45 protein-coding genes, 1 rRNA gene and 3 pseudogenes are annotated in these 45880 nt (G+C 70.3%); 22 read left to right on the plus strand and 27 right to left on the minus strand.

Annotation, left to right across the window (positions count from 1 at the left end):
- The first annotated feature begins 111 nt into the window (after positions 1 to 111).
- Positions 112 to 227 (plus strand): 5S ribosomal RNA (rrf, locus tag H288_RS0128040).
- Between the two features lie 419 nt (positions 228 to 646).
- Positions 647 to 1108: a sigma factor gene (locus H288_RS36330; protein ID WP_280177406.1), complete on the plus strand. Its 462-nt coding sequence runs from the start codon at positions 647 to 649 to the stop codon at positions 1106 to 1108.
- Between the two features lie 232 nt (positions 1109 to 1340).
- On the opposite strand, the gene H288_RS34895 is transcribed toward H288_RS36330, so the two are convergent.
- From H288_RS34895 to H288_RS0128075, 3 genes are read right to left on the minus strand one after another with little or no spacing between them, the layout of a single operon-like run.
- On the minus strand, positions 1341 to 4250 hold the full coding sequence (locus tag H288_RS34895) for a hypothetical protein (protein ID WP_106735961.1): 2910 nt from the start codon (positions 4248 to 4250) through the stop codon (positions 1341 to 1343).
- 38 nt (positions 4251 to 4288) lie between these two features.
- Entirely contained in the window at positions 4289 to 5653 is a 1365-nt protein-coding gene (locus H288_RS0128070) for an HlyD family type I secretion periplasmic adaptor subunit (RefSeq protein ID WP_020095902.1), read from the minus strand.
- A 3-nt stretch (positions 5654 to 5656) separates the two neighbouring features.
- Positions 5657 to 7420, minus strand: a complete 1764-nt coding sequence (locus tag H288_RS0128075) for a type I secretion system permease/ATPase (RefSeq protein ID WP_020095903.1) — start codon at positions 7418 to 7420, stop codon at positions 5657 to 5659.
- A gap of 373 nt (positions 7421 to 7793) precedes the next feature.
- On the opposite strand from H288_RS0128075, the gene H288_RS0128080 reads away from it, so the two are divergent.
- The gene (locus tag H288_RS0128080) at positions 7794 to 8120 is read left to right on the plus strand and encodes a helix-turn-helix transcriptional regulator (protein ID WP_020095904.1); all 327 of its coding nucleotides are present in this window, start codon (positions 7794 to 7796) and stop codon (positions 8118 to 8120) included.
- An 85-nt stretch (positions 8121 to 8205) separates the two neighbouring features.
- Here H288_RS0128080 and H288_RS0128085 read toward each other — a convergent pair whose 3' ends face one another.
- Complete coding sequence (locus tag H288_RS0128085) at positions 8206 to 8460, minus strand: hypothetical protein (RefSeq protein ID WP_020095905.1); 255 nt, start codon at positions 8458 to 8460, stop codon at positions 8206 to 8208.
- A 438-nt stretch (positions 8461 to 8898) separates the two neighbouring features.
- On the opposite strand from H288_RS0128085, the gene H288_RS0128090 reads away from it, so the two are divergent.
- The 5 genes from H288_RS0128090 (at position 8899) to H288_RS0128110 (ending at position 12911) form a co-directional block, all read left to right on the plus strand.
- Positions 8899 to 9588: a sigma-70 family RNA polymerase sigma factor gene (locus H288_RS0128090; RefSeq protein WP_026605354.1), complete on the plus strand. Its 690-nt coding sequence runs from the start codon at positions 8899 to 8901 to the stop codon at positions 9586 to 9588.
- Between the two features lie 734 nt (positions 9589 to 10322).
- Positions 10323 to 10547: a hypothetical protein gene (locus H288_RS0128095; protein ID WP_020095907.1), complete on the plus strand. Its 225-nt coding sequence runs from the start codon at positions 10323 to 10325 to the stop codon at positions 10545 to 10547.
- A gap of 181 nt (positions 10548 to 10728) precedes the next feature.
- The gene (gene repC / locus H288_RS0128100; RefSeq protein ID WP_020095908.1) at positions 10729 to 11859 is read left to right on the plus strand and encodes a plasmid replication protein RepC; all 1131 of its coding nucleotides are present in this window, start codon (positions 10729 to 10731) and stop codon (positions 11857 to 11859) included.
- Between the two features lie 158 nt (positions 11860 to 12017).
- Complete coding sequence (locus H288_RS35775; RefSeq protein WP_020095909.1) at positions 12018 to 12194, plus strand: hypothetical protein; 177 nt, start codon at positions 12018 to 12020, stop codon at positions 12192 to 12194.
- A 312-nt stretch (positions 12195 to 12506) separates the two neighbouring features.
- Positions 12507 to 12911 (plus strand): response regulator, encoded by a 405-nt coding sequence (locus H288_RS0128110; protein WP_020095910.1) that lies wholly within the window; start codon positions 12507 to 12509, stop codon positions 12909 to 12911.
- Positions 12912 to 12982: 71 nt separating this feature from the next.
- Here the strand turns inward: H288_RS0128110 and H288_RS0128115 are convergent, their stop codons facing one another.
- From H288_RS0128115 to H288_RS35290, 6 genes are all read right to left on the minus strand, one after another.
- Entirely contained in the window at positions 12983 to 13195 is a 213-nt protein-coding gene (locus H288_RS0128115) for a hypothetical protein (protein ID WP_020095911.1), read from the minus strand.
- A 217-nt stretch (positions 13196 to 13412) separates the two neighbouring features.
- Positions 13413 to 13673 carry a hypothetical protein gene (locus H288_RS0128120; RefSeq protein ID WP_026605355.1) on the minus strand — a complete coding sequence of 87 codons (261 nt, stop codon included), beginning with the start codon at positions 13671 to 13673 and terminating at the stop codon, positions 13413 to 13415.
- Positions 13674 to 13995: 322 nt separating this feature from the next.
- On the minus strand, positions 13996 to 14340 hold the full coding sequence (locus H288_RS0128125; protein WP_307188521.1) for a DoxX family protein: 345 nt from the start codon (positions 14338 to 14340) through the stop codon (positions 13996 to 13998).
- A 91-nt stretch (positions 14341 to 14431) separates the two neighbouring features.
- Entirely contained in the window at positions 14432 to 14563 is a 132-nt protein-coding gene (locus H288_RS36335) for a hypothetical protein (protein WP_020095914.1), read from the minus strand.
- Positions 14564 to 15099: 536 nt separating this feature from the next.
- On the minus strand, positions 15100 to 15237 hold the full coding sequence (locus H288_RS0128135) for a hypothetical protein (protein WP_157861912.1): 138 nt from the start codon (positions 15235 to 15237) through the stop codon (positions 15100 to 15102).
- 10 nt (positions 15238 to 15247) lie between these two features.
- Entirely contained in the window at positions 15248 to 15424 is a 177-nt protein-coding gene (locus H288_RS35290; RefSeq protein ID WP_158684253.1) for a hypothetical protein, read from the minus strand.
- A gap of 334 nt (positions 15425 to 15758) precedes the next feature.
- On the opposite strand from H288_RS35290, the gene H288_RS0128140 reads away from it, so the two are divergent.
- From H288_RS0128140 to H288_RS0128150, 4 genes are all read left to right on the plus strand, one after another.
- Positions 15759 to 16013 (plus strand): hypothetical protein, encoded by a 255-nt coding sequence (locus H288_RS0128140; protein ID WP_026605357.1) that lies wholly within the window; start codon positions 15759 to 15761, stop codon positions 16011 to 16013.
- Between the two features lie 187 nt (positions 16014 to 16200).
- Complete coding sequence (locus tag H288_RS36100) at positions 16201 to 16368, plus strand: hypothetical protein (protein WP_245274579.1); 168 nt, start codon at positions 16201 to 16203, stop codon at positions 16366 to 16368.
- 111 nt (positions 16369 to 16479) lie between these two features.
- On the plus strand, positions 16480 to 16626 hold the full coding sequence (locus tag H288_RS36105) for a hypothetical protein (protein ID WP_020095917.1): 147 nt from the start codon (positions 16480 to 16482) through the stop codon (positions 16624 to 16626).
- A 167-nt stretch (positions 16627 to 16793) separates the two neighbouring features.
- On the plus strand, positions 16794 to 18758 hold the full coding sequence (locus H288_RS0128150) for an alpha/beta hydrolase domain-containing protein (protein ID WP_020095918.1): 1965 nt from the start codon (positions 16794 to 16796) through the stop codon (positions 18756 to 18758).
- Between the two features lie 57 nt (positions 18759 to 18815).
- On the opposite strand, the gene H288_RS0128155 is transcribed toward H288_RS0128150, so the two are convergent.
- The 3 genes from H288_RS0128155 to H288_RS0128165 all read right to left on the minus strand — a co-directional run bounded on the left by H288_RS0128155 (position 18816) and on the right by H288_RS0128165 (position 22346).
- Positions 18816 to 19997: a serine hydrolase domain-containing protein gene (locus tag H288_RS0128155; RefSeq protein ID WP_020095919.1), complete on the minus strand. Its 1182-nt coding sequence runs from the start codon at positions 19995 to 19997 to the stop codon at positions 18816 to 18818.
- A gap of 221 nt (positions 19998 to 20218) precedes the next feature.
- Positions 20219 to 21790 carry an ABC transporter substrate-binding protein gene (locus H288_RS0128160; protein WP_026605358.1) on the minus strand — a complete coding sequence of 524 codons (1572 nt, stop codon included), beginning with the start codon at positions 21788 to 21790 and terminating at the stop codon, positions 20219 to 20221.
- Positions 21791 to 22019: 229 nt separating this feature from the next.
- Complete coding sequence (locus tag H288_RS0128165) at positions 22020 to 22346, minus strand: hypothetical protein (RefSeq protein ID WP_128083354.1); 327 nt, start codon at positions 22344 to 22346, stop codon at positions 22020 to 22022.
- An 859-nt stretch (positions 22347 to 23205) separates the two neighbouring features.
- Between H288_RS0128165 and H288_RS0128175 the strand changes: the two genes are divergently transcribed.
- From H288_RS0128175 to H288_RS0128185, 3 genes are all read left to right on the plus strand, one after another.
- Positions 23206 to 24105: a LysR substrate-binding domain-containing protein gene (locus tag H288_RS0128175; RefSeq protein ID WP_020095923.1), complete on the plus strand. Its 900-nt coding sequence runs from the start codon at positions 23206 to 23208 to the stop codon at positions 24103 to 24105.
- A gap of 227 nt (positions 24106 to 24332) precedes the next feature.
- The gene (aspA, locus tag H288_RS0128180; protein WP_020095924.1) at positions 24333 to 25784 is read left to right on the plus strand and encodes an aspartate ammonia-lyase; all 1452 of its coding nucleotides are present in this window, start codon (positions 24333 to 24335) and stop codon (positions 25782 to 25784) included.
- 82 nt (positions 25785 to 25866) lie between these two features.
- Entirely contained in the window at positions 25867 to 27216 is a 1350-nt protein-coding gene (locus tag H288_RS0128185) for a dicarboxylate/amino acid:cation symporter (protein ID WP_020095925.1), read from the plus strand.
- A 151-nt stretch (positions 27217 to 27367) separates the two neighbouring features.
- On the opposite strand, the pseudogene H288_RS32965 reads toward H288_RS0128185, so the two are convergent.
- Together H288_RS32965 and H288_RS36110 are read right to left on the minus strand one after the other, a co-directional pair.
- Positions 27368 to 28210 (minus strand): annotated as a pseudogene (locus H288_RS32965) (aspartate dehydrogenase).
- A gap of 279 nt (positions 28211 to 28489) precedes the next feature.
- Positions 28490 to 28729, minus strand: a pseudogene (locus H288_RS36110) (ribbon-helix-helix domain-containing protein); the annotation flags it as partial.
- A 254-nt stretch (positions 28730 to 28983) separates the two neighbouring features.
- Between H288_RS36110 and H288_RS0128200 the strand changes: the two are divergent.
- The 3 genes from H288_RS0128200 (at position 28984) to H288_RS0128210 (ending at position 31571) form a co-directional block, all read left to right on the plus strand.
- On the plus strand, positions 28984 to 29289 hold the full coding sequence (locus H288_RS0128200; RefSeq protein ID WP_020095927.1) for a hypothetical protein: 306 nt from the start codon (positions 28984 to 28986) through the stop codon (positions 29287 to 29289).
- Between the two features lie 68 nt (positions 29290 to 29357).
- Positions 29358 to 29894, plus strand: a complete 537-nt coding sequence (locus tag H288_RS0128205; protein WP_026605360.1) for a hypothetical protein — start codon at positions 29358 to 29360, stop codon at positions 29892 to 29894.
- Between the two features lie 108 nt (positions 29895 to 30002).
- Complete coding sequence (locus H288_RS0128210) at positions 30003 to 31571, plus strand: GMC family oxidoreductase (protein WP_020095929.1); 1569 nt, start codon at positions 30003 to 30005, stop codon at positions 31569 to 31571.
- Between the two features lie 114 nt (positions 31572 to 31685).
- Here the strand turns inward: H288_RS0128210 and H288_RS0128215 are convergent, their stop codons facing one another.
- Together H288_RS0128215 and H288_RS0128220 are read right to left on the minus strand one after the other, a co-directional pair.
- Positions 31686 to 31958 (minus strand): usg protein, encoded by a 273-nt coding sequence (locus H288_RS0128215; RefSeq protein ID WP_020095930.1) that lies wholly within the window; start codon positions 31956 to 31958, stop codon positions 31686 to 31688.
- Positions 31959 to 32315: 357 nt separating this feature from the next.
- Positions 32316 to 33212, minus strand: a complete 897-nt coding sequence (locus H288_RS0128220) for a LysR family transcriptional regulator (RefSeq protein WP_020095931.1) — start codon at positions 33210 to 33212, stop codon at positions 32316 to 32318.
- A gap of 114 nt (positions 33213 to 33326) precedes the next feature.
- Here H288_RS0128220 and H288_RS0128225 point away from each other — a divergent pair, with 114 nt between their 5' ends.
- The gene (locus H288_RS0128225; protein WP_020095932.1) at positions 33327 to 34112 is read left to right on the plus strand and encodes an SDR family oxidoreductase; all 786 of its coding nucleotides are present in this window, start codon (positions 33327 to 33329) and stop codon (positions 34110 to 34112) included.
- A gap of 114 nt (positions 34113 to 34226) precedes the next feature.
- Here H288_RS0128225 and H288_RS0128230 read toward each other — a convergent pair whose 3' ends face one another.
- From H288_RS0128230 to H288_RS0128240, 3 genes are all read right to left on the minus strand, one after another.
- Positions 34227 to 35888, minus strand: a complete 1662-nt coding sequence (locus tag H288_RS0128230; protein ID WP_020095933.1) for an iron ABC transporter permease — start codon at positions 35886 to 35888, stop codon at positions 34227 to 34229.
- 16 nt (positions 35889 to 35904) lie between these two features.
- On the minus strand, positions 35905 to 36930 hold the full coding sequence (locus tag H288_RS0128235) for an extracellular solute-binding protein (protein WP_020095934.1): 1026 nt from the start codon (positions 36928 to 36930) through the stop codon (positions 35905 to 35907).
- A gap of 81 nt (positions 36931 to 37011) precedes the next feature.
- Positions 37012 to 38049 (minus strand): ABC transporter ATP-binding protein, encoded by a 1038-nt coding sequence (locus tag H288_RS0128240; RefSeq protein WP_103986244.1) that lies wholly within the window; start codon positions 38047 to 38049, stop codon positions 37012 to 37014.
- Between the two features lie 603 nt (positions 38050 to 38652).
- Here H288_RS0128240 and H288_RS0128245 point away from each other — a divergent pair.
- Positions 38653 to 39075 carry a hypothetical protein gene (locus H288_RS0128245; RefSeq protein ID WP_128083460.1) on the plus strand — a complete coding sequence of 141 codons (423 nt, stop codon included), beginning with the start codon at positions 38653 to 38655 and terminating at the stop codon, positions 39073 to 39075.
- Positions 39076 to 39131: 56 nt separating this feature from the next.
- Here H288_RS0128245 and H288_RS0128250 read toward each other — a convergent pair whose 3' ends face one another.
- The 4 genes from H288_RS0128250 to H288_RS0128265 all read right to left on the minus strand — a co-directional run bounded on the left by H288_RS0128250 (position 39132) and on the right by H288_RS0128265 (position 40343).
- Positions 39132 to 39350 (minus strand): hypothetical protein, encoded by a 219-nt coding sequence (locus H288_RS0128250; RefSeq protein ID WP_020095937.1) that lies wholly within the window; start codon positions 39348 to 39350, stop codon positions 39132 to 39134.
- Positions 39334 to 39543 carry a hypothetical protein gene (locus H288_RS0128255; protein WP_020095938.1) on the minus strand — a complete coding sequence of 70 codons (210 nt, stop codon included), beginning with the start codon at positions 39541 to 39543 and terminating at the stop codon, positions 39334 to 39336. Before H288_RS0128255 ends, H288_RS0128250 begins: the two co-directional genes overlap by 17 nt.
- A gap of 13 nt (positions 39544 to 39556) precedes the next feature.
- The gene (locus tag H288_RS0128260; protein ID WP_020095939.1) at positions 39557 to 39781 is read right to left on the minus strand and encodes a hypothetical protein; all 225 of its coding nucleotides are present in this window, start codon (positions 39779 to 39781) and stop codon (positions 39557 to 39559) included.
- A 241-nt stretch (positions 39782 to 40022) separates the two neighbouring features.
- Positions 40023 to 40343, minus strand: a complete 321-nt coding sequence (locus tag H288_RS0128265; protein ID WP_026605361.1) for a PsiF family protein — start codon at positions 40341 to 40343, stop codon at positions 40023 to 40025.
- A 170-nt stretch (positions 40344 to 40513) separates the two neighbouring features.
- On the opposite strand from H288_RS0128265, the gene H288_RS0128270 reads away from it, so the two are divergent.
- On the plus strand, positions 40514 to 41995 hold the full coding sequence (locus H288_RS0128270) for a carbohydrate porin (protein ID WP_234083210.1): 1482 nt from the start codon (positions 40514 to 40516) through the stop codon (positions 41993 to 41995).
- 202 nt (positions 41996 to 42197) lie between these two features.
- The gene (locus H288_RS0128275) at positions 42198 to 42503 is read left to right on the plus strand and encodes a hypothetical protein (RefSeq protein ID WP_020095942.1); all 306 of its coding nucleotides are present in this window, start codon (positions 42198 to 42200) and stop codon (positions 42501 to 42503) included.
- 280 nt (positions 42504 to 42783) lie between these two features.
- Here the strand turns inward: H288_RS0128275 and H288_RS32975 are convergent.
- The 3 genes and pseudogenes from H288_RS32975 to H288_RS0128300 form a co-directional block, all read right to left on the minus strand.
- A pseudogene (locus tag H288_RS32975) lies at positions 42784 to 44085 on the minus strand (IS66 family transposase).
- Between the two features lie 189 nt (positions 44086 to 44274).
- Positions 44275 to 45087: a transglutaminase family protein gene (locus H288_RS0128295; protein ID WP_020095946.1), complete on the minus strand. Its 813-nt coding sequence runs from the start codon at positions 45085 to 45087 to the stop codon at positions 44275 to 44277.
- A 244-nt stretch (positions 45088 to 45331) separates the two neighbouring features.
- A partial coding sequence (locus H288_RS0128300; protein ID WP_026605363.1) for a TCP-1/cpn60 chaperonin family protein occupies positions 45332 to 45880 on the minus strand: 549 nt, incomplete at its 5' end.

Raw genomic sequence — 45880 nt, forward strand, 5'->3', positions numbered from 1 at the left:
CGGTCATAAACAGACCAGCAGCAGACGCTGCCACCAACATGCTTGCCGAACCGGACACACGCGCCTCGCAACCCGCGACGGCCAAGTCCGAAAGAAATTGCGATGCGCCGGTCTGGTGGCCTGAGCGGCGTGCCCAGAACCCGATCCCATCTCGAACTCGGCCGTTAAACACGCCAGCGCCTATGGTACTGTGTCTCAAGACACGGGAGAGTCGGTCGCCGCCAGACCCGCCCATCGCAATCATCATTCCCTCAGCACGAACACCGATCCGGCCCCCGGACACGGCGCACGCTCACACTGAGCCCGCGCCGGATCTCATCGGTCGCTCCGCACCCGTGCAGGTTCTCTGAGCCACGTCACCTTCTGTGATGGGCGTTCGATCGGCCGCAAGGCCATCCCGCTCAGCCGAGAGATCGCGCGCAACCGCGAAGGCGGTTCCCCGCGTCGCGCGAGGGCTGACTGATCCCGGACATCTGCCTGCTTCGTGCCTCTCCCGACCTGTCGGGCCGAACGCCTCGGCCACTCGTCGTTCGCCCGGCACCGACGACCGCGCTGTGCCGAAGGCGCGGCCTTGAGGGCTGTACAGCAAACCTCTATTATGATGCTGCTGTACAATGCCTCCGGTCAGTGTGGAATCGAGCATCGCATGCCGTGCCATCCGGACACGCGCTCACGGTCGGTCCCCGGTGATAGGGCTGGATCGCCGTCCTTCAGGCCTGATGGCGGACCAGAGTGTCCGCCTGCCGCGTCCGGCCCCGACAAGATCCATCTGCGTCTTCCGCATTCAGGGGATCTCAATGCGGCGGCCGATCGGGATCCGGCGTTCGACGCGGACCGTTTCCGGGCAGCCCTCGTGGAGTTGCTGCCCGACCTGAAGCGATTCGCAAGGTCGATGGCGGAGACGGCCGATCAGGCTGAGGACTTGGTTCAAGAGACGCTGCTCAGGGCTTGGCTGTGTCAGGATCGCTTTCGTCCTCGTGGCCATCTTCGAGCCTGGACATTCACCATCATGCGGAGCAGCCTCTCGCCGTCCAAGCGTGAGACAGCGGATCCGACGGATGTCGGCAACGCTGCACCCGACAGGCGACGCATCGATCCTGGCCGGTGAAACCGCGGAGCGTTCTCGCAGGACGAATGGCGACGGCCACGTCCTCTGACGAGGCGGTGCTGGATGTGGCGACGCCGATCATCGACGCGCGCGCTCTGCTGCGTGCGTCGAGATATGAGCCGCTCTTCGTCAGATCGAGTGCTTCGCGCTCCCCGGTCGAGTTCAGGGCGGTCGAGCGCCACCGTCGAGAACTCACGAGAATGCCTGCCGTTCGCGGATCCTCGGTTTCCCGTCAGGAGTGGAGGTCGAAGTGATGGGCGTTGGCGCCGTGATCTGAAACCCCGATCAGGCCGACGTCTCCGTGGACGCCACTGTCCGCCGGTGCGTGGCTCGGTCCGGCCGGTGAGCCGGGTTTGCTGTCGGACGCGAATTCGATGGTGCCGTTCGGGCCGATGCTGGCGGCCGGTCTCGGACCGTGACTGCCCCCGCTCGTCGGGGGACTCGGCTCGCTTGACGGTTCTTGATCGCGGCTCACGCCTCCCGATCCCTGGCGCGAGAGCGATTGGTCTGACGCCACCGGGGTGCCGACGTTCGCGGCCGCAACGGCAGTGCCGTGACCTGTGTGGTGCGGGCCCGCGTCGAGGTTCGCGGGATTGGGATCCGCCCCGACCGCTCGATCCTGCGTGCCGCTCGGCGAGATGCCTGCGTTCGCACCGGTTGCCGGGTTGGAGCCGTCCGAGTTCCGCAGATGCGGTTCGGTCTCTCGGGCGTGATCCGCAGCCTCGCCGCTGCGGCCGGGCCCGTCGGCGGTCTGAGTATGGCCTGGATCGTCCGCTCTCACCCCCGCCAGCGCGCTGGCCGAAGGAGCGATTGGGTCCGCGTTGGAAGCCGCGCTGTGAACGGCGGGACCCTGTGCGTGCGGTCCATCGTCTCGGAGGTGCCCGGGCGGCTCGCCGCTTCGATCGTCCTGCCCGTGGCCTGGATCGGCAGCGCGCGCCTGCGTGCCGGCTGACGGCGGACCTGGGTCCGCGTCGGTGGCCGAGCCGTGACCGCGGCTATCCTGTGCGGGTGGTACCGTATCGTGAAGATGTCCCGGCGCCTCGGCGCTCCGGCCAAGTGAAGCACCGGCCCGCGCGTGACCGGGATCAGCAACATCCGCCTGCGTCTGCGCGCTCGCGGATGGTTGGACCGGATCCGTGTCGGCGGCCGAGCCGTGATGGCCGGCATCCCGGGCGTGCGGCGCCGTGTCTTGGACATGTTCCGGCGCCACCCCGCTCCGAACCGGTCCCTCGCCAGCCTGCCTGTGATCCGGTTCGGCGGCTCTGGCCTCGATCTGCAGGTTGGCTGCCGGTGCTGAGGGGGTGGGATCGGTGGCCGCCGTGCCGTGGCTGCCGGCATCCTGTGCGTGCCCTGCCGGGCCCTGGATAGATCCCGGTGCCTCGGCGCTCCGGCCGGGGCTTTCGCCGGCCGGAGCGTGCGCAGCCACCGCGCCGCTCGCCTGCACGGTGGCTGAGGGCGGCGCTGATTGCGTGCCGGTGTCCGTGCCCTGACCGTCATTGTCCTGGGCGTGCGGCGCCGAGCCCCGGAGGTGGCCCGGCGCGGCGGCACTCCGGCCGGGACCTTCGCCGGCCCGCGTCGAGCCTGGATCGGCAGTGCTTGTCTGAGCCTGCGCCAGACCCGGCGGTTCATCCGGACCCGCGCCGCCGGCCGCGTCCAGTGGAACGGCCGCCGCGTCCTTGTGATGGCCTGGCGCATCGGCGCTCCGGCCAGGCCCGTCGCCATCTTGACCGCGGCCCTGATCGGTGACCTCCCCCCGGACCTGCGCGAGGCCCGCTGTTGGACGCGGGCTCGGATCGGATGCTGCACTGGGGTCGCCGGCCGCGCCGTGCAACTCCCGTTCGGATGCACCTGCGCCGATGCCTGAAGCATCCGCATGCGCGACCGCGTCGTGCCGTCCCCTTGCCTCCGGCGACACGCCCATTCGCAGACCGTTGTCCGGGCTACCGGAGCGCTCCTCGACCGGGAGCTGCGCGTGTCTCAACTCGGGCTGTGCGGCGGCATTGAGCCCATTGACCGGGGCTGGCGGAGCTTCGGATGCCGCGTGACCGGTCGTCGGGGTCACGCTCTGGGCCAGCGATGGCGCCTCACCGGTCGCGCTCGACGACGGGGCTCCCTGTTCCCGTGCCGCGGCGTCCCCCGATGGCGCGGCGCCACCGTCCGATCTGGAATCCGGAGAGGACGATGAACCCGCTGCGAGGGCTGCGCTGGCCTCGGCGCCGCGCGCGAGCGGCTGAAATCCGGATTCCGCGCCTGCCCGGGTCGGCCCATGGCCGAGGGCCGGGTCTCTGAGGCCGATGAGCCCGAAATCGGCGGCGTCAGATCGGGCAGAAGCGACCGCAGCCGACTCGGCCGTTACGAGACCGGCCGCGCCGCTCGCGGGACCTTCGTGGCGGCCGGTGCCGAGCGGACCTTCCGACTGGACGGGGCTCGCCGCTCCACCCGTCGTCGGCGACAGGCTGCCCTGGTCACCCGGGACGGCGCTGCTAGCGCCCCGCGCGCCGAGGTATGATGTGGCCTCGATACCCTGTGCGGGGTGGTCGACGAGGGCATCCGCGGCGAAGACCATGGCCGAGAACACGATCAGCCCGACCTGCTTCCGGTGGCTGTCGCGCTCATCGGCATCGCCCGTGTCGCGCGCTTCGGACGGCCCGTGCTGTTGCGCGTGGCCCGCGTGAGGGGGCTGCGCCGCGCTCTCGGTCGATCGCTCCCCGTCATCCGCGCGGGCGTCGTCGGGCGACAGGCTCAGGGCCGCAGCCGCGACGAGAGCCGCGAGCAGCGCCGCCGGGTGAACCGAGAGCTTCGTCCCGCGGGCATCCTGCGGGATCGGGAGAAGCTCGGGATAGCGTCGGGCGATCTCGTTGATGAGGGCGCGGAAGTCGCTGCCTCGCATCGGGCTGTCCAAGACATCGGACGCGATGACGTAGCTGCCGTCGATCCTGGCGAAATGCATGACGGCGTCGCCATCCGGCCGGCAGAAGACGAACCAGGGATCCGCCTCGTCGCTCAGGCCCTGCTCGCTGCCGATCTGCAGGCCGGCTCGGATCAGCGCGGCCTCGACGCGGTAGAATTCCGCGAGTTCCTGCTGCGACCAGCCGCCCTGGCACGTCGTTGCGGGTCGGAAGAACGAGATGACCGCGCCCATCGGGACCTCACGTCCGCACAGTGACTGAGAAGCGGACTCTATCGTTCATGGAAACTGCGTCCCAGAGCATCGAAGAACGGCGCCACCAGATAGTCGAGCGCCGTGCGCTCGCCGGCCGAGACGACGACCTCGGCGGGCAGGCCCGCCAGGAGGCGTGGTCGTACGTCGTCCGGGAGTTGATGGTCGTCGATCTCCACGGTGCCGGCGAAATAGGCCTGCTTGGTGCCGTCGTCGATCAGGCGGTCGCGGGAGACCATCGTCAACGTCCCGAAGATCGCCGACATGCGGCGCGTCTGAAAAGCCGGAAACTTCACCTCGGCCCGCATGCCGGCATGAACCGCCTCGAGATCGTTCGGCGCGAACTGCACGCTGATCACGAGCCTGTCGTTCGTCGGAACGATCTCCATCAGCGGCTCGCCCGAGCGGACCACCTGGCCGATCGTGTAGACCTTCAATCCCTGGATGACGCCCTGGTGCGACGCCCGGACCTCGTGCCGACGGAGAACATCCCGGGCCACGATGAGCTTCTCGCGCAGTTCAGCGATCTTCTGGCGCGTGTCGAGGAGCTGCGCGGTCAGCGATTCCTGCAGCTTCTGCTTGAGCTGCGCGGTCTGCATCCCCGCCTCGTTGATGTCGTTCTGCGCCTTGGCGGTCTCTGCCACGGACCGTCCGATCACGCCTCGGAGGCGCGCGTGCTCGCGCTCCATGATCAGAACGCGCGAGAGCGGGATGAGGTTCTTCTCCTGGAGGCCGCGCAGGCCCTCCAGCTCCTGCTGGATCAGCGCGACCTGCTGCTCGCCCGAGGCCTTCTCGACCGCCAGCCCGGAAATCTCCGTCTTCAGCTGCGTGACCCGCGCCTCGATGAGGCCGAGCTGCGCCTGGAAGGACGCGCGGCGCTCCGACAGCTGGCTGGCCTGGTCGTCGATCAGGCCGGCGACGGCCGGCTCGGCGCGCCGCTCCGCGATCTCCGGCGGCAGGAGCAGATCCTGCGCCTGGCCCTGCTCCGCGCGGAGGCGCGCTTCGAGGATCAGGGCCCCGTCGAGCTGGCCGCGGAGCAGATCGTTGCTGGCTCGCGATTGCACGGGATCGATGCGTAGCAGGACGTCGCCCGCGCGAACCGCCTGGCCGTCCCGGACCAGCACCTCCTGGACGATGCCGCCTTCGAGATGCTGCACCACTTTGCGGCTGCCTTCCGCGACCACCACCCCGGGACTGATGACCGCCCGGTCGAGGCGCGCGACGGCGGCCCAGGTGCCGACCACCCCGAACGTCGCGACGATGAGCGCGTAGCCGGCGACGGCGTACGCGCGCCAGTTCGTCAGGTCGGCGGAGCCCGACCGGTCCCGATCGGACCTTCTTCGCTCGGGGGACGGGCTCGGGATCGCGGCGCGCGTGACGGTCATCGCTTATCCCGCGCTCCGCTGTTCGTCGGAGCTGCGGCGGCTCTGGGATGCCGCGGGGCCGACGGGCGGCACCAGGGTCGGGACCGGCCGCTGGCCGGTGACGTGGGCGAGAACCTGCTCGGGCGTGCCGGAGAGCTGCACGCGGCCCTCGCTCATGAGCAGGATACGGTCGGCCTCCTCCAGCAGGCTCACCTTGTGGGTCACCAGCACCACCGTCGTCCCGGATCGCTTCAGGTCCGCAACGGCGCGCATCAGCGCCGCCTCGCCGGGCTGGTCGAGACTCGCATTGGGCTCGTCGAGCACGACCAGGCTCGGCTCGCCGTAGAGCGCGCGGGCCAGAGCGATGCGCTGCCGCTGACCGCCTGACAGCCCGTGTCCCCCCCGACCGATGACCGTATTGTAGCCCTCCGGAAGCGACTGGATCAGCGCGTGACAGCCAGCCCGTTGGGCAACCTCGATGACGCGCGCGTCGTCCCGGTCGGCGAAGCGCGCGATGTTCTGCGCGACGGTCCCGTCGAACAGTTCGACGTCCTGAGGCAGATAACCAACATGCTGCCCGAGCAGGGCCCTGTCCCAGTGGTTCAGGTCGGCCCCGTCGATGCGCACCGTGCCTTCCAGCAAGGGCCAGACCCCGGTGAGCGCGCGAACGAGCGTCGATTTGCCGGCGGCACTCGGGCCGATGATCCCCACGACGCTGCCGGGCTCGAGCCGGACGCTCACAGCCTTGAGGATGGGGCGCGTCGCGCCGGGGGCCGCCACCGAGATGTCTTCGGCCTCGATCAGGCCGCGCGGCCGCGGCAGGACGAGGCGGCGCGTCTCCGAGCCGGCGACGGCCACGAGATCGACCAATCGCCGGTAGCTCGCCCGCGCCGCCGTGAACCCCTTCCAGTTGCCGACGACCGCCTCGATCGGCGCGAGGGTGCGGCCGATGATGATGGACGCGGCGATCATCGACCCGGCCGAGATCTCGCGGTGAATCGCCAGATACGCGCCGATGCCCAGCACCAGGGTCTGCAGCAGCATGCGGACGAACTTCGTGGCCGCGACGATCAGGCCCGCGCGATCGCTGGCCCGCGCCTGGAGGAGCAGGACGTCGTCGTGGCGGCGCCCCCAGAGCCCGCGCATGGACGCGACCATGCCCATGGCCTGCAGCACCTCCCCATTCCGAAAGACCGTGGCTGCGCTCTGCCCCGCTTCGCGCGAGGCCTGACTGGCGGCGTCGAGCGTCCGACGGGTGGCGACCTCGTTGAGCAGCGTGAGGCCGAGGATCGTGCCGCCGCCCACCAGCGCCATCCAGCCGAACCAGGGATGGAGGATGAAGCAGGCGAGCAGGAAGATCGGTATCCAGGGCAGATCGCAGAACGCCAGCATGCCGGCGCCGGTCAGGAACTCCCGCAGGACGTCCACGTCGCGCAGCGCCGTATCGTGCTGCGCGCCGGGCCTGAGCAAGGTGCCGCGATGGGCGGCATCGAAGATCGGCGTGGCGATTTTCTGATCGAACACCACACCGCCGCGCACCAGGAGGCGGGCGCGCAGCATCTCCAGCATCGCGTAGACGGCCAGGCCGAACGCAGCGATCAGCGTGATCCCCGCCAGGGTCGTCTCACTCCGGCTGGGTATCACGCGGTCGTAGATCTGGAGCATGTAGAGCGGGCTGACGAACAGCAGCAGATTGATGAAGAGCCCGAACACCACGGCGGTCGCCAGGACCGGCCGGAGCGAGCGCAGGCCGATGGTCAATGCCGATTGCAGCGAAGGATCGCCCATTCTGCCCTCTTCCTGCGATCGATCGGCACGATCGGCGATTCCCAATGGCTCAGATTCCCGTGCTGCTCGCGTCAGTGACCCGCGGGCGCTCAGATCCGCGAGCGGCAATCGTACGTGCGATTCTCGACTTTCATGGGCCGCTATCCAGAGACATGCACCGGTAGTGGGGCATCCGGCGCCATTCTCCAAATCGTTCCTTACAGGATGATAGCGCTATTCAGGTAGTTGCCAAGCAACGGGATCCGTTCGGGGAGGACGCGGGGACGACGGGTGCCGCCGCGCATCTGGACAGCGCGGCTCCGTCCCAGCTATATGGTGTTTACTGTATAAGCGCCGCGCCGAGTGGCTTCGGTCGGCAGGAAGGTGAAACCCCGTGTATGCCCATCAGCAACGCCTGGACTCCGAGGAGGTGCTGGAGCTGCGTCGGGAGGGGGGACGGTATCTGAAGGAACTGCGGGAGGCGCGCGGCCTGTCGCAACGACAGCTCGCAGCTCTTGTCGGTGCGGATTACTACACCTTCATCTCGCAGCTGGAGACCGGGCGCGGTCGTATTCCTCCGGATCGGTACCGCGCGTGGGCCGAGGCGCTGGCGATCGAGCCGAGAGCGTTCGTCCGGAACGTGATGCGCTTCTACGACCCGATCACCCACGAGATCCTGTTCGGCGATCGGAGCGCGGAGCCTGAGGGCAACGAGGCGTAGGCCGTCGACGCTCTCAGGGCCCGGATCGTTCGGATGCGCGAAGCGCGCGGGACGGCTCCAGCCTGGAGACGACCGCCCGCGCAGCTCAGGAGGTGGAGTGGTCCGCACCGTCCACCGTCTGTGATCCGAGGGGTGATGGGTCGTCAGACGTCACGTCGGCGGCCGATACGGGCGCGCCGATCGCCGCCATCAGCATTCGCAATCCCTCGATCCACGTATCGGCCTCGGCCCGCGAGATGCACCCGCTGCGGCGAAAGATTTTGCCGGACTCGAGCTTGACAACAACGTCGAAGTGGCCGTCCGGCCTGTCCGTGATCCAGTATTCGACATTCTGAGGCATCGACGCTGCCCAATAGATCCTCACTTGGCCGGCAACAGCCGCCCCGCCCACGCAGCTCTCAGTCTGACGGCGAACGCGCGCCTCTCGCCGACGTGACTCGTTCACCTCGATCCGTTGTTCCTCGCTCGGCCTCAGACCACGTCGGGGTTCACCTGCGCGCGCGATGATCTTCGGCTCCTTCTCGGTTCAACATGTCCGCCCCCCAGGGACGGAAGCGTGCCCCAACGCGTAGGCCGCGGAGAACGATCCGCCGCTTGCGGGGTTAGATGTTCACTGTACAGTCAGGTGGCGGGTCCTATCTGGAGGGGTGGACGCTCGATGACGCGCGTGGTCGGGCCACTCCCGCCGGATGGCCCGCTGCAGATCGCCGGTTCGTCAGGCGGGATTCACGGCGGCCCGAGATCGGTTCGTGCGGCGAGCGCTTTGAGAGGACGTGAGTTGACGGACACGCTGGTTGCTCAAGACGGCGGAGTCGATCGGCCGAGCCGACAGGACCCTCCGGAACCCGCGATTCTGCCCACCGGTGTGCGGGATCATCTCGGCCTGCAGCTGCGCGCCGCCTACGAGGCCGTGACACGGGCACAGACACCGCCGCGTCTGCTGGACCTCGTCGCGCGGCTCAATGCAGCGCTGGAGGGGCCGCGCCAGGACGATGCCACCGCGTTTCGCGAGGGCCTGACCGAAACGCTGCCCGGCCTGCGCGCCTTCGCCCTCTCGCTCGTCGGCGATGCCTCGCGCGCCGACGATCTGGTCCAAGAGACTGTGCTCCGAGCCTGGGCGCGCCAGGACCTGTTCATCCCAGGTTCGAACCTGAAGGCGTGGCTCTGCACCATCCTGCGCAACCAGTTCTACACCGAGTGCCGCAAGCGAAAGCGCGAGATCGAGGACGTGAACGGTGCCGCCGCGGCGCAGCTCACGGCGCCCGCAGCCCAGGAGCACGGGTCCGATCTGCAGATCGTCTGGTCCCATATCGGCAAGCTGCCGGAACTGCAGCGTGAGGCCCTGCTCCTCGTGGGGGCCCAAGGCCTGACCTACGAGGCTGCCGCGGAGGTGATGGGCTGTCAGACCGGGACCGTGAAGAGCCGGGTGAGCCGCGCCCGGGCCTTGCTCGTCGCGCATCTCGCCTGAGACGAGCATCCTGACCGAGGGCGGATTTTCTACGCTCGACGGCCCCTGCATGGTTGAGACAGGTGCCCATCCGCGCTCCGCCCTGGGGCGAGTCCCGACGGGCGACGACCTGGGAACGGTCCCCCGCCGTTCTGGCCGGTGTCGAACCTCGACGGCTCGACCATCCTTGTCGGACGGATAGCCCGGGCAGAGAGACGAGGTCGGACGCGCGACACGCTCGAAGGCCGGGGAAAGGCCAGGCGCAGGCCGGCAAAGCCGTCTCGGCCCCTATCGCGACCGCGAAACCGCCGCGGGACGCCCTCCCCCATCGCGCTTCAAGTCGCACGAGCGTGTCGCGAGCAGCGACTGCACCACGCGGCCGCCATCGTCGATGGACACCGCCGCGGTTCAGCCCGCGCTTCGGCAAGGTTCGGGCCCGTCCCGGTCGCTGCCGCCGCAGCAGGCCGCTCGTCCCGGTCCGAGCCAGAGATCATCCCCGGGCACCTCGACGGACGCTCCGCCTCCACGCGCCGCCCGTGTCGCACGAAGGTCGGCCGTGGCGTCACCGACCATTGGGCAGCGCCGCGTCTGGCATCCTCGCCGCGGAGGCTCTCGGCGCGGTCTCCGGTGCCGCCGCGGAACAGGTCGCCCTTAACAAACTCACCCATCCCCGTACGAATCCGGGTCGCCGCTGGACTCACTTTGCAGAATCGGTCCACATGAACAGTCACGTTGGCAGAATCGGGCGGGGACCGATGACCGCAGAGGAACGGCTGGCTGAGCTGAAGGCGGCGGACACGCGCCGTCAGACACGTCGCAGGGAGGCTCTGAAGCAGAAGGGCATGACCCAGCAGAACGTGTGGCTGAAGCCGTCGGTCAAGGCCGTCATCGACCAGGCGATCCAGAACGGTCGGTTCAGGAGCCGTACCGAGGCGATCGAGTGGGCGCTCGCGTCTGCCTTCGAGGAGAAGTCGGCATGATGTAACGGGCAAAGCAGAAGGCCCCGAGGCGGGAACCTCGAGGCCTTTGGACCTGACATACCCTGGGATGGGGCGCGACAGGCGATTCGCACCCCCTTTATGCCCCCTCCCCCAGGCCGTCGTCAAGAACACCCTTCGGGGTGAACGGTCCCGCTTTGCCTCCTGAGAGGAGGCGGACGAGGTGGAGACAGTTCATTCCGGTGGCCGGCCGCTCACGCGCGCCGCGCTCGCCGGCCGGAGACGTGCGCTCGAAGACGGGCGGACGGTCTCGCGCAGGGAGCTCTCGGCCGCGGGCCGGGACGCGGCCAAGGCCCTGAACCTGCGCCCTGCCCTGCGTTCGATCCTCTCGGCGCTCTGCGCCGTGTGGGGTGAGCAGGATTGGGAACGCTTGGTGGTGTGGCCCTCGAACGAGCACCTGTGCGGGATGACCGGGCTGTCGGAGCGCGCGCTCCGCTACGGCCTGCGCGACCTGGTGGCCCTGGAGGTCATCACACCTCGGGACAGCGCGAACGGCAAGCGTTTCGCCATCCGCGGGCCGGGCGGCGCCGTCATCGACGCGTACGGTTTCGACCTGACTCCCATCGTCGCCCGGAAGGGAGAATGGGCGACCGCGATCATGGAAGCCACCGCGAGGGACGCTCAGCGAAGCCGCGCGTTCGATCTCCTGACCGTTCGTCGCCGCGCGGTGTCGGAGGCCCTTGCCGCCCTGCGCGCCCGCTTCCCGGCCACGGATGCCGCCGATCTGCTCGCGGCGCAGGAGGCCCTGGAGCGCAGCACGCCGAGGAGACGCGCTTCCGGCGTGGCCCCTGACGTCGTCCTCGACGCCTGGGGAGAACTGCAAGTCATGGCGGAGGATCGTTTCTATCAAGCCGCCTCTGCCGGCAATTCCGGCCGTCACTTAGAACAAGACACCGGATCTCCTAGCGATCCTTGTGCAAAGGCTCCCGAGAAGGAGCCTGAGCCGACCCGTAGGCCCGAACCGTCACTCGTCGCGGCTGCTTGCCCTGTCGCTGCCGAATTCGGCGTCACCCTCAGAACGGAAGCGGATGTCATCGAGATCGGCCGGCTGATGCGGGGCGGGATCGGCGCGCATCCGTCGGCCTGGAGCGAGGCTTGCGAAGCCCTCGGTCCGTTCCGGGCCTCGGTGCTCGTGCTGATCGTCGCGCAGCTCCACGACGACGACGTGCGCCGGGGTGAGATCCGCATCAAGAACCCAGGCGGCTACTTCAGGCAGCTCGTCCGCCTGTGTTCCGAAGGTCGCTACGGGCTCGAAGCCGAGCTCATGGCGATGCGCAGGAGGAAGATGACGTGACCTCGGGCGAACGTCACCTGCCCCGGACCGCCAAGCCCTGCAGATGCGCCACGCCGCGGCAGCGAATCCGGGCACCCGGATCCTGACCGATGTAGGTAGCCTCCGGATCCCGGAACTCACGCTACGCTTGCGCGGCCGTTGAACATGGGAGGCTTGCGGTGAAGGTGTTTCAGATCCGGCACGAGGTGACGGGCGCCATCCTCTGGACGGGCTCGGCGCCTGACCCGCTCGCTGCCCTCGACGCCATGGCGCACGAGGCGGGGTATTACGATCATTCCGATATCCCCGACCATCTCCGGGCCGGTGGACTCGCCATCGAGGAGATTCGGGTCTAGCGCGCCGACCACCACGCGAAGAGTCCGATCCCTTCCCGGCTCCAGGCACGCTGCGGTCATCGAGGGGCCGGGCAGGCGCCCTCGCTTCTCCGAAGACCGCCACGGTGACGTGTCGGTGAGCGATGCCGGATTGGTCGGGCGCCTGCAGTGCCGTTCCGCCAGGAGGCCGAGCAGGTTCCGCGGCACCCGGCACTCTCGGTGCGAGGGGTTCGGCGCGTGATCGCCCCGAACCCGGTCCCCATCGGACAGGTTTGCGTGGGACGCAATCGGGGTCCGCTGCGTTACTGCGGCGACGAAGTGTGGAGATCCAGGATGGCAGACGCCGTCGCGTCGCAACGCGCTGTGCTGATTGTCGAGGACAATCCCGTGCAGCTCATGGATGCGGCTGCAGCCCTTCGCGACGCGGGATACGAGGTCGCGGAGGCCGCCACTGTCGAAGCCGCCCAGGCTCATCTGGCGGCCCGTCCCGAACTTGTGGCCATGGTCGCGGACGTGGACTTGGCAGGCGAGCCCTTGAGTGGCTTCACCCTGGCCAAAGCCGTCGCGGCGCGCTGGCCCGAACTGGCGATCCTGATCGTGTCGGGTGTGGCTTGGCCCGCCGAGGAGCAGATGCCGATGGGCGCTCGCTACCTGCGCAAACCGTTCACACCGGAGGGGCTGGCCGGCGCGCTGGGGGCTGTGCTGGCGGCGCGGGGCGTAGGGTCCGTGCCGCATTGACGGTGGCCAGCCCAGCGTGCGCCGGCGCGGGAGAGATGCGCCGTCGACGACGGGCCGCATCACGGCGAGGTTCAGGTCCCGCTGTCGCCGGCGCTGGCGTCGTCGCTACCGTCGAGCAGCCAGTCCGGTATCCCGGGAAGCACTTCCCCAGCGACCTCACCGGCGGTCTTCAGGGCCCGCTCCACTTTCGCTTCCGAGTACTCGCCGCGGACCTCGGCGAACAGCTCGCGCGCCAGACGGTCCAGCTCCTCGTCCGAGAGCGTCTGGTCCGGCTCGTCCCTCATGCGTGCAGGCCCCCCAAGCATCGGCCGTCCTGCGCCACCGATCCCGTCACGGGGCGGGAGCGCGTCCGGTGTCATCACCCGTGAGCCGATACGCAACGCGGCTCGCCAGCACGGTGCCTGGGCCCGGTTAGGGGATCGTCACCGGCGGGGGACCGAAGATGTCCCAGGCTGACGCTGACGCCGCCGATCCTTCCGTCGCGGTGATCGGCCACCCGCCTCAGTCCACGCCGCAGGCGAGCAGATCGCGCCTGCGCTGCTCGGACGTCTCTCGGGCCTCGTCCTGCCAGCTGGCCTCTGGCGGGTCTCGGTCGGCCTTCACCGGTCGCTCGCCAGGCAGGTACAGACTGCGGGGATCACCGGGCAACGCGCCCGTCGTCTCGGGGTCCCGGTCGCAATCCCGAGCCGGCTGATCGGCCAGGGCGAGCGCGGGACCCGCGCACACGACGACGGCCACGGCGAACGCGAGCAACTTTCTCATGGGGGTCCCGATGGGCCAGGCCCGGCGCATGTACCGCGTCGCCGGTAGGGCCGGAGGGCTTAACGGCGGTTCGCGATGGTCGCCACACCCGTGTCGGCACGGCAGACATGCGTGACCGTCGCCGCAGATCGATCGGCGCCCGGGGACGATTTCCACGTCGCCGGCACCCAGCCGCGGCGGCCGGGCGTGGTGTCCGGATTGCCGCGTGCCCGTCACTCCGCTCGCGGCCGCGCCGGTCAAGGCTCGAACCGACGAGCCCCCACTGCGCCCCCACTGCGCCCCCGCGCGGACGTGAATGGCCGAATCCGCCCTGTCGGAACGGTCAGGCCTGCCGCATCTCCGTGTCGCTGCCGGACGGCAGAAGCTCGGACCGGCGCGCGTGAGCGACGCCGCCCAGCAGGATGAGAAGCACGAGGGCGGGAAGCGGCATCAGAACGGGGTCGCCCGCGAGGAGATGGCTGCCGACCGCGCCGGCCATGAGCACGGCGAGCAGACAGGCGCCGAGGGCGACGCAACCGGGCGTCCAGAGGAGCACCGCGCCGAGGAGTTGCAGGGCGCCGACCACGTCCATGAACCACAGCGGGTAGCCGAAGCGGACGAAGCCCTCGACCTCGAACGGCACAGCGGCGAACTTCATGCCGGCGGCCACCAGGAACACCGCGGTCAACAGGCCTCGCAGCGCCACGCTGCCGACACTCCGCCTATCCCGAACCCGAGCCATCCCCACACACCTCCCAGCAGGCATCACGCTCGGCGGATCAGACGAAGTGCGTCGGCAGCGCCGCGGTCAGGGCGAGCTGGAGGACGGCGAGCGCCAAGCCAGTCAGCATCGACCAGGCCACGATGTGGTCGGTGACGGTCATGCCCTTGGTCATCATCTTGGTGGCCATCGGTGGTTGCCTCATCCGTGCAGCCGTGGATCGGCTGTCCCAGGACGGTCATATGGCCAAGCTGAATTGCGCCGTTATTGCTTCGATTATTGCGTTGGATTGCACCAAATCAGTTGAGACGCCGTTCTCGGAGAGCGATCCACAGCGCCACGCGCGATCGCCGGCACGCCTCCGGGATGCGCCGCGACGCCATGGCCGCGCGGCGACCGACCGCCGCCGGCCACATCGTCGGCTACATGCCGGGGTGAGGCCGTCCTCGCCCACGCTGGCCCGGAGCGCCGTCAGTTTGCCGCCGTCCCGCTCAGCGGTGACGAAGGCCTTCGCGTCGGGACGGATCGCCGACGGATCGGCTGGCTCATAGGCGACGATCGGTGTCTCAGGCGACACCGCCACGGTCTCCGACGCGCCGCCCCCGTGAGCCTCCGCGGCGGGGAGCCGACAACCCGGGAAGACGGGTGCGGCGCTCGGCGACGCCTGGAGTCCAGCCCACCCGTTCGCGGGCGCGACGACGGTGCTGTCGGGAGGACGCTGCCGATTCAGGCGTCCGCGTCGGCGCGTCCGTCCCACGCGTCGAGGCGCGACGGCGCCATCGGTGCCGCGGCGGCGATCCCGAGCCGGGTCGCGGCAGCCACAGCGGCGATGATGAGGCCGATGAAGAGCAATGGTTCGAGCATGGCCGTGCCCTCAGCTATGGGCCCGCGCGGCAAGATGGCGGCGCGCCGAACGGTGGCGGGCACGCGCATTGTGCTGCCGCCGCATCTGTTCCTGGAGGATCTCGTCTTCGTGCTGAGGGAAAACTGTGATCGCGGTCGATTGCGGGACACGCAGACCGTCCTCACGCTGCGGATAGATTGGTTTCATGACCGCTCCCCCGTATTACCTACGTAGAAGCTTAACCGTTCTTTAACCGATTGCAACCCGGTGGCGTGGTCGGGTCCCGACGGCGCCGGCGCGCGCCGGAGATCCAACCTCGTCGGGTGGTCCACCTCGATCGCCGCGGCGACGCGCCTTCCCTCACCAGCCCGGGCACTGGCCGCATTTCGGGCCCGACGGCTCCGGTCCCGGCAGACCCCCCGATCGCAGAGGCCGGGCGGCTGCTGATCCGGGCCGGGGAACTACCTCAGGCACGGTTGCCGCCTATGTCATCTGACCGGGAGCCGCCGTCGGACTGACTTTGATCGTGGAGGACGCAACGATGCCGCCCAAGCTGACCAAGACCATCATCGGAGCCGTTATCGCCGTCGCGCTCGCCGCTGCAGTCTCCTACGGAGTCATCAGCCAGCAGACGGCCGACAAGATCCAGACTCAGGCGAACCAGACCCTGCAGAACGATCAGGCTCCGGCCAGCACCGGTCAGCAGCCGCCGCCTCCGCCTCAGAACTCGATCCCGCAGGCACCCGCACAGCCGGGGGCGTCGCCGCAGAACCCCGCGCCGGCACCGCGTCAGTGAGCGAATCCGGGCGCGTCGATGGTGGGTCCGCGACGTCGAGCACGCCCCGGGATCGGCCCGGGTCACTGGCATCGGGGTCGACGGCACATCCTCCCCTGTCGGCGATGACGTGAAGCCGCGGCAACGAGAGCGCGGCCCTGTTCGAGCAGAATACTTCGGAGATACGGCGGTCATCGCGGAGGTGCCCTTGGCAAAACCGTTTGCCACGCTGCTGCTCGCAGCAGCCGTCTCTGTTCTGTCAGATCTGCCGGCGCGATCTCAGGTCGCGCCCGTCAACAACTGGGCTGAGTTCCGCGAGGCGATGGCGGCGTGCTGGACGGTGCCGCCCGGCACGGAGGGATCCCTGATTGCCTAGCGGTTCGGCCTCGACAAGACGGGTGCCATCCGGGGCAAGCCGCTCATCACCGCGCGGCGACTGGTCGGCGACCAGGACGCGCACCGTCGCTACGAGGAGGCGGCATCCGCTGTGCTGGCACGCTGCTTCCCGCTCAAGGTGACACGGGCGTTCGGCGCGATCCTCGGCGAGAGCCCGATCTATCTGCGGTTGGTCAACACGAAGCCAACGGCCGCCTACCAGATCAACAGCAACGTGACGATCTTCGCGCCTCGCTAGGCTGCCCCTCGCGGATGCTTGCCTTGCCCGCCCGGGGGCCTCCCGAGACCGGCTGACAGGCGGTCCGGGAACGCAATGCCTTCGCGGGCAGCGCGCTCGACGGCCCGTTCCATCTGTGTTTGCTGACACGGCCGGCCAGGAGAACGAGCCGCGCGAGAGGGGGGACCATGCGGACCGGTTGGATTCTTGCCGGCGCGCTCGGCTGCGCGCTCGGCGTCACGCCGACCCAGGCGCGGATCACCCAGATCGAGGTCGTCACCGTCGAGCCGTTCGCCGACGGCGCTGAATTCGGACCTGCCGGCGCGTACGAGCGGGTCATCGGTGCCGCCCGCGGCGAGCTCGATCCGGCAGATCCGGCCAATGCCGGCATCGTCGACATCGCGCTGGCGCCGCGCAATGCGCGCGGCATGGTCGAATACAGGACCGACCTGTTCATCCTGCGCCCGAAGGACCCTGCCCGCGGCAGCGGTACGCTGCTGTTCGAGGTGCTGAACCGCGGCCGCAAGTTCCTCTTCAACTGGGTGCTGGACGCGCCGGCCCAAGGGGCCCAGGCTGTCAACGATCCGCGCAACGCCGTCGACGCCGGAACCGGCCTCGTCCTGCGTCGCGGCGACACGATCGTCTGGTCGGGCTGGGAGGCGGACGCGCTGCGCCAGCAGGGCGGCATGGCCATCGACGTGCCGGTCGCCTCCAGGAACGGCAAGCCGATCGTGGAGATCGTGCGCGACGAACTCGTGAGCGCGACGCGCGGGCCGCCAGAGGCGCCCTTCTATCTCACCTTCAAGGCGGCCAGCCAGGACAAGGCCGGCACGCAGCTGACCGTGCGCCGCCGGGAGGCCGACCCGCCGCGGCCGGTTCCGGAGGAGGCGTGGCACTACGCGACGCCGCGGCAACTCGAGCTCCTGCCCAAGGGAACGAAGCCGCTGCCGGGCTCGATCTACCAGTTCACCTACCGCGCCACCGAGCCGAAGGTGCTCGGCATCGGCTTCGCCGCGACGCGCGACGTGGTCGCCTACCTGCGCGGCGATGCCGCCGGTGGCGCCAACCCGGCGGGCGGAGCGATCCGGCACGCTGTCGCGCTCGGCATCTCCCAGAGCGGGCGGTACCTGCGCGACTTCATCGCCCAGGGCTTCAATCGCGACGAGGCCGGGCGCCGGGTCTTCGACGGCGTGCTGTCGCACATCGCGGGGATCGGCGGCGTCTTCCTGAACGCGCGCTTCGGCCAACCGTCCCGCACCAACACGCAGCACGAGGACCATCTCTATCCGGAGAATGCCTTCCCGTTCTCCGCGGCGGTTCAGCACGACCCGGTGACGGGACGGAACGGCGCACTGCTGCGCGACGACGGCTTCGACCCGCTGCTGATCGAGGTGAACACCGGCACCGAGTACTGGCAGAAGGGTGCCTCGCTGCTGGCGACGGATCCCCTGGGCCGCACCGACCTGGCCTTGCCCGACACGACACGCGTCTACTTGGTCTCGAGCGGCTTCCACTACGGGCGCGCCGGACTGACCTCGAGCAGAGGCCCCTGCGCCAACATGCGCAGCACCCTCAATCCGGCGCCTGCCCTCCGGGCGCTTCTCGTCGCACTCGAGGACTGGGTGACGCTCGGCACGCCCCCGCCCGACAGCCAGATCCCGCGCCTGTCGGACGGCACGCTGGTGGAGCCGGCCGAGGCCGGCTATCCCTTCATCGTCGGTGTGCCGGTCCCGACCGCCCCGAACACGATCGCCCGCTTCAGCACCTACGTCGATCCCAAGCCCGAGAGCGGGCCGCAGTACCGGCCGCTCGTGCCCCGCGTCGACGCGGATGGCAACGACGTGGCAGGCATTCGCCTGCCGGCCGTCGCCGCACCGCGCGCGACCTTCACGGGCTGGAATCTCTACGCCGATCCCTTCCCGGCGGGGGCCCTCTGCGACCGGGAGGGGAGCCAGCTTCCGTTCGCCCGGACCCGGGCGGAGCGGGAGGCCAACGGGGATCCGCGGCCCTCGCTGGAGGAGCGCTACCCGGATCCGGATGCCTACCTGGCTGCCGTGACCAAGTCCGTGGACGCGCTGGTTCGGGATCGCCTGCTCCTGCGCGAGGACGGCGACCGCCTTGTCCAGGCGGCGCGGCAGGAGTCCGCGCCATGACCGCTCCGGGTTCGGTCGTGCCGCCGGCGTAGACATGCGTCGGGCGGACCTTGTCCCTCAGGGAGACGTCTCGGACAGTCGACGGTCTTCCAGGGCGGCGTAGACCATGGTGCGGGTCAGCGTGCGGTAGTGCTGGCGCTGGTCGGCCGAGGAGGTCTGCATCATCAGGAGCGCGAAGAACCCCTCTACAGGGTCAACCCAGAAGTATGTGCCTCCGACGCCGCTCCAGAACCAGTCGCCGATATTGCCGGGGAACGGCGCCTCGCCCGCCGCGAGGCGGACCGCCACGCCCAGCCCGAAGCCGTAGCCCGGTCCCGGCGGATAGTAGGCGGCCTTCGCGATCGCCGCCCCGAGATGATCCGAGGTCATGAGCCGCACGCTGGCCGGCGCCAGGACGCGCGCGCCGTCGAGACTGCCGCCGGCGAGAAGCATGCGCAGGAAGCGGGCGCAGTCCGCCGTGCTCGATACGAGGCCGCCATTGCCCCTCTGGCCGCGCCGCGGCTGCGCGGGATCGTGAAAGACAGGGCGCTGCCCCGGTGCTTGCGGCAGCGGCTGCGCGACGCGTGATCCCATCGCGGCCGAGATCTGGAACAGCGTGTCGGCCATGCCGAGCGGCTCGAGCACGGTCGCGTCGAGGACCCGCTGCAGATCCGCGCCGCCCGAGATCTCCAGGACGCGGCCGAGCACGTCGGTGGCGTGCGAGTAGTGCCACACCGTGCCGGGCTCGTGCTCCAGCGGCAGGCGGGCGATCCGGTCGGCGAACGCCGCGTTGTCGAGATCCTCGGCGAGCAGGCCGTCGGCCGCGTAGGCGCGCCGCGCCGGCCCGTCGCCGAGATAGCCGTAGGCGATCCCGGCGGTGTGGCGCAGGAGATCCTGAACGGTCGGCCTGGCCCTCGCGGGCCTGAGGCCGCCGTCCGGATCAAGCACCGACAGGTGCTCGAAGGCGGGAATGAATGCCGCCACGGGCTGATCGAGGCGCAGTGCGCCGCGCTCGGCGAGCACCATGGTAGCGGCGGAGACGACAACCTTGGTCATGGAGTAGATGCGCCAGAGCGCGTCGGGCCCGAGGGGCGCGTGCGCGACGCGGTCGCGGTAGCCGACGGTGCGTCGCCAGATCGCCCCGTCCGCGCCGCCGACGAGCATGTCGGCCCCGGCGATCGCGCCGCTGTCGACATCGGCCGTCAGGCGGTCGCCGAGGCGGTCGAGGTGGCGGGAGGAGAAGGCTGGCGCAGTCCGCATGGCACCGATGTAGCGCGCGCCACCGCGCCCGCATCGCCGCGGCCGCGAAAGGCCGGACGGCGACGCGCATCGGCTCCGGTGTCCTCGGGGCGCCGCGCGCCGGGGCGACGGTCCGGCCCGGCGAAGGATGGCGCGCCACGTAAGGACCGGGCGCGGCTCTAAGCCTCTGTTTCGACGCGCTCTCTTGCGCCGGACCGGTATCCACTTCGGTGCAGAGCGCTCTAGGCCGGCCTGACATCGTAGAATTGCGGGAAGCCGTTGCGCACGCCCGTCAGGCCCCGATAGGCTGTCGCCTCGTAATAGGCGCCGAGCGGCAGGTACGGCACGTCGATGAAGAACTGTCGCTGGATCTCGGCGCAGATCGCCTTCTGCGCCGCAGAATCGGGCGCGGTGAACCACGCGGCGCGCAGCTCCTCGAGACGGGGCGCGCGGGGCCATCCGAACCAGGCCTGGTCGCCGTTGCCGCGGATGCCGAGCTGGCCGGCGGGATCGAAGTTGTTGGTGCCGTTCAGGTAGGTGACGAAGGTGCTCCAGCCGCCCTTGTCCGGGGGCTGGCGGCTCGCCCGGCGCTGCACCAGGGTCCCCCAGTCCATCGCGACGAGGTCCACGGCGAGCCCGCATTTCTGGAAGGCTTCGGCCGCGACGAGGGCCAGGGGATGGGTGGCCGGGTAATCGGTCGGGTCGAGCATGACGACGCGCTCGCCCCGGTAGCCGGCCTCCGCCAGGGCGCGCCTGACCGCGGCGTAGTCGCGGGGGCCGACCAGCCCGTCGGTGCCCGCGCGCGTCGCCATCGGCGCCTCGGGGCTGAAGACGCCGACATGGTCCTTCCACAGGGCGCGCTCGTCGCCCGCGACCGCGCTCATGAACTCGGTCTGGTCGATGGCGCCGAGCAGCGCCCGCAGGATCGCGGGATTGTCGAAGGGCGGATGCAGGTGGTTGAAGCGCAGGCAGCCGATGCCGCCGGCCGGATCGAGCACCTCCAGCCGGATCCCCGATCTGCTCCTGAGCAGCGCCTGCAGATCCGGCGTCGGGTTCTGCCACCAGTCGACCTCGCCGGCCGCCAGCGCGCTCGCGGCGGTGGAGGCGTCGGGCACGATCCGCCACTCGATCCGCTCGAAATGGGCCCGCTTCGGTCCGGCGGTGAAGCTCGCCGCGCCGTCCGGGCGGGGCACGTAGCCGTCGAAGCGCTCGTAGACGGTGAGCGCCCCCGGGACGCGCTCGTCCGCCTTGAAGCGGAACGGGCCCGAGCCGACCATCTCGGTGACCTGCGTGTTCGGGTCGGTCTTCGCCAGGCGCTCCGGCATGATGCAGGGCATCGAGGTGCCGGTCTTGCCCAGAGCCGCGGGCAGCAGCGGGAACGGCCGCTTGAGGCGGAACTGCACGACGCGGTCGGAGGTCGCCGCGAGTTCGTCGGTGGCGTCGATCAGCGCCCGGCCGAAGGCGTCGCGGGCGGCGAAGCGGCGCACGCTCGCCACCGCGTCGCGCGCCAGCACCGGCGCGCCGTCGTGGAAGCGCAGGCCCTCGCGCAGGGTCAGGCGCCAGAGGCGGCCATCCGCCTCGACGGCGTGGCCCTCGACCATCTGCGGCTGGAACTCGTAGCCCGCGGTCTGGCCGTAGAGGGTGTCGAAAACGAGGTAGCCGTGGTTGCGCGTCACGGTCGCCGTCGTCCAGATCGGGTCGATCACCGCGACGTCGCTTTCCGGGATGAAGCGCAGAACCTTGGCGGGCTGCGCGACGGCGGGCCGCGCGACCGCGGCGGCGGCCAGGGCGGCGAGGACCTCGCGGCGCCTCATCGGCGAGCGCTCGTGCTGGATGCCATCGGAGACCGTGCGCCCGTCACCCTCGTCGCGTCGCATGGTGCCCTCGGAGAGGCTGCGAGGCAAACGCGGGGCCGCGCCCCGCCGCGCGCGGCCGCGTCAGCGGGCAGTGCCCGGAGCACAGAGGCGGGGCAACTCGCGCCGCGAGCCCCCTGCACGACCCCGCGTCCGCCGGGCCGGAGCCTCCGTCCCGGCGCCTCGGGCCCTAGCGCTCGCGGTCGGCCCCGGAATCGGCCTGTTCGGGCGCGGTCATCTCCGGCGTCAGCAGACCGAGTTCGATCAGGAAGGCCGAAGTCGGTTCCAAGTAGACGCCGATCTGGATCGCATCCGGGTCCGAATGCGGCGTCACATAGGTGCGCCTCTCGTACAGCTCGGACTCGCCGCTCGCCAACAGGTCCCGCAACGCGCACCGGCGCATCCAAGAGATGATCCCGCGCGCGTAGGCGTCTTCGACCAGCTTGAATCCGCCGATCACGGCGTGTTCGAAATCGGGATCCGTTCGGATCACGACTCTGCGGGGTGTTTCCTGCATGTGTGTCCTGCGACGCTCTCGGATCCCGGCCAGCCGGCTCATGCTGATCTTGCGGCCGGCCGCCGAGGCTGACCCAGACTCGGACCAGTCCTGTCCAGGCGCAGAGCCCGCGCGGGCGTTTCCGTCGCCATCATTTGTGGTGCTCGGTGCTCGACCGAAGGACGTAGCACCCTGTCGCGGGCCGCCGCGCCCGCGGCTGAGGCCCCGCGGTCACATCGCTGCGCCGTGTCGTTCGATGTGCCGCACGCCTGCACGATTGCCGCGGAGCCGCCGGAGGGGCCGTTCGGTCGGGCGCTCCCCGAGCCGGCCGCGGTCCGAGCCGGCGGCCACGGCGATCCCGTCGCTCCGGCAACGCCGTCAGCGCGGGTGCTCCGGAACACGCCGGGCCTGAAAGCTTGAGCCTACATCGGGATCACACCGCGACGACAGTCGCGAGCCCGATGGAGACGACGATGACCTGGACGAACCGCATCACCATAGCCGCGACCCTCATCGGCGGCGCGATCGCGCTGGTGACTTACGCGCAGGCCCTGAGTCTGCCGACGCACTTCGCCTGAGCCCGCCTGCCGGGGGAGCGCCCCGCGCCGCTCCTCCGACGCCGTCGTGACGGCCACCGTCGCGTTGAGACTTATCGCGCAGCCCACGATCGGGCCGCCTCGCTTCGTCCGAGGGGCGCCTGGCGGACCGCTCTGAGCCGCTCCGGGCCGCGCCGTCGGCGCGCGCGGTTCTCGGCAGGATCGGCCACGATCGCCCAGGATCGGGCGCCGGACCGCGTCGGCGCGGACGCGCCCGCCCCGCTTGCCGGGCCCGCCCTTTCTGCGTTTCAAGGCCGTGACCCCTGGACGTGGCCCGGCCGGCGATGGAACTGAAGTGGATCGAGGACTTCCTCAGCCTCGCCGAGACCCGTAGCTTCTCACGCTCGGCCGAGGCGCGTCACGTCACGCAATCGGCGTTCAGCCGCCGCATCCGCTCCCTGGAGGTCTGGCTCGGCACGGCCTTGCTCGACCGAAGCACCTACCCGATCACCCTCACGGCGGACGGGCGCCACTTCCTCGAGACCGCCGAGGAGGTGGTGCGCCTCCTCACCCTCAGCCGCGCCGACTTCCGCAACCGCAGCGAGCGGTCGAGCCTGCCCGTCGTCGCCATCACTGCCCTGCATTCGCTCTGCCTCTCCTTCCTGCCGCGCTGGCTCGGCACGCTCCGGGGCGAGCTCGGCGCGATGAGCAGCCGCGTGCTGCCGGAGAACTTCAACATCTGCCTCCAGGCCCTGGTCGAGGGCGGCTACGACCTCATGCTGACCTATCACCATCCGGGCATCCCGATCCCGCTCGGGCCCGATCGCTTTCCCTGCCTCGTCGTGGGCCAGGACAGCCTCGTGGCCGTGGCGGCGCCGGCGGATCTCCCCCGCGACCGGGAAGGCCGCCTGCCGCTCCTGCAATATTCCCGCGGCTCCTTCCTGGGCCGGCTCGCCGCCATCGCCCAGGCCCGGGAGGGCGCGCCCGCGACCTATCCGGTCCACACGAACGAGAACTCGATGGCCGAGGCCCTGCGGTCGATGGCGCTCGCGGGACACGGGGTCGCGTGGCTGCCGAGGAGCCTCGTGGCCGGCGAGATCGCGGCGGGCGCGCTCGCCATCGTCAGCCCCGAGATGTCGATGGAGATCCGGCTGTACCGCAGCGCGGAGCGGGCCCGGCCGTTCCTAGAGGCCGTCTGGTCGGCCGCCGCCGCGGATTCGAAGAACTATTCCGGTTCGGAATAGTTCTGGTCGCAACTAGCATTGGCGGCCCGCCGGCACCGGGACTATCAGACGCCGGCCGGTCAGGCGCGGCCGCCCGTGAGGGCGGGGCGACTGGCGGCGACCCTTCATCGCGCACCGTCGAGAGCGTCGACGCCCCCTCACGCGGGCCGGTCGCTCACGCGCAATCGTCCGCCCAACCGTCCTGCCCTACGGCGCGCCGGATCGCTTCCGCGCGCGAGGAGAGAGCCGTGTCCGAGATCGCTTCCGCCGCCCCGACCCGCACCGAGCACGACCTCCTGGGCGACCGCGAGGTTCCGCAGGCGGCCTACTGGGGCATCCATACCCTGCGCGCGGTCGAGAACTTCCCGATCACCGGCACCACGCTGGCCACCTGCCCGGACCTGATCCGGGCGCTCGCGGCGATCAAGCAGGCGGCGGCGCTCGCCAACCGGGAACTCGGCCTGCTCGATGCGGCGCGCTGCGACGCGATCGTCGCGGCCTGCGAGGAGATCCGGGCCGGCGGCCTGCACGATCAGTTCGTGGTCGATCTCATTCAGGGCGGGGCCGGGACCTCGACCAACATGAACGCCAACGAGGTCGTGGCCAACCGCGCGCTCGAACTGCTCGGCCACGCCCGCGGCGCCTACGGGCAGCTGCACCCGAACGAGCACGTCAACATGGGCCAGAGCACCAACGACGTGTACCCGACGGCCCTCAAGATCGCCGGCATCGGCGCGATCCGTCGGCTCGTCGCCGCGATGGCGTCGCTGCGCGGCAGCTTCGAGGCCAAGGCCGCCGAGTTCTCGGACGTGCTCAAGATGGGCCGCACCCAGCTGCAGGACGCGGTGCCCATGACGCTCGGCCAGGAATTCGGCACCTACGCGCGCATGCTCGGCGAGGACGAGGCCCGGCTGGGCGAGGCCGAGCTGCTGATCCGCGAGATCAACATGGGCGCCACCGCGATCGGGACCGGCATCACCGCGCATCCCCTCTACGCGGCCGCGGTCCGCGCGCGGCTGTCCGAGATCACCGGCATCCCGCTCGTCACGGCCGAGGATCTGGTCGAGGCAACCCAGGATTGCGGCGCCTTCGTGCAGGTGTCCGGCGTCCTCAAGCGGGTGGCCGTGAAGCTGTCCAAGACCTGCAACGACCTGCGCCTGCTCTCCAGCGGTCCGCGCGCGGGCTTCGGCGAGATCAACCTGCCGGCCCGGCAGGCCGGCTCCTCGATCATGCCCGGCAAGGTCAATCCGGTGATCCCCGAGGTGGTGAACCAAGTGGCGTTCGAGGTGATCGGCAACGACGTGACGATCAGCTTCGCGGCCGAGGCCGGCCAGCTGCAGCTCAACGCCTTCGAGCCCGTGATCGCCTACAGCCTGTTCCGCAGCTTCGCGCATCTCGAAGCCGCCTGCCGCACGCTCGATCTCCACTGCGTGCGGGGCATCACCGCCAACCGCGAACGGCTGCGCGCCAGCGTCGAGCACTCGATCGGGATCGTGACCGCGCTCAACCCCTATATCGGCTACCGCAACGCGACGGCCGTCGCCATGGAGGCGCACGCGACCGGCCGCGGCGTCTACGACCTCGTGCTCGAGAAGGGGCTGATGGCCCGCGCGCAGCTCGACGCGGTCCTCCGGCCCGAGCGGCTGACCCGCCCGCAAGCCCCCGATCCGGTCATCGCCCGGGCCGTCGCCGGGGCCTGATCCAGAATCCGGGATCCGCGCCCGCGACGCCAGCGGTCGGGTCCCGCACGCCGAACAACACGATCCCATGGGAGGACAACGGATGACGCACGCCGATACGGACCCGGATTCCACGACATCGCGCTCGGGCCGGCTCACGTTCTATACCGGGCTCGGGCTGGCACTCGGCATCCTCGTCGGCGCCGTCCTCCACGGACTGGCGGCCGGACCCGACGAGGCCAAGGCGTTCGCGGCGCACTTCACCCTCGCGACCGACATCTTCCTGCGTCTGATCAAGATGATCATCGCGCCGCTCGTGTTCGCCACCATCGTGGCCGGCATCGCGAGCTTCGGCGACGCCCGCTCGGTCGGCCGGGTCGCCGCGCTGGCCATGGGCTGGTTCGTCACCGCCTCGGTCGTCTCGCTCACCCTCGGGCTCCTGACCGCGAACCTGTTCCAGCCGGGCGCGGGCCTGGGCCTGCCGCTGCCCGACGCGGGGGCGCAGACCGGCCTGAAGGCCGCCTCGCTGAACCTGCGCGACTTCCTCGTCCACGTCTTCCCGACCAGCATCGTCTCGGCCATGGCCGGCAACGAGGTGCTGCAGATCCTGGTCTTCTCGATCTTCTTCGGCTTCGGTCTCAGCACGATCGACCGGCGCTACAGCGAGCCGATGGTGCAGCTTCTCGACGGCCTCGCCCGCGTGATGTTCAGGGTCACCGACACGGTGATGCGGCTCGCGCCGATCGCCGTCTTCGCGGCCATCGCGGCGGTCGTCACCGTCCAAGGGCTCGGCGTCCTTCTCGATTACGGCAAGTTCATCGCCAGCTTCTACGCGGGCCTGTCCCTGCTCTGGCTGCTGCTGATCGGTGCCGGCTGGGCCGTGCTGGGCCGCCGCGTGGTGGAGCTGCTGCGCCTGCTGCGCGCCCCGATGATCCTCGCCTTCTCGACGGCGAGCAGCGAGGCCGCCTTCCCGCGCACCGTCGAGGTGCTGGAGCGCTTCGGGGTGCGCCCGCGCGTGACCGGGTTCGTGCTGCCGCTCGGGTACTCGTTCAACCTCGACGGCTCGATGATGTACCAGGCCATGGCCGCCCTGTTCATCGCCCAGGCGTTCGGGATTCACATGGGCTTCGGCGAGCAGCTGACGATGCTGCTCGTCATGATGGTGACGAGCAAGGGCATCGCCGGCGTGCCGCGGGCCTCGTTGGTCGTGGTCGCCGCCACCGTGCCGATGTTCGGTCTCCCGGCCGCCGGCATCCTGCTGATCATGGGCATCGACCAGATCCTCGACATGGGGCGCACCGTCACGAACGTCCTCGGTAACGGGCTCGCCACCGCGGCGGTCGCCAAGTGGCGGGGTGAGATCGCGGGTGGCGTCCGGGAGGTGAGCGCGGAGCCCGCGGGGCCGCGCCTCGACCTCGCCGCGCGGCCCGCGACCGGCGCCGCCCGCGCTTGACGGGGCCGCCGTGGCCCGCTCGATGGCGGACGGGATCGCGCCGCTCGCCGCTGTCACGGACCGCTCCGGGCTCTGAGAGGCGACCGCGCCCGGGCACCGCTCCGGGCGCGGGGGCGCGGCGGCAGGGGCCGTGCCGGCCGGGTCCGGTCTGTCAGGTTCCGACCCGGAGCGGGGCTGTGAGCTTGCGCAGGTAGGCGATGACCGACAGGGCCGTGATGCGGCCCGTGCGGGGGTTCTCGTCGGTCAGGACGTTCTCGATGTCATCGCGAAGCGCGCGGCGTCGGCCTCCACCTCGATGCGGTGCGTGTTGCGCTCCAGGCCGGGGTCGGCCCAGATCTCGAGCTCGGTCCGGTCGGGACCGATGCCGGCCAGCGAGAGCGCGACCGCGACGTTGAAATTCGCCGGGAAGCCGCGGGCCGCCTCGCGGGGGCTGCCGGCAAAGATGCGCATCGGCTCGGTGATGCCGCCGATCTCGATGCCGTTCTCCGCGAGGTAGGGCGCGCCGACGAGGCCGCGCACGGGCTTGCGGGTGATCATCCGCACCGTGCGGATAGTACCCTCCGCGGCGGCCGTCACGGCGTCGAGGCCGAGCAGCGCGCCGGTCGGGACGACGATCTGACCGCCGTGGGCGCGGGCCGTCGCCACGAGGTCCTCGTGATCGAGGAGCGCGCCGCAGCTCAGCACGATCGCGGTCTTCCCCGCCGCCACGAAGGGCCGCACGATCGCCGGGAGATGCTGGGACGGCGCGCATTCCAGCACGATGTCGGCCCGCGGCTCCAGGGCGTCGAACGCGGTGACGACCTCCGGCGGCTCCGCGAGCGCCGCGAGGGCGGCCCGGGCTCTGGCGGCATCGTGAACCGCGACGGTGGTCAGCCTCAGCCCCGATATGGCGCCCGCATCGAGCGCGCGCCACGGCCAGCCCGACGGTGCCGAGGCCGGCGATCGCGATGCGACCGCCGCGGATGGGCGACCTCGGGGCTTCCTGCAGCGGCATGTCGGGTATCCGTTCATCGGGGCCGGAGCGGCCGACCGCGCCAGCCCTCTGCATCGGCCATGCCGGGGGGGACGCGCCTCAGCCCTCGCCGCGGGCATCGCGCGGCCGGACCGCGTCGCCGCGCAGGGCGCGCGCGGTCCGCGCGACGTGTCCGACGCCGACGTCACGGTCGTCGATCCGGTCCAGGGCGCCATCGACGTCCCCCGCGACCCTGCCGCGCTGTTCCACGGCGCGCCGCTGCGCCGAGGCGAGGCGGTCCGCCTTCATCTCGAGGTGCCTCAGGCACGCGCACCGCAGGAGCGAGGCGAAATTGCGTGCCTCACCGTGGAGAGCGAGCACTTCGTCGTAGAGAAGCGTCACGAGGCGCGGAAGGGTCATGCCCTGAGCGGCGGCGATGTCCTCGAGCACGTTCCAGAACATCACCTCGATCCTGATCGAGGTCGAGTGTCCGCCGAGCCGGATGGAGCGGGTCTCGCCCTCGTAGTCGGCGGACGGCATCCCCGAGTACAGATTGCACATGTCCACCCCTGCGATCCGCGCCGCTCACCCGCGGCGACCGCCCGCGCTTCCCCGGGATGAGGAAGAATAATGCAGCGCGCGCCCGTTTCCACTGCCTTCCGGGCTCTGGCATAACGCGCTCCGCGGATCGTCGCGGGCCCGCTCCGCAGTAGCATGATACTACCACCGCACGCTGGAGCGGCTCTAAGTTTCCGCTCGGCGGGACCCCTCGGGGCCGTCGGCCTCGGGCCTCGACAGGGGGGATCATGCGCGACATGTCCGACATGCCCGAGCGGATCCCCGCGATGATCCGGGTCCGGGACGCGGCGCGCTCCGCGCGTTTCTACCGGGCCACCTTCCGCCTCGACACCGCCGACCGGCCCGGCTTCGAAACCTTCACCCCGATCGATCTCGCGCATGCCGCGTCCGGTCTCGCGTCGGAGCTGACGGTCAACACGGGCCACGACGGCGCCTGCGGCCTGGGCGTGGGGGCCGCCCGGGGCACGGCGCGCTCCTGCTTCATCGACGACCCGGACGAGCACAAGATCGAGGTGCTCGCCCGCGGTTGGCGCTTCGCCTGATGACCCGCGACGGCCCGCCATCGGCCGCCGCGGCACCGGCACGACCGACACGGACAGGGGAGGACGGGATGAGGATGCAGGAGACGGGCGCACAACTGTCCCGCCGCGGCTTCCTGGGCGCCGCGGGCTCGACGCTGCTCGCGGTCGCGGTCATGCCGGACGGCAGCGTGACCGGGCGGGCCTGGGCGCAGATGCCGAAGGCGACGAAGCCCGAGACCTTCGCCTCGCTCGTGCAGATGTCGCGCGACTGCTACCCGCACGACCGCGTCGCCGACAGGTACTACGCCGCCGCGGTGCAGATCCTCGACGACGCGGCGCGGACCGCTCCAGGAGAACTGACGCTCCTCGAGGACGGGATGGCCGCGCTCAACCGGGCGGCCGTCGAGAGGCACCGCCTGCCCTACGCCAAGGTTCCGCAGGATACGGACCGGGCAGCCCTCCTCGAGACCATCGAGCCGACCCCGTTCTTCCAGAAGGTGCGGGCCAACCTCATCGTCGGTCTCTACAGCCAGAAGGAGCTGTGGCCGATCTTCGGCTACGAGGGCGCCTCCTTCGACAAGGGCGGCTACCTGGAGCGCGGCTTCGACGACATCGACTGGCTCTGACGGCGGCCCGGCGCCCGCGCCGACGGCCGCGCGCGACACGCATTCACCGCTCGGTCCGACCATCCCGCGCGAAGACGGGACGGGGCCGATCCGCGGCAGGAGGAAACCATGTCAGCTCCCTACGACCTCAGCGACGGCTCCGTCTTCGTCATCGTCGGCTCGGGCGCCGGCGGCGGGACCCTCGGGACCCAGCTCGCGCTCAAGGGCATCGACACCGTCATCCTCGAGGCGGGCGACCGGCACGAGACCTTCGACTTCGTCAACGACGAGTGGGATTCGTTCGCCCAGCTCGCCTGGAAGGACAAGCGGCACGCCACCGGGCCGTGGCCGATCGCCAAGACGTTCCCCAACCTGCCGGCCTGGATCGTGAAGGCCGTCGGCGGCTCGACCGTGCACTGGGCGGGCGCGTCGCTGCGCTTCCAGGAGCACGAGTTCAGGACGCGCACGCATTACGGCGCCGTGAAGGGGGCCAACCTCCTCGACTGGCCCGTCGACCTCCCGGAGATGGACCCCTGGTACGCCATGGCCGAGAACCGGATGGGCGTCACGCGCACCAACGGCATCCCGGGCCTGCCGGGCAACAACAACTTCAAGGTGCTCGAGGCCGGCGCCCGCAAGATCGGCTACACGGAGGTGCATACCGGCCGGATGGCCATCAACTCCGAGCCGCGCGACGACCGCGCCGCGTGCATGCAGCTCGGCTTCTGCTTCCAGGGGTGCAAGTCGGGCGCGAAGTGGTCGACGCTCATCGCGGAGATCCCGAAGGGCGAGGCCACGGGCCGGCTCGAGGTCCGTTCGGGCTGCCAGGTGCTGCGGATCGAGCACGATCCCGGCGGCAAGGTCACCGGCGTGGTCTACGCCGACAAGGACGGCGTCGAGCACCGGCAGAGAGCGCGGGCCGTCGCCGTGGCCGGCAACTCCATCGAGAGCCCGAGGCTGCTCCTCAATTCGCACTCGGCGAAGTTCCCCGACGGTCTGGCCAACGCGTCGGGGCAGGTCGGGCGCAACTACATGCGCCACACGACCGGTTCGGTCTACGCCATCTTCGAGAAGCCGGTCCACATGTACCGCGGCACCACGATGGCCGGCATCGTGCGCGACGAGGCCCGGCACGATCCGAGCCGCGGCTTCGTCGGCGGCTACGAGCTCGAGACGCTCTCCCTGGGCCTGCCCTTCATGGCGGCGTTCCTCGACCCGCAGACGTGGGGCCGCGACTTCACCGGCGCCCTCGACAAGTACCGGAACATGGCGGGCCTCTGGATCGTGGGCGAGGACATGCCCTGTTCCGACAACCGCATCACCCTGTCGGACGACACGGATGCCTACGGGATGCCGGTCGCGTCGGTCCATTTCGCCGACCATCCCAACGACGAGGCGATGCGCGAGCACGCCTACAGGCAGGGCAGCGCCCTCTACGAGGCCGTCGGCGCGGTCCGCACCATCCGCACCCCGCCCTATCCGTCGACGCACAACCTCGGCACGAACCGCATGAGCGAGAAGCCCCGGGACGGCGTCGTCAACCGCTTCGGCCAAGCCCACGATGTCGAGAACCTGTTCGTCTCGGACGGCTCCCAGTTCACGACCGGCGCCGCGGAGAATCCGACCCTCACCATCGTCGCGCTGGCCCTGCGGCAGGCGGACCACATCGCCAAGCGGATGAGTCGCGGCGAGATCTGAGCGCGGATCCTGCGCCCGCATCCGGCCGGCGCAGGCGATCTCCGCGATCTCCGCGACCATCGCGATCGCGCTTACCGCGCGGGTCCGCGGAAAGCTCGGCTCCCGCCCCCGGCGTCAGTGGAGGTGAAACTCGCTGCCGACGGCCCGCAATTCCGCGGGCCTGATCAGGCGGCTGTGGGCCACCTTCACCGAATGCAGCGGCCCATCGAGGGCGCCCTGCCAGAAGGCCAGGAAGCGCTTCAGCTCCGGGAAGACGGGGAAGAGATCGTGCTGCTGCCAGATGAAGGTCTGGAGCAGGTGGGGATGGTCGGGCAGGTGATACAGGATCTCGGCTGTCGTCAGGCTGTAGCCTTCCAGCTGACGACGGAAGGCGGTCGAAACGCTCATGGCGGCCCCTCCTGCGCGCATCGTGAGAGTGACCCACGACGAAGCAAGAAAGTTGCCGGCTGAGCTGTTAACAAACGCCGAATCGCCCGCGATCTCAGTCGGTTAGCACTCAGAGCGGACGATGGCTGCCAGAGCGGTTCGGGGTCGCGCGCACGCGCGCGCTGCACCGAGGTCGGGCCGCGTATGACGGGCTCGGCGACGCTCGGTTCCAGCGCCCGGACCGCGAGCCGGCCTCTCCGTCGCCGGATCTGATCCTGTTCAGGACCCAAGCGTCTCAAATATTGCGCGTCTTCGAGCAATGAAAATAAATATTACTGCAGTCGAGGCATCGCTCGTGAAGCGTCTGCCGCGCCGATGTCATTCCTCCACCGTCGCGTGGGCGGCGAGGAAATCGACGAAGCTTCGGATGCGCAGCGCCAAGCGCGCGTGGCCGACATAGAGGACGTGGACGTCCTCGGCATCGCCGGGGTTGAACGCCTCCAGCACCGGCACGAGCCGACCGGCCGCGAGATCGGCCGCCACATGGAACCGGGCAAGGCGGGCGATCCCGGCGCCGCCGAGCGCCATCAGGCGCACCACCTCGCCGGAATTGCCGTAGAAATTCCCCTGGATCGGCCGCTGGTTGAGACCGGCTCCGACGCGGAACGGCCAGGTATCGAGGGAGCGGCGGAAGCTGAAGTTGAGGCAATTGTGCGCCGCGAGGCCGTCGGGATGCTCCGGGACACCTTCCCGCGCGAGATAGGCGGGGGCGGCGACCACGATCATCCGGCTGCGCCCGAGGCGTCGGGCCCGCAGGCGGGTGTCGCGGAGTGGGCCGATCCGGATCGCGACGTCCGCCTGCGTGGCGGGCAGGTCGATCACCTCGTCGGTCAGGGCGAGATCCAGGCTCATCCGCGGGTGCTGCGCGAGAAAGCGCGGCAGGACCGGCAGGACGACGTGGGTCCCGTACGGGACCGAGGCGTTCACCCGAAGCCGCCCGCTCGGCTCGGCGGCGGTCTGGGTGAGGCCCCGCTCCATCGCGTCGAGTTCCGCCATCAGCTCGGCGGCCCGCTCGCGATAGGCCTCGCCTTCCGGGGTCAGGGTCAGGGATCGGGTCGTGCGCCGGAGCAGCGCGACCCCGAGGCGCGCCTCGAGGCGGGCGACGGCCCGGCTCACGGCGGAGGGGGTTTGCCGCAGGGCCTTGGCGGCTGCCGCGAAGCTGCCGCACCGCGTCGCCTGGAGGAACGCCTCCATGTCCCCGAGCCGGTTGTCCATCGCGCCGCCACTCGTGCATCGAAGTCACGATCATCGTGCCGCGATGCCTGCTACTCAGCAATCCGGCGGCCGTCCATCTCCTCGGGACCGACACGGCAACGAGGACGAACCGTCATGGATCTTCAGCTCACGGGACGAAGCGCCCTGGTCACCGGCTCGACCGCCGGGATCGGTCTCGCCGTGGCCAAACGGCTGGCCGCGGAGGGCGCGGAGGTCATCATCGCGGGGCGCCAGCAGGCCAAGCTCGACGCGGCCGCGGCCGCGGTCGCCGCGGCGGGCCGCGCGCGCGCGATCCTGGCCGATCCCGCCACGGCCGAGGGCGCTGCCGCGCTCGTGCGCGCGGCCCCCGCGGTCGACATCCTCGTCAACAATCTCGGGATCTACGAGGCCAAGGCCTTCCCGGACATCGCCGACGACGACTGGCACCGCCTGTTCGCGGTCAACGTCGTGTCGGGGGCCCGGCTCGCGCAGGCCTATCTCCCGGGGATGCAGGCGCGCGGCTGGGGGCGCGTCCTGTTCGTCTCGAGCGAGTCCGGGATCGTGCCGCCGCCCGACATGATCCACTACGCCGTGACCAAATCGGCCCAGCTGACGATCGCCCGCGGACTCGCCCAGCTCACCAAGGGCAGCGGCGTCACCGTGAACACGGTGCTGCCCGGGCCCACGCGCTCCGACGGGATCGGCGATTTCCTGAAGAGTGTCGCCTCCGATCCCGACCTGTCGCCCGAGGCGATGGAGGCGGAGTTCTTCCGGCTCCATCGGCCGCTGTCGCTGATCCAGCGCCTGATCGAGCCGGACGAGGTCGCCGCCATGATCGCCTACCTGGCGAGTCCCCTCGCCGCCGCGACCAACGGCGCTGCGCTCCGGGTCGAGGGCGGGATCGTGCCGACCGTCGCCTGACCGCCGAGGCCAGCGACGCGGAGACGGGCGCGCGGCGCGGGCCGGATACCGGCGCGGGGAGCGGGCGGCGCGAAGGGCGGGCGATCCCCGACCTCTCCCCGACCTCTCCCCGGCCTATCCCCGGCCGGTCCGCGGCTCTTCCCCGGCCAACCGTCCCGGCCCGATCACGTTCCGGTCGAGCCTGAGCAGGAGCGTCACCGGGAGGAGACCGATCATCACGATGAGCACGGCGGCGACGGCGCCGTCCTCGTACGTGCCGCGCGCCGCCTCGCCGTAGAGATGCGTGCTCAACGTCTCGACGTTGAGGGGACGCAGGAGCAGCGTCACCGGCAGTTCCTTGGCGATGTCGACGAAGGCGAGGAGGCCGCCGCTCAGCACCGCGGGCCAGGCCAGCGGCAGCTGCACGGTGACCAGCGTGGCGAGCCGACCCCGCCCGAGCACCCGCGCGGCGTCGGGGATGGTGCGCGGGATCCGCGCGAAGCCGGCCTCGCTGGCGCCCACCGTGACGGTCAGGAAGCGCAGGGCGTAGGCGATGACGAGGGCGGCGCCGGTCCCGAGTCCCACCCGTGCGGTCGTCAGGCCGGCCTCGAACAACCCGGCCTCGACCAGCGCCAGAGGACCCAGGAGCCCGACCGCCAGCACGGTCCCGGGCATGGCGTAGCCGATCCCGGCCGCGCCGATGAGCAGGCGCCCGGCCCGGGCGCTCAGCAGGGAGGGAACGGCCGCCACCGCCAGGCCCGCCAGCACCGTCACCGCCGTGGCGAGGCCCGCGTAGTAGACCGTGTTGAGGGCCTGGGCGGCGAGCGTGTCGGGCAAGCCGCTCGCGTCGATCCGGCGCCACGCCTCGAGGCCGAGAGAGCCCGCCGGCACCAGGAATCCGATCGCGACGGGGGCCGTGCCCAGGGCCAGGGCCGCCCCGGCCCGCCAGCCGTCCAGCCGGCGGCGCGCGCCGGCCGTGTGGCGGCGGGCGCCCCCGGCATAGCCGCGGCCGGCCCGCGCGAGCCGTTCGAGGCCGACGACCGCGACCACCGCGGCCAGCATCACCAGCGCGATCTGCGCGGCGCCGGGCAGGTCCGAGCGGTTCACCCAGGTGGCGTAGACCTGCACCGTCAGCGTGCGCACCCCCAGGAACTCGGCCGCGCCGACATCGTTCAGCGCCTCCATCAGGGCGAGGCCGGTGCCGAGGGCGATCGCCGGCCGCGCGAGCGGGAGGGCGATCCGCAGGAAGCTGCGCCACGGTCCGGCCCCGAGCGTGCGCGCGGCTTCCAGCAGCGAGCCGGCCTGCATCAGGAACAGCGCGCGGGTCGGCAGATAGACGTAAGGGTAGAGCACGAAGCCGAGCAGCAGGCTGCAGCCCGGCAGCGAGCGCAGGTCCGGCAGGGCGAGATCGCGCGGGCTCGACAGGCCGAGCAGGCCCCGCAGCCCGACCTGGAACGGCCCGAGCGGGTGCAGCAGGTCGAGATAGGCGTAGGCGACCACGTAGGTCGGCATCGCCAGCGGCAGCAGCAGGGCGGCCTCGAGGAGGCGCCGACCGGGGAAGTCGAACGCCGCGACCAGCCACGCCGTCGCGGTCCCGAGCCCGATCACCAGGAGGCCGACGCCCGCGAGCAGCAGGGCGGTGTCGCGGATCGCCTGCGGCAGCACGTAGGCGGCGAGGTGCGGCCACAGCTCGCCGCCGCCCTCGGACGCCGTGAAGCCCAGGGAGATCACGGGCGCGAGCAGCAGCGCCGCCAGGGCGACCGCCCCCGCCCAGCCCAGAGAGCGGGTCACCGACATCCGGCCCGGCTCGAACTCAGTTGTCGAAGCCGACCTTGTCGACGAGCAGGCTCGCCGCCTTGCGGTTGCGGGCGATCTCGACGAGCGGCGTCGGATCGACGCTCAGCGGACCGAGTTCCGCGAGCAGCGGCTCGATCGGGGCGCCGGCCTTCACCGGATACTCGTAGTCGACCTTGGCGTAGAGCGCCTGCGCGGCGTCGGAGACGAGGTACTCGAGGAGCTTGACCGCCTGGTCGCGGTTCGGCGCGTTCTTGGCGACGACCGCCCCCGACACGTTCACGTGCGTGCCCCCGCCCTCGAAGGTCGGCAGCACGACCTTGATGGCCGCGCCCCATTTCTGCTGGTCCGCCCCGCCGCGACCCGAGCGCATCAGTCCGACATAGTAGGAATTGCCGAGGCCCACCTCGCAGAGGTCGGCCGCGATGTCGCGGGCCACGTCCCGGTCGCCGCCCGTCGCCTTGCGGGCGAGGTTGTCCTTCACGCCCCGCAGCCACGCCTCCGTCTTCTCCGCGCCGTGGCGGACGAGGAAGGCGGCGATCAGGGCGGTGTTGTAGGGATGCTGGCCCGAGCGCAGGCACACCTTGCCCTTCCAGCGCGGGTCGGCGAGCGATTCGTAGGTCGCGGCCGCAAGATCGTTCAGGCCCGTGTCGGCGTAGAGCACGCGCGCGCGCATCGAGAGGGCGAACCAGCGCCCGTCGGCGCCGCGCAGGGGCGCCGGCACGGCCGCTTCGAGCACGGGCGAGCGCACCGGCTGGGTCAGGTCGCGGTCGACGAGTTCGATCAGGTTGCCGATATCGACCGTCATGAGGACGTCGGCGGACGAGCGCGCGCCCTCCGCGGCGACCCGCTCGGCCAGCCCCTTCTCCACGAAGACCGTGTTCACGGTGACGCCGCTCTGCGCCGTGTAGGCGTCGAGCAGCGGCCGGATCAGGCCCGGCTCGCGGGTGGTGTAGAGGTTGACCTCGGCCGCGTAGGCCGGTCCGCCGAAGCAGAGAGACAGGCACAGGCTCGCCCAGGCTCCGGTTCTGCAGACGTCCAACATGATAAACCCCGTTCGTCGAGCGACGAGCCGGTGCTATACAGTAAGAATGCGCCCTGCAAGGCGGATTTATTTAGATATATTCTAATTACAATCTGACAACACTTGGACTCCGTCCGGCAGCGGGAAGACGTGGGCGCGCCCGGGCAGCAGCTCGATGCCGACCTGCTCGCCCGGGACTTCCTCCGGCGGGAGGTCGAGGCGCAGCGGCGCGCCGAGGCCCGCGACCGCGATGTCCAGGCGCAGACGCGGCCCCGCGAAGGCCCGGCCCAGGATCCTGGCCGGCACCCCGGCGCCCGCCGGCCCGAGGCGGATCGCCTCCGGGCGCAGGCAGACTTGGACCGCGCCCTCCGGCACGGCGTCGGGCCGGGGCAGCGTGCCGAGGGGTGTCGCGACGTGGCCGTCGACGGCGCGGCCCGGAATCTCGATGATCTCGCCGAGCGCCCGGGCGGCGAACGGCGTCGCCGGCGCGGCGTACAGCGCCTCGGCGCTGCCGCTCTGGACGATCCGACCCCGGTGCATCAGGACGATGCGGTCCGCGCAGGCGACCGCCTCGGCCGCGTCGTGCGTGACGAGGATCGCGCCGATGCCGTCCCGCCGCAGGACCGCCAGGGTGTCGGCGCGGACACGCTCGCGGGTGCCGGCATCGAGGTTCGAGAACGGCTCGTCGAGGAGCAGCACCCGCGGACGCGGGGCCAGGGCCCTGGCGAGCGCCACCCGCTGCGCCTCTCCGCCCGACAGCGTGCCCGGATAGCTGTCGGCGCGGTGTGCCAGCCCGACCTGATCGAGGCGCTCGCGGGCGATGTCCCGCGCGTCCGCGCCGCGGAGATGGGCGAGGCCGAAGCGGACATTGGCCAGCACGGTGAGGTGGGGAAACAGCGCGTAGTCCTGGAACATCAGGCCCACGCCGCGGCTCGCGGGCGGCGCGTTGCGGCCGCGCCCGGCGACGCGGCGATCGCCGAAGGCGATCTCGCCCGCGTCCGGCGCGTCCAGGCCGGCGATGAGCCGCAGCAGCGTGCTCTTCCCGCAGCCGGAGGCGCCGAGCACCGCCAGGATCTCGCCCGGACCGAGCGTCAGCGACACGTTGTCCAGCGCCAGCGTCCGGCCGTAGCGTCGGCTCACGCCCGACACCGCGAGTTGCCCCGCGGCGGGACTTGAACCGGCGCCGGGCGACGCGTCGGTCGGAGAAGTCTTGCGGCGTCGAAACACGGGCAGGAGATCCGGCGGGCGACGGGCCCTCGATCGAGAACGGGTGGAGTCACCGTTCTCATCCGGCCCTCCGGCACGGCGCGGCCCGCCGGGCGGTGCGGCTCCAGGGTGTCGTTGGTTGGGCCGCCCCGGTACCTGACGTCCGGCTGTCTCGGCCCCGGTCTCCGGCGCCGCGGGTCCGGGGGGCGTAAGAAGGCTTGCCGGTGGGTCGTGCCCGGAAGTCCTGCCCGCGAGACTTGCCGCGGGGGCGTGTCCTCCCGGCTGCGCGGCCACACCGTATCGGTCGGCTCAGCACGCGACACGGCAGACGGTGCACGGCGCAATCGGTCATCGACGCGCCGGGAGCCGCTCTTGCTGAAGGACAGCGTTGTCCGGTCGATCGCGGCTCGGTGCTGACAGGTCAGGCGCGCGGAAATCCCGCGCTCTGCATTCATCAAATCAATCGAATTTGAAAGGTCATGGCAGCACTATTGAATTGGTTCGATGCCATACTCCTCGCGTGCGGTGGGGGACATCATGCGCGCGTGGCTGGTGGCAGGTGTGGCGTTCTCTACACTTGTGGGTAGCATCGACACCGTCGAGGCGCGCGGGCGCGGGCGTCTGTTCTTCGGGCGGTCGTCGACGGCGCAGCGACCCGCGTCGCCTCCGTCTGTCGCCGCGACCGACACGGCCCCGAGCGGCCGTGCCGGCTACCGTCCCATCATCGCGATCGCGCCGGCCCCCATCGTTGCGGCCGTTCCTGCGGCGGCCGCGGCAGCGGTGGCGAACATGCCGGCCGAAGCGCGCGAGCCGGAGCTTCGGCCACAGCCCACCCTCCTCCGCCCGCCGCCCGAAACGCCGCGTGTCCAAGCGGTGCGCGCCGTCGCCCCGAGTTGCGAGACCGGGAGGCGCGTCGGCGGCGTCGACAGGGCGGAAGCCGGCTTCTGCCTGATCAACTAGGTGTTTGATCCCGCCGGTCGATCCCTCAGCGGTCCAACTCCGGGTCTGGCCGGGGATTACTGCGCGCGTCCCGGCCCGTCTCTCAAGCCGAGCCGCAGAGCCCGCGCGAACAGGTCGCTGAGCGTGATCCAGTCAGCACCGTCGATCCGCCAGCGCGCGCAGTCGTCATCCGGCTCGACCGTGTACCCGCGGCACCGAAGCACGGCGACCGCGTCGAGCACCGGGTCATCCCCTTCGCCCAGGTGGGCATCCTCTCGGTCATGGGCGTGGGTCAAGGCTGACGCTCATCACATCCGCGAGTTGAAAGAGGAGGTCGCCCACGACACCGATCGGCAGCAGGACGCAGAACTCACTGTCGTCGGGCGACCGCAATCGGATCGCCAGTGTGCCGCCGCCGTCGATGACCTCGACCGAGCGCACCGCCGCAGCGCCCAGCACGTAGGGGACCGCGCTGTCCGAGACCGTCATCCTCGGAGGCCGATCACGCGATTTCCATCTCGAGCGCAACGTCGGCCAGATAGGCCGCGATGCGCGCGCTCGCCCGGGTGTCCGACGCTTCGATGATGAGGCCGGCGCCGCCGGGCAGGACGTCGTAGCGCCGGAGAACGGATTCGGCCTTGAGCGCCGCCTCGCGCTCCGAGGTCGCGCGCAGGACGCGCCGATCGCCCTCGATGCGGATCAGGATGCGGAAGGGAGCGCGCTTCATGCTGGGACCGCCTCGGCCATCTGACCCGCGCCGTCGCGGCTCGATGGGTCAGTTACGGCGAGGCTGGCAAAACCGTTCCGCGACGGAGCGGGGGGAGAGTGAGGGGGACGTCGACCGCTTCGTGGAAGCCCGAGTGACGTTCAGGACGCCCGAGATCGGTCGGTATCTCGAACGGCATCCGTTTCACGCAGCCCTGACATTGGTCAGAAGCCGAACAGGGACGCGGTATGGGCGCAGGCGACTAACCTCTGAGGCACGTGCTCATGAACGCCTTGCGCTCGGCGCCCTTGAGGCTCTTGGCCGAGGCATCCGCATTGCAGCTCTTCATCTTCATCTGCTGCGGCGTCAGCTCCTTGGCCGGCGCGGCGCTCTTTCCCGCGAGGCAATCTGCCATGAAGCTCTTGCGGGCGGCGCCCGACAGCCGTTGCGTCCCAGCATCCACGTTGCAGGATTTCATCCGATCCCGCTGCGCGGTCTGAGCCGCCGAGGGTGCGGGGGCCTGCGCTCGGACGGACACCGTGCAGGCGAAGACGAGGGCCGAGGCGAGAGCGAGCGTACGCACGGTGGAGGACCTCCGGTGATGCGGAGAACCCTAGCGACCTGCGGTTGTACGAGCCAGCGTCAGTGCCGCGTCTGTCCCATCAATTCGCGGCGATGTCTCGCCACCGCCGTCGTCGAATGGTCACGAGGCTATGCCTTCGTTCGCCGAGCCCGATGTCTCCAGAGGTCCTGGTGCGCTCTGTCATCTGCGCCCTCGCTGGCATCACGCTCGTTCTCATCGCGCCGGTCGGCCGTGCCTTGGCCGAACCGGCCGCGGATCCGCTGGCGACGGCCGCGCGGGTCGCCGCGGAGGGCCTCGCCATCGGTTCACCCTCCGGCGCAGGCGGCGATCCGCAGACCTCGGTCGCTCAGCCCGTGTTCTCGGCCGGTCGCGCGGCGGAGGTCACGACCTCGTTCCAGCCCCTCCTCGGGGCCGCCGGCGATCCCGGCGGGTACCGCGCCTTCCTGGAGAGCCGCGGGATCACCTTCGGCCTGATCAGTGTGGCCGAGACCTACCGCAACCTGCGCGGCGGCCTGCGGCGGGGCTCCACGGGCCTGACGCTGCTCGATCTCGACGTCGATGTCGATCTCGACACGCTCGCCGGGTGGAAGGGGGCGACGGCCCACGCCACCGTCTACCAGATCCAGGGCAGCGGAGCCTCCCGCAGCCGCGTCGGCAACCTCATGACGATCAGCGAGATCGAGGCCCTGCCGGCTTCGCGGCTCTCGGAGCTGTGGCTGGAGCAGAGCCTGTTCGACGACAGGCTGTCCGTCCGTGTCGGCCAGCTCTCCGCCGACACCGAGTACATGGTGAGCCAGACCAGCATCCTGTTCACCAACGGTACCTTCGGCTGGCCGGAGATCTTCGCCGCGAACATGGTGGACGGAGGGCCGGCCTATCCGCTCTCGGCGCCGACCGTCCGCCTGAAGTACGTCCCGACGCCCGATCTCTCGTTCCAGGCGAGCGTGATCGACGGCACACCCGGCGGCGGCCGTCCCCGCTCGGGCGTAGACCCGCAGCGCCGCAATCCGAACGGTATCCGCTTCCCCGTCTCCGACCCCCCGCTCGTCATCGCCGAGGTCGCCTACGCCTACAACACCCGTCCGAGTTCCGAAGGCCGGCCGGGCACCGTCACGCTGGGCGGCTGGCACCGCTTCGGCCGCGTCGATGCCCTCACGCCGGATCCGGTGAGTGGCCTCGATCGGAGGGTTTCGGGCAATTCGGGCCTCTACGGGCTCATCGACCAGACGATCTACCAGGAGCCGGACGATCCCAACGACGGCGCCAGCGTCTTCCTGCGTGCGTCCGTCTCGCCGGGGGACCGCAATCTCGTGGACCTCTACATCGACGGCGGCATCGCCTATCGCGGCCTGATCCCCGGACGGTCGGACGACACGCTGGGCCTCGCCGTCGGCATCACCCGCATCTCCCCGGCGGCACGCCGGCTCGATGTGATCGCCGCGCTCCAGAGCACGACACCCGCACCGCGCCGGAGCGCCGAGATCTTGCTCGAAGCGACCTATCAGGCCGTGCTCGCGCCCGGCATCGCCCTGCAGCCGACCGTGCAGTACGTCGCCCATCCGGGTGGCGGGATCGCCAATCCGCGCGATCCTGACGGCAAGCGGGTGCGCGGCGCCGCGGTGTTCGGCCTGCGTGCCATCACCCGCTACTGAGGTGAACGCGGCCCGCTTGCGTGCCCCCGCGCGCGCCGAGCGCGTTCCGGTCTCGGGAGGAGCGCGGCGCGTCGGCGCGACCTCACGTCCGCGGGTGCGGCGCGTCGCGCGCGGGAAGCCGCCTGTGTGGCCGCGGTATCGGAACGCCCCGTCGGCTGACGGGTTTGTGAGCCGGCAGAAGGGGTCAGGTGAAGGTAGCGGTATGGCATCGATCCGGGAGATCGCGGACACGCTGAGGAAGATCGCCGCGCCGGGCATGAAGCCGAAGGCGATCCGTTCCGCCATCCGTGAGCGGCATCCGGAGGCGAGCAAGAAGGAGATCGTCCGCGCCGCGTTCTACGCCGTGACAGAAGGGGCGACCGCCGCTGAGGGTGCGACCGCGGAGCTTCACGACTTCGCGCTGGCTGAGCGCATCGCCGAGGACAACGCGGACGTGGTCTTGAAAGCGAGCAAGCGCAAGAGGAAGAAGCGTTCGTCGGACGCATCGGACCGATCGCTGGCGCACTGAGCAGGGCGCGCATCGTCCGGTTGCTGCACGCTGGAGATCCGCTTCCGGGAGACGTGCCGATACGCTCTGACGGCAGGGTCGGGTCGGTGGGAGGCCGTCCGCCTTTGCAGCGGTCGCGCTCCACAGCGGCCACTCCGCTCTCGGCCATATTTCGTCACGCTGGATCGACGTCGCGCGCAGAACCGGACATTCGACTTGGCGCCCAAGTCGGTCATTCATTCTGTTTGAAGAACGGCCGGTAAGCAGACATTTCAATTACCAAGGTCTGTGATGGCTGGGTTCAGGCACCGACGGTTTTGAGGATGGTTGCGAAGCGACGGGCGCCGGTCAGGCGCGCTGTGTCGACGACGGTGCGGATGGCGGTCTCGCCCTCGGCCGCTCACATGGCCCGGTCACCGTTGGTCACCTTCCGTTGCACGACGGCTGGACGAAGCAGCCGCTCCGAACTGTTGTCGGTCGGCCCGACCTTTCCGGGATAGGCGAGAAACACCAGGAGCTGATCGCGGGCGCGGCTGATCGTGGCCTGCAGCTCGCGGGTCAGGTCATAGCGGCTCGGCGTGGCCAAGATGGCACCGAATTGCCGATCCAGGCTCCGGCGCTGGGCTGAAAGCGTCGAGGCGGCGAGATCCACGACGTGTTCGGCCAGGGCGAACACGTCTCCCAGCCAGAGTTGCAGGCGCCAGGGTACGGGGTCATCGCTGACCTCGACAACGTAGGCGATGTCGAGGGCCAGATGCGCCAGGTGGGTCTGGTGTTCATCCGCGTGGCCTTGTTGGGCGGTATAGCGGTCCGAGTCCACACTGTGGGCCGGTGCCCCTCCATCATCTCCCGCACTACGACGGCGCCGCAAGTCGGCGAAGTCGTGTGCACCACGGCCGCAGCTGAGTGGAACAGCCAGTGGTAAGCGTTCGCGCCTTCGATCCGCACGCCGGTCTCGTCGCAGGCGATGACCTCGGCCCGGCGCCGGGGGCGCGATGGCCGCGTCACAACCGGACAGGAAGCAGCCCTGCGCGCGGCGGAGCAGGTTCATCAACCCGCCCTGGCTGAGGGTGAGGCCGAACAGGTCGGAAAGCGCCGCCTACAGCCGTTCGTACGAGAGCGCCTGTAAGGTCCTCAGGTACGTCGCCACCGCATGCAGCCGCGGACCGAACGGGGTGCCGCGAGTTGCTTCGGCCGATGGCGCGATCACGCGCGTCCCGCAACTCGGACAACAAACGGCAAAGTGCTGGCGCTGCGTCACGATCGGTGCCACCGCGGGCAGCTCGATCTGCTCGGCGACGCTGATGACCTCTGCCGGAAGAGCGGCATGCAGGCTGGCGCCGCAGCACGCACACGCCTGGGAACGACGCGGGACGATTGTATCGGGATCATCGCTCAGCACCCGGCTGTGACCCTCGTGAGGGGGCTTGCCCCGCTGGGCTTGGAGTGCGCGCGCTGCTCCTTGCGATCCGTCACGGGCGGCTTGGATGAGGTGCGCGAGGTCTTGTCCGGTTGCTGCAGCCACAGCACCACCTTATCCTGAGTCTGTCGAAGGATCGATCAGTTCCTCGCGGCTCAGCCATTCCAGTTCGCTGCGGCCCATCTCACGAAGAAGTCAGCAAAATCCGTCCCACGCAAGGGCCTGGGCAATTGCCAGTCACTAACGCTGCATTTATCGATCTGCGTCAAGGATACGACACGTATTTGCGGTATCTCAGATAGGATTTGATAGCTTTCGTAGTCAAACGGCCGACGACTTCCAGCAGCCAATGCCGCGTTCAGAAATCTGCGACTATATTGGAGGCGCTTCTTCCGTCGTCACATGGAACGCGACGAGTTCGTTGGGTCCAAAGGTCAGCGTCAACGGGACGTCCGCGGCGTCTCGACCATAGGCGATCAGAATCCGACCGATGCGTGAGCTGTTGTTGCGCGGATCAAACGTGTGCCAGCGCCCGCCGAGAAAAACCTCCATCCAGGCAGCAAAATCGCCGGGCGCATGGGGCAGCGGCAGACCGATGTCGCTGACATAGCCGTTGCAGTAGCGTGCCGGGATGTTGAGACACCGGCAGAACGCAATCGCCAGATGCGCATAATCACGGCAGACGCCCCGCTGCTCCTCGAATGCATCGAAGGCCGTCCGCGTGGCTCGCGCATGCTCGTATCCGAAGGTAATTCGATCATGGACGTAGTCGCAGATCGCCTGCACACGCTCCCAGCCCGGTGGCAGGTGGCCGAACAGATCCCAGGCGATCGATGACAGACGATCGGTCTCACAGTACCGACTGCCGAGGAGGAACAGCACCGTATCCGACGGCAACTCCTCGATTGCGGTCTCCCGAGCGTCGAAGGCCGCCGGGTCGCCGCCGCCGGGGTCCCGCACGATCGTGTCGGTCCGCAGCGTGAAGCGGCCAGCCGGGGCAACCATGCGGCTGCACCAGTTCCCGAAACTATCGCGATAGCCCTGGACCGGTACAGCGGGGCTCGTGATCAAGTAGTCGGGTCGTTCGAGATCCGAGAAGCGCGATGCGTGGACGTTAAGCGTCGCGATGATGGGGGTGGGCTGCAGGAACTCGTAGGTCATCTTGCCGCCGACGAGAATGCGCATGTGCGTTGCCCTCAGGAGCGACTTCGGGATCGGCCGCCGCCGCGGCCTCCCGCGTCCCGGGCCGCCTCACGGCGCGAGACGCGGGTCTCGATCGCGATGACACGGCGCCGATGTTTGGGAGCTCTCCGGTCGGGCGCTTCCGCAGGACCGGAACGGGGCCAGTCCGTGCATCCCGGCCCGCGTGACGTGCCCCCGACGAGCCGGCGTCCGGCTCGTCGGGCATCACCGGAACTGGTTTGGTAGCTCAGAAGTCCATGCCGCCCATGCCGCCCATTCCACCACCGCTCGGCATCGGGGGAGCCTCCTTCCGCGGGGCCTCGGCGATCATCGCCTCGGTGGTCACCAGAAGGCCGGCCACCGAAGCCGCCCCCTGGATCGCCGCACGGACCACCTTGGCCGGATCGACGATGCCGGCCTGAAGCATGTCGACATACGCTTCGGTCTGGGCGTCGAAGCCGAAGGTCGAAGACGCATCGGCCAGGATCTTGCCGACCACGATCGAGCCCTCGACGCCCGAGTTCTGGGCGATCTGGCGCAGCGGCGCCTCGAGCGCCTTCAGCACGATCTTGATGCCGGCCTGGACGTCGGGGTTGTCGCTCGAGAGCGCCTGAACAGCCGCCGTGGCGCGCAGCAGCGCGGTGCCGCCGCCGGGGACGATGCCTTCCTCGACCGCCGCGCGGGTGGCGTTCAGCGCGTCGTCGACGCGGTCCTTCTTCTCCTTCACCTCGACCTCGGTCGCGCCGCCGACGCGGATCACCGCGACGCCGCCCGCGAGCTTGGCCAGGCGCTCCTG

It is taken from the genome of Methylobacterium sp. 285MFTsu5.1, from assembly GCF_000383455.1.
Lineage (GTDB): Bacteria > Pseudomonadota > Alphaproteobacteria > Rhizobiales > Beijerinckiaceae > Methylobacterium.

Bases quoted from the DNA above. Each gene is read 5' to 3' on its own strand.
- H288_RS36330 (WP_280177406.1), top strand. From the start codon at position 647: ATGCCGTGCCATCCGGACACGCGCTCACGGTCGGTCCCCGGTGATAGG.
- H288_RS34895 (WP_106735961.1), bottom strand. From the start codon at position 4,250: ATGGGCGCGGTCATCTCGTTCTTCCGACCCGCAACGACGTGCCAGGGC.
- H288_RS0128070 (WP_020095902.1), bottom strand. From the start codon at position 5,653: ATGACCGTCACGCGCGCCGCGATCCCGAGCCCGTCCCCCGAGCGAAGA.
- H288_RS0128075 (WP_020095903.1), bottom strand. From the start codon at position 7,420: ATGGGCGATCCTTCGCTGCAATCGGCATTGACCATCGGCCTGCGCTCG.
- H288_RS0128085 (WP_020095905.1), bottom strand. From the start codon at position 8,460: ATGCCTCAGAATGTCGAATACTGGATCACGGACAGGCCGGACGGCCAC.
- H288_RS0128095 (WP_020095907.1), top strand. From the start codon at position 10,323: ATGACCGCAGAGGAACGGCTGGCTGAGCTGAAGGCGGCGGACACGCGC.
- H288_RS0128110 (WP_020095910.1), top strand. From the start codon at position 12,507: ATGGCAGACGCCGTCGCGTCGCAACGCGCTGTGCTGATTGTCGAGGAC.
- H288_RS0128115 (WP_020095911.1), bottom strand. From the start codon at position 13,195: ATGAGGGACGAGCCGGACCAGACGCTCTCGGACGAGGAGCTGGACCGT.
- H288_RS0128120 (WP_026605355.1), bottom strand. From the start codon at position 13,673: ATGAGAAAGTTGCTCGCGTTCGCCGTGGCCGTCGTCGTGTGCGCGGGT.
- H288_RS36335 (WP_020095914.1), bottom strand. From the start codon at position 14,563: ATGGCCACCAAGATGATGACCAAGGGCATGACCGTCACCGACCACATC.
- H288_RS0128135 (WP_157861912.1), bottom strand. From the start codon at position 15,237: ATGCTCGAACCATTGCTCTTCATCGGCCTCATCATCGCCGCTGTGGCT.
- H288_RS35290 (WP_158684253.1), bottom strand. From the start codon at position 15,424: ATGAAACCAATCTATCCGCAGCGTGAGGACGGTCTGCGTGTCCCGCAA.
- H288_RS0128140 (WP_026605357.1), top strand. From the start codon at position 15,759: ATGCCGCCCAAGCTGACCAAGACCATCATCGGAGCCGTTATCGCCGTC.
- H288_RS0128150 (WP_020095918.1), top strand. From the start codon at position 16,794: ATGCGGACCGGTTGGATTCTTGCCGGCGCGCTCGGCTGCGCGCTCGGC.
- H288_RS0128155 (WP_020095919.1), bottom strand. From the start codon at position 19,997: ATGCGGACTGCGCCAGCCTTCTCCTCCCGCCACCTCGACCGCCTCGGC.
- H288_RS0128160 (WP_026605358.1), bottom strand. From the start codon at position 21,790: ATGAGGCGCCGCGAGGTCCTCGCCGCCCTGGCCGCCGCCGCGGTCGCG.
- H288_RS0128165 (WP_128083354.1), bottom strand. From the start codon at position 22,346: ATGCAGGAAACACCCCGCAGAGTCGTGATCCGAACGGATCCCGATTTC.
- H288_RS0128175 (WP_020095923.1), top strand. From the start codon at position 23,206: ATGGAACTGAAGTGGATCGAGGACTTCCTCAGCCTCGCCGAGACCCGT.
- H288_RS0128185 (WP_020095925.1), top strand. From the start codon at position 25,867: ATGACGCACGCCGATACGGACCCGGATTCCACGACATCGCGCTCGGGC.
- H288_RS0128200 (WP_020095927.1), top strand. From the start codon at position 28,984: ATGTCCGACATGCCCGAGCGGATCCCCGCGATGATCCGGGTCCGGGAC.
- H288_RS0128205 (WP_026605360.1), top strand. From the start codon at position 29,358: ATGAGGATGCAGGAGACGGGCGCACAACTGTCCCGCCGCGGCTTCCTG.
- H288_RS0128210 (WP_020095929.1), top strand. From the start codon at position 30,003: ATGTCAGCTCCCTACGACCTCAGCGACGGCTCCGTCTTCGTCATCGTC.
- H288_RS0128215 (WP_020095930.1), bottom strand. From the start codon at position 31,958: ATGAGCGTTTCGACCGCCTTCCGTCGTCAGCTGGAAGGCTACAGCCTG.
- H288_RS0128220 (WP_020095931.1), bottom strand. From the start codon at position 33,212: ATGGACAACCGGCTCGGGGACATGGAGGCGTTCCTCCAGGCGACGCGG.
- H288_RS0128225 (WP_020095932.1), top strand. From the start codon at position 33,327: ATGGATCTTCAGCTCACGGGACGAAGCGCCCTGGTCACCGGCTCGACC.
- H288_RS0128230 (WP_020095933.1), bottom strand. From the start codon at position 35,888: ATGTCGGTGACCCGCTCTCTGGGCTGGGCGGGGGCGGTCGCCCTGGCG.
- H288_RS0128235 (WP_020095934.1), bottom strand. From the start codon at position 36,930: ATGTTGGACGTCTGCAGAACCGGAGCCTGGGCGAGCCTGTGCCTGTCT.
- H288_RS0128245 (WP_128083460.1), top strand. From the start codon at position 38,653: ATGCGCGCGTGGCTGGTGGCAGGTGTGGCGTTCTCTACACTTGTGGGT.
- H288_RS0128255 (WP_020095938.1), bottom strand. From the start codon at position 39,543: ATGACGGTCTCGGACAGCGCGGTCCCCTACGTGCTGGGCGCTGCGGCG.
- H288_RS0128260 (WP_020095939.1), bottom strand. From the start codon at position 39,781: ATGAAGCGCGCTCCCTTCCGCATCCTGATCCGCATCGAGGGCGATCGG.
- H288_RS0128275 (WP_020095942.1), top strand. From the start codon at position 42,198: ATGGCATCGATCCGGGAGATCGCGGACACGCTGAGGAAGATCGCCGCG.
- H288_RS0128295 (WP_020095946.1), bottom strand. From the start codon at position 45,087: ATGCGCATTCTCGTCGGCGGCAAGATGACCTACGAGTTCCTGCAGCCC.